This window comes from Chryseobacterium sp. HNCC26DJ238 (genome assembly GCF_057180465.1).
In genome coordinates this window covers 57672-115342 of record NZ_JBXUGI010000004.1, presented here as the reverse complement: position 1 = coordinate 115342, position 57671 = coordinate 57672, and the positions used below count along the sequence as shown (strand labels likewise).

At 35.7% G+C, this 57671-nt stretch carries 46 protein-coding genes and 1 tRNA gene (2 of these 47 cut by a window edge); 27 read left to right on the top strand and 20 right to left on the bottom strand.

What is annotated here, in order from left to right; translation table 11 throughout:
• The 4 genes from AC2A07_RS04995 to AC2A07_RS04980 form a co-directional block, all read right to left on the bottom strand.
• Positions 1 to 59, bottom strand: partial view of a hypothetical protein gene (locus AC2A07_RS04995; protein ID WP_484049494.1) — the start only. 412 nt of this gene lie to the left of the window's left edge; 59 of the gene's 471 nt are visible here — the first part of the coding sequence; the start codon lies at positions 57 to 59; its stop codon lies beyond the left edge, outside the window.
• A 102-nt stretch (positions 60 to 161) separates the two neighbouring features.
• On the bottom strand, positions 162 to 617 hold the full coding sequence (locus AC2A07_RS04990; protein ID WP_314492285.1) for a DUF1569 domain-containing protein: 456 nt from the start codon (positions 615 to 617) through the stop codon (positions 162 to 164).
• 100 nt (positions 618 to 717) lie between these two features.
• A complete protein-coding gene (locus tag AC2A07_RS04985; RefSeq protein WP_484049493.1) occupies positions 718 to 2361 on the bottom strand; it encodes a hypothetical protein in 1644 nt (547 codons plus the stop codon).
• 114 nt (positions 2362 to 2475) lie between these two features.
• A complete protein-coding gene (locus tag AC2A07_RS04980) occupies positions 2476 to 8403 on the bottom strand; it encodes an alpha-2-macroglobulin family protein (protein WP_484049492.1) in 5928 nt (1975 codons plus the stop codon).
• 18 nt (positions 8404 to 8421) lie between these two features.
• Between AC2A07_RS04980 and AC2A07_RS04975 the strand changes: the two genes are divergently transcribed.
• The 3 genes from AC2A07_RS04975 to AC2A07_RS04965 all read left to right on the top strand — a co-directional run bounded on the left by AC2A07_RS04975 (position 8422) and on the right by AC2A07_RS04965 (position 10863).
• Positions 8422 to 9186, top strand: coding sequence for a UbiA prenyltransferase family protein (locus AC2A07_RS04975; RefSeq protein WP_484049491.1), 765 nt, complete (start codon positions 8422 to 8424; stop codon positions 9184 to 9186).
• A gap of 182 nt (positions 9187 to 9368) precedes the next feature.
• Positions 9369 to 10448, top strand: coding sequence for a DNA replication/repair protein RecF (gene recF / locus AC2A07_RS04970; RefSeq protein WP_484049490.1), 1080 nt, complete (start codon positions 9369 to 9371; stop codon positions 10446 to 10448).
• Between the two features lie 118 nt (positions 10449 to 10566).
• Positions 10567 to 10863: a hypothetical protein gene (locus AC2A07_RS04965; protein ID WP_484049489.1), complete on the top strand. Its 297-nt coding sequence runs from the start codon at positions 10567 to 10569 to the stop codon at positions 10861 to 10863.
• On the opposite strand, the gene AC2A07_RS04960 is transcribed toward AC2A07_RS04965, so the two are convergent.
• The 3 genes from AC2A07_RS04960 to AC2A07_RS04950 are packed head-to-tail and all read right to left on the bottom strand — an operon-like array spanning position 10841 to position 14618.
• Positions 10841 to 12874 carry a recombinase gene (locus tag AC2A07_RS04960; protein ID WP_484049488.1) on the bottom strand — a complete coding sequence of 678 codons (2034 nt, stop codon included), beginning with the start codon at positions 12872 to 12874 and terminating at the stop codon, positions 10841 to 10843. The two genes, AC2A07_RS04965 and AC2A07_RS04960, sit on opposite strands and share 23 nt — an antisense overlap.
• Positions 12875 to 12887: 13 nt before the next feature.
• A complete protein-coding gene (gene mtgA / locus AC2A07_RS04955; protein WP_484049487.1) occupies positions 12888 to 13532 on the bottom strand; it encodes a monofunctional biosynthetic peptidoglycan transglycosylase in 645 nt (214 codons plus the stop codon).
• Between the two features lie 39 nt (positions 13533 to 13571).
• Entirely contained in the window at positions 13572 to 14618 is a 1047-nt protein-coding gene (locus tag AC2A07_RS04950) for an ABC transporter substrate-binding protein (protein ID WP_484049486.1), read from the bottom strand.
• A 47-nt stretch (positions 14619 to 14665) separates the two neighbouring features.
• Here AC2A07_RS04950 and AC2A07_RS04945 point away from each other — a divergent pair.
• Positions 14666 to 14739: transfer RNA gene (locus tag AC2A07_RS04945), tRNA-Arg, on the top strand.
• Between the two features lie 72 nt (positions 14740 to 14811).
• On the opposite strand, the gene AC2A07_RS04940 is transcribed toward AC2A07_RS04945, so the two are convergent.
• From AC2A07_RS04940 to AC2A07_RS04920, 5 genes are all read right to left on the bottom strand, one after another.
• Positions 14812 to 15843, bottom strand: coding sequence for a recombinase family protein (locus AC2A07_RS04940; RefSeq protein WP_484049485.1), 1032 nt, complete (start codon positions 15841 to 15843; stop codon positions 14812 to 14814).
• On the bottom strand, positions 15813 to 16427 hold the full coding sequence (locus AC2A07_RS04935; protein ID WP_484049484.1) for a ParA family protein: 615 nt from the start codon (positions 16425 to 16427) through the stop codon (positions 15813 to 15815). Before AC2A07_RS04935 ends, AC2A07_RS04940 begins: the two co-directional genes overlap by 31 nt.
• 73 nt (positions 16428 to 16500) lie before the next feature.
• Entirely contained in the window at positions 16501 to 17031 is a 531-nt protein-coding gene (locus AC2A07_RS04930; protein ID WP_484049483.1) for a hypothetical protein, read from the bottom strand.
• Positions 17004 to 17690, bottom strand: a complete 687-nt coding sequence (locus AC2A07_RS04925) for a relaxase/mobilization nuclease domain-containing protein (protein ID WP_484049482.1) — start codon at positions 17688 to 17690, stop codon at positions 17004 to 17006. Before AC2A07_RS04925 ends, AC2A07_RS04930 begins: the two co-directional genes overlap by 28 nt.
• Entirely contained in the window at positions 17687 to 19018 is a 1332-nt protein-coding gene (locus tag AC2A07_RS04920) for a hypothetical protein (RefSeq protein ID WP_484049481.1), read from the bottom strand. Before AC2A07_RS04920 ends, AC2A07_RS04925 begins: the two co-directional genes overlap by 4 nt.
• Positions 19019 to 19327: 309 nt before the next feature.
• Between AC2A07_RS04920 and AC2A07_RS04915 the strand changes: the two genes are divergently transcribed.
• Together AC2A07_RS04915 and AC2A07_RS04910 are read left to right on the top strand one after the other, a co-directional pair.
• Complete coding sequence (locus AC2A07_RS04915) at positions 19328 to 20746, top strand: protein kinase domain-containing protein (protein WP_484049480.1); 1419 nt, start codon at positions 19328 to 19330, stop codon at positions 20744 to 20746.
• A 149-nt stretch (positions 20747 to 20895) separates the two neighbouring features.
• Positions 20896 to 22536, top strand: a complete 1641-nt coding sequence (locus tag AC2A07_RS04910; protein ID WP_484049479.1) for a hypothetical protein — start codon at positions 20896 to 20898, stop codon at positions 22534 to 22536.
• 6 nt (positions 22537 to 22542) lie between these two features.
• Here AC2A07_RS04910 and AC2A07_RS04905 read toward each other — a convergent pair whose 3' ends face one another.
• Both AC2A07_RS04905 and AC2A07_RS04900 read right to left on the bottom strand, forming a co-directional pair.
• Complete coding sequence (locus AC2A07_RS04905) at positions 22543 to 23244, bottom strand: HNH endonuclease (protein WP_484049478.1); 702 nt, start codon at positions 23242 to 23244, stop codon at positions 22543 to 22545.
• Between the two features lie 2 nt (positions 23245 to 23246).
• Positions 23247 to 24551, bottom strand: coding sequence for an AAA family ATPase (locus tag AC2A07_RS04900; protein ID WP_484049477.1), 1305 nt, complete (start codon positions 24549 to 24551; stop codon positions 23247 to 23249).
• 369 nt (positions 24552 to 24920) lie between these two features.
• Here AC2A07_RS04900 and AC2A07_RS04895 point away from each other — a divergent pair, with 369 nt between their 5' ends.
• The 4 genes from AC2A07_RS04895 to AC2A07_RS04880 all read left to right on the top strand — a co-directional run bounded on the left by AC2A07_RS04895 (position 24921) and on the right by AC2A07_RS04880 (position 29745).
• Positions 24921 to 25433 carry a hypothetical protein gene (locus tag AC2A07_RS04895; RefSeq protein ID WP_484049476.1) on the top strand — a complete coding sequence of 171 codons (513 nt, stop codon included), beginning with the start codon at positions 24921 to 24923 and terminating at the stop codon, positions 25431 to 25433.
• Positions 25434 to 25437: 4 nt separating this feature from the next.
• On the top strand, positions 25438 to 25908 hold the full coding sequence (locus tag AC2A07_RS04890) for a helix-turn-helix transcriptional regulator (protein WP_484049475.1): 471 nt from the start codon (positions 25438 to 25440) through the stop codon (positions 25906 to 25908).
• A gap of 179 nt (positions 25909 to 26087) precedes the next feature.
• Positions 26088 to 28028, top strand: a complete 1941-nt coding sequence (locus AC2A07_RS04885) for a hypothetical protein (protein WP_484049474.1) — start codon at positions 26088 to 26090, stop codon at positions 28026 to 28028.
• Positions 28021 to 29745, top strand: a complete 1725-nt coding sequence (locus tag AC2A07_RS04880; protein WP_484049473.1) for a hypothetical protein — start codon at positions 28021 to 28023, stop codon at positions 29743 to 29745. Before AC2A07_RS04885 ends, AC2A07_RS04880 begins: the two co-directional genes overlap by 8 nt.
• A gap of 118 nt (positions 29746 to 29863) precedes the next feature.
• Here the strand turns inward: AC2A07_RS04880 and AC2A07_RS04875 are convergent, their stop codons facing one another.
• The 3 genes from AC2A07_RS04875 to AC2A07_RS04865 all read right to left on the bottom strand — a co-directional run bounded on the left by AC2A07_RS04875 (position 29864) and on the right by AC2A07_RS04865 (position 31551).
• Complete coding sequence (locus tag AC2A07_RS04875) at positions 29864 to 30631, bottom strand: hypothetical protein (RefSeq protein ID WP_484049472.1); 768 nt, start codon at positions 30629 to 30631, stop codon at positions 29864 to 29866.
• 72 nt (positions 30632 to 30703) lie between these two features.
• The gene (locus AC2A07_RS04870; RefSeq protein ID WP_484049471.1) at positions 30704 to 31222 is read right to left on the bottom strand and encodes an ATP-binding protein; all 519 of its coding nucleotides are present in this window, start codon (positions 31220 to 31222) and stop codon (positions 30704 to 30706) included.
• 8 nt (positions 31223 to 31230) lie between these two features.
• Entirely contained in the window at positions 31231 to 31551 is a 321-nt protein-coding gene (locus tag AC2A07_RS04865; protein WP_484049470.1) for a hypothetical protein, read from the bottom strand.
• A 634-nt stretch (positions 31552 to 32185) separates the two neighbouring features.
• Here AC2A07_RS04865 and AC2A07_RS04860 point away from each other — a divergent pair.
• The 3 genes from AC2A07_RS04860 to AC2A07_RS04850 all read left to right on the top strand — a co-directional run bounded on the left by AC2A07_RS04860 (position 32186) and on the right by AC2A07_RS04850 (position 38130).
• Positions 32186 to 33724, top strand: coding sequence for a hypothetical protein (locus tag AC2A07_RS04860; protein ID WP_484049469.1), 1539 nt, complete (start codon positions 32186 to 32188; stop codon positions 33722 to 33724).
• 162 nt (positions 33725 to 33886) lie between these two features.
• Positions 33887 to 37006 (top strand): LodA/GoxA family CTQ-dependent oxidase, encoded by a 3120-nt coding sequence (locus AC2A07_RS04855; protein ID WP_484049468.1) that lies wholly within the window; start codon positions 33887 to 33889, stop codon positions 37004 to 37006.
• A gap of 2 nt (positions 37007 to 37008) precedes the next feature.
• Positions 37009 to 38130, top strand: a complete 1122-nt coding sequence (locus tag AC2A07_RS04850; protein WP_484049467.1) for an NAD(P)/FAD-dependent oxidoreductase — start codon at positions 37009 to 37011, stop codon at positions 38128 to 38130.
• A gap of 402 nt (positions 38131 to 38532) precedes the next feature.
• Here the strand turns inward: AC2A07_RS04850 and AC2A07_RS04845 are convergent, their stop codons facing one another.
• Positions 38533 to 38733, bottom strand: a complete 201-nt coding sequence (locus AC2A07_RS04845; protein ID WP_484049466.1) for a hypothetical protein — start codon at positions 38731 to 38733, stop codon at positions 38533 to 38535.
• A gap of 160 nt (positions 38734 to 38893) precedes the next feature.
• Here AC2A07_RS04845 and AC2A07_RS04840 point away from each other — a divergent pair, with 160 nt between their 5' ends.
• Together AC2A07_RS04840 and AC2A07_RS04835 are read left to right on the top strand one after the other, a co-directional pair.
• Positions 38894 to 39706 carry a DUF6597 domain-containing transcriptional factor gene (locus AC2A07_RS04840; protein ID WP_484049465.1) on the top strand — a complete coding sequence of 271 codons (813 nt, stop codon included), beginning with the start codon at positions 38894 to 38896 and terminating at the stop codon, positions 39704 to 39706.
• 113 nt (positions 39707 to 39819) lie between these two features.
• Positions 39820 to 40302 (top strand): DUF6265 family protein, encoded by a 483-nt coding sequence (locus AC2A07_RS04835; RefSeq protein WP_484049464.1) that lies wholly within the window; start codon positions 39820 to 39822, stop codon positions 40300 to 40302.
• 119 nt (positions 40303 to 40421) lie between these two features.
• Here the strand turns inward: AC2A07_RS04835 and AC2A07_RS04830 are convergent, their stop codons facing one another.
• The gene (locus tag AC2A07_RS04830; protein ID WP_484049463.1) at positions 40422 to 40652 is read right to left on the bottom strand and encodes an RNA polymerase sigma factor; all 231 of its coding nucleotides are present in this window, start codon (positions 40650 to 40652) and stop codon (positions 40422 to 40424) included.
• Positions 40653 to 40981: 329 nt separating this feature from the next.
• Here AC2A07_RS04830 and AC2A07_RS04825 point away from each other — a divergent pair, with 329 nt between their 5' ends.
• The 12 genes from AC2A07_RS04825 (at position 40982) to AC2A07_RS04770 (ending at position 54940) form a co-directional block, all read left to right on the top strand.
• Entirely contained in the window at positions 40982 to 41530 is a 549-nt protein-coding gene (locus AC2A07_RS04825) for a TetR/AcrR family transcriptional regulator (RefSeq protein WP_484049462.1), read from the top strand.
• A 515-nt stretch (positions 41531 to 42045) separates the two neighbouring features.
• Positions 42046 to 42588 carry a peptidoglycan-binding protein LysM gene (locus AC2A07_RS04820; protein ID WP_484049461.1) on the top strand — a complete coding sequence of 181 codons (543 nt, stop codon included), beginning with the start codon at positions 42046 to 42048 and terminating at the stop codon, positions 42586 to 42588.
• 204 nt (positions 42589 to 42792) lie between these two features.
• Entirely contained in the window at positions 42793 to 43338 is a 546-nt protein-coding gene (locus tag AC2A07_RS04815) for a peptidoglycan-binding protein LysM (RefSeq protein ID WP_484049460.1), read from the top strand.
• A 200-nt stretch (positions 43339 to 43538) separates the two neighbouring features.
• Positions 43539 to 44084 (top strand): peptidoglycan-binding protein LysM, encoded by a 546-nt coding sequence (locus AC2A07_RS04810; protein ID WP_484049459.1) that lies wholly within the window; start codon positions 43539 to 43541, stop codon positions 44082 to 44084.
• A gap of 203 nt (positions 44085 to 44287) precedes the next feature.
• Positions 44288 to 44833: a peptidoglycan-binding protein LysM gene (locus AC2A07_RS04805; RefSeq protein ID WP_484049458.1), complete on the top strand. Its 546-nt coding sequence runs from the start codon at positions 44288 to 44290 to the stop codon at positions 44831 to 44833.
• Positions 44834 to 45037: 204 nt separating this feature from the next.
• Entirely contained in the window at positions 45038 to 45583 is a 546-nt protein-coding gene (locus tag AC2A07_RS04800) for a peptidoglycan-binding protein LysM (protein ID WP_484049457.1), read from the top strand.
• Between the two features lie 81 nt (positions 45584 to 45664).
• Positions 45665 to 46465: a fimbrial biogenesis chaperone gene (locus tag AC2A07_RS04795; RefSeq protein ID WP_484049456.1), complete on the top strand. Its 801-nt coding sequence runs from the start codon at positions 45665 to 45667 to the stop codon at positions 46463 to 46465.
• A gap of 9 nt (positions 46466 to 46474) precedes the next feature.
• Positions 46475 to 49279 carry a COG1470 family protein gene (locus AC2A07_RS04790; protein WP_484049455.1) on the top strand — a complete coding sequence of 935 codons (2805 nt, stop codon included), beginning with the start codon at positions 46475 to 46477 and terminating at the stop codon, positions 49277 to 49279.
• Positions 49280 to 49289: 10 nt separating this feature from the next.
• Positions 49290 to 50726, top strand: a complete 1437-nt coding sequence (locus AC2A07_RS04785) for a hypothetical protein (RefSeq protein ID WP_484049454.1) — start codon at positions 49290 to 49292, stop codon at positions 50724 to 50726.
• Positions 50727 to 50753: 27 nt separating this feature from the next.
• Positions 50754 to 53489 carry a response regulator gene (locus AC2A07_RS04780; RefSeq protein WP_484049453.1) on the top strand — a complete coding sequence of 912 codons (2736 nt, stop codon included), beginning with the start codon at positions 50754 to 50756 and terminating at the stop codon, positions 53487 to 53489.
• A gap of 72 nt (positions 53490 to 53561) precedes the next feature.
• Positions 53562 to 54296 (top strand): sensor histidine kinase, encoded by a 735-nt coding sequence (locus AC2A07_RS04775; RefSeq protein ID WP_484049452.1) that lies wholly within the window; start codon positions 53562 to 53564, stop codon positions 54294 to 54296.
• Positions 54296 to 54940 carry a response regulator gene (locus AC2A07_RS04770; protein WP_484049451.1) on the top strand — a complete coding sequence of 215 codons (645 nt, stop codon included), beginning with the start codon at positions 54296 to 54298 and terminating at the stop codon, positions 54938 to 54940. The genes AC2A07_RS04775 and AC2A07_RS04770 overlap by 1 nt, the downstream gene beginning before the upstream one ends.
• Positions 54941 to 55290: 350 nt before the next feature.
• On the opposite strand, the gene AC2A07_RS04765 is transcribed toward AC2A07_RS04770, so the two are convergent.
• Positions 55291 to 57671, bottom strand: the 3' portion of a protein-coding gene (locus tag AC2A07_RS04765; protein ID WP_484049450.1) for a response regulator. Its footprint extends 1525 nt past the window's final position; the window shows 2381 of its 3906 coding nt (coding positions 1526-3906); its start codon lies off the right edge, out of view — the gene reads right to left on this strand; the stop codon is at positions 55291 to 55293.

Here is a 57671-nt window from a genome sequence, read left to right as displayed (position 1 = left end):
GGCATTTGGGAAAAAGCAAAATTAGACAGGAGAACCAGAATCAATAAAAGTTTTTTCATTTGGATTATTTAAATGTAGCTATTAATCTTTGTTAACAATGACCCGACTCTTCAGGAAAACTAAAGAAACAGAATATTAATTATAATATTATCCTCGGTTTTCTAAACTCCAAACTGAGACAGATGGTGATTCAGGTGTTTTGCAAACATATTGTTCCATTCCTGCGATTTCAGTTTACCGAAAGAAAAAGATTCTTTATCATCGAAAGCTGAAGATCCCAACTGCTGTGTTTTCTGAATAAAGCCAATCAGTCTTTTTTTCTCATCATCAAAATTCCTTCGTCCTGTAATCACAAACTGAGGTGCTGTGGGAGAATCTCTGGGATACGCTTTATCTCCTACCACTTTTGATTTGACAAATGTTTTCAGGATGAATTTTGCAATTGTTCCCGGCTTTTGATGTTTTTCCGGTTCGTAAACCATTTCGTATGTTATACAGCAGTGAGCCAACATCTGATCAACCGTCATTCTACCCCAAAGACCGTGGGTATCTTCCACTAAATTATTTATTCTGTTGATATAATTCTGAGCGTCTTTCGCATCAAATACGTTTTCCATTTTTCTTAAATCTTTGAAACAAATATATCAGTTTTTTCGTTTGATTAAATTATTTATTTACAAAAAAACAATGATGAATTTTAAGATCACCCTGCAAATATCAGCGTTTCATTCTGTCTAAAACCAGCTGTGAAAAGTTGCCGGACCGGATACCAAAAGTATTTTTGGAAAAAACGTCCTTGAGAAGATCATGATCATATTTTGAGATTAAAAAATCAGCAATAATTTCATCTTCCTCTCTCGAAATTGCCCAGACGATTCTTTTTCTGAAGGTATTCAGAAACTTATTTTTATCATACATAAATAACTTTTCAGCATATTTACTGATAATATAGGTTGGAATACTTTCATTTAAGACTTCAATCATTTTCCTGTAATTTCCCTCAAGTTCCAAAATTTCAAAATAAAATTCAATATTTCTGTGATCACTCAGGAAAGACCCTCTCAAAGCTGATAATATCCTGGTTCTGAATTTATTGAATTCTACCTGATCATCATGCTTACTGATAAATAAAAAATCTTCCAGATTATAATTATAAATAAATTTTTTCCTTTTGATATAAGCCAAGCCATGGTTATTCTTATCATCCTGATAAATTTTTTCCAGAATCTCATAATAAGGAAAATTATATTTATCATTAGAATTACCGTCTATAACGGACTTACAGGCTTTCTCGGCTTTGGAACGATCAAACTTCATGATCTCATTGATCAGTTTGATATTGTAAGAATTTTCGTATCTGTAGAGAGGAAAAAAAGATTGAAGCGGGACAAAAAAATTATTTTCTGAGATGATCTTTAAAAGATCTTCTCTTATAGAAACTCTTAAATCCACATCATTCTGTATCCAGATTTCTATCTGGTTTTTGACCAGTTCTGCAATGAAAAATTTCTGTCCTTCATTTCCGGAACGGTACATTTCGATCAATAAATTATACAGGTAATATGGTAAAGAATCTTCTCCTTTCAAAAATATAGTCCAATACTTTGCAGCTATTTTTTTCCAAAGTTCAAAATCTTTAACAGAATTGAAGTTTGAAACAAATCGTTCTTTAAAATCATCTAAAAATTTATCTATTCTTGTACTGCCAGTAAAGACCGACATCTGAAAATTGGTGATTTCATCAGAGATAACGGAGTATTTTTCAATACCTGCTTCTTTATTGCTGTTCTGATAAAGATAATGCTCTACCGGCTCCAGTGATTTTGTTATCAGATCAATAATTTTTTTAACCTCCGGTGCAGTAATCTTTTTCTTTTTTCCAATAACAGACTGAATTGCTTTTTTGATCATCCCTCTTATTTCCTCATCAGAAAAATTTTCTTTCTTTTCTCCAAATTCTAAAAGAAACTGCACTTCTGCATCTTTATTTTTTTTGAAAAATTCCAGAAGCCAGTGTTTTATTTCTTCTGAATTCAAATTTTCCATAGCAATTTCAGCATCAGAAACTTTCTTTTTAACCGTTCTTTTTGATTTTGCTTCAGCACCCTTATTTTCCAGGATCATCAGGCTTAATGCCAACCGGTGCATACAGAAATTCTCACTCCCACAATCACATGAATGACCTGTTATCTCTGACTGCGCACTGACCGAAATCTGTACATCGTAAGACTGATCATCTTCATCTACGAAACAGACAAAATGATTTTTTTTCTCCTCTTCAAATTCTCTTACCTTCAGTTTTTTTGCTTTATCAATTTTCTGCTTTGTAAACTCTTTTTCTAAATCTAAAATAGTAAACATCCTGATTATTTTTTCAAAGATAATAAAAGTGAATTGTCTGATCTTATCAAAAAAATTCGCCTTACAGGATGACTGTTAGACGGATTTATTTTAATAATCATTTACAGATTACATTTATTCTGATATCTGTACATTTTCACTTTTTGTATGCGCATTCATCTGTGGATCATAATAATTCTGGATGGTGGTAATACCGTTTGAGAATTTTCCGGATGCATTGGCTACAAAATCATATTCAAAAACATATTTTCCTTTCGGCATGTACTGAATGTAGAAATTGGTTGAAGCATCTTTCGTCGATTGGTAATACCCCAAATTATTTTTCCACTGATAACCGGAAATGACATCCAAAGGCTCAAATCCTGCTGCTCTCATATCTTTGATCTGAATAAATTCCATTGCCCGATCGGTGTTTACAATCATTCTTACTGTTACTTTATCCCCCACTTTCAAAGGAGTTTCCTGCGTGATTTTCTTCAGTTCCTCTCCATTGACCGTTTTGATTTTCCTGTACAGTTCTTTTGTTACAGAAATGTAGTTCTCAGAAGATTTTATTTTATTTAAATCTTCATAATACTGCCAGAACAATCCTCCCTGAATAATTCCTGCACCGGGTTTTGTCACTGTAACGGTGGCTAATGTTTTATCTAAAGCCTCTGTTTTTAAAGTAGATTTCACGTACCCTGTTGCCTGAGTTTCAGGTTTAAGTTCTTTTCCTCCCCAGATAACGGTTGCTTTGTCGCTGTCTGCTGAAGTCCAGGATTTCCCTGAATTTAAAATTGTGAAAATCACTTCTGCCGTCTCTCTTGAACTTCCCCATGAATTCAATTCTTTCTGCGTAATCAGCCAGATTTTCATGTCTTCGATGAATTTCTGATCGTTTGGTTTTAGCTTATTAAATGCTTCCAAAGCTCCTGCATGGTTGACCACTTTAGAAGTAAACCAGCCCCAGTCATTGAGATTCTGTTTCCAGTAGACGCCCTGCGTTTTTGAGTCTACAGAAGTTTCTTTTAAGTAGTTTAAAAATTTATCAGAAACATCTTTCAAACCGTAATCACTCATTAATAAAGCCATACGGTGCAATCCGAAGAATGTGAAATCAGTGATTTTAGCTTTTTCTGCTTTCTGTTTCACTAAAGATTTTAAAGTGGCACTTTTGCCTTTCAAAGGATACTGCTGTTCCCAATAATGACGGGTATCAAGGTAATCCAAACTCCTGTTACTGATCACATTTTCCTTACCTGAAGCACTGATGTCTGTATATTTACTGATTTCGCTGTCAACATAACCGATCAATTTCGAAACGACCTCTTTCTGCTCTGCACTCTGATATTCTTTTACCTCATCTTTTAACCACCCATTGATTTTTCCTAAATTTTTGAGAATATACAGTGACGTATCATAAGAACTTGGGTATCCCTGATACCATGAGAAGCCACCATCGGGATTCTGCAGCTTTTTAAACTCATCCCAATCCTGAGTGATTGAGTTTTTCATGGTATTGGCATCAAATAAAAGTGCTAATTTCTGCATTTGCTCCTGTTCGTTCCTACTTTCCAGAACCCATGGAGTTTCTTCCAGTAAAAGCTGTTTCAATTCCTGGTTTTTCTCAAGGTTTGAGTTGAGCAATCCTTTGTTCTGATATTCTTCGAATACTGTTTTCAGTTTTGGATTGGCTTTAAAGATCTCTGAAGCCAGGACATCTGCAAACCATTTGTTGAAAATAACATCCGCAGAATTATTCTGATCATTTTTAAGGCCGGGAAGAGCAAACATAATCTCCCAGATCGGATTCGTAGTTAGTTCCAGAGTGTTTGAAACATTTGAAACGGTTGTTGAGCCGGTATTTTTAAGATTTTCCAAAACAAAGGTTTTTGTTTCCCCTTCTCTCACGAATACCGGAACAGCATCGGTCACCAGCATTCTGTTTGGCAGAACCGGAATCGCTTTCTGTTCGCCATCCGAATAGGCTCCTGCTTTAGCCACCACTTTCAGAATGACAGAAGAAACATTCTCCGGAACTTTTATTTTCCACGTCAGAGCAGCGTTTCCGTTTTCATTTAAATCAAAATTCTGCGTCCCGGCTTTCAGATCAAACTTAGAAGAAATATTTTCATTGGTCATCGCATCCAATATCTGTAAATTTGCTGAGCCGTTCAATTTTTTGTCCGTCAGGTTCGACAGTTTCGACTGTAAATTCAGCTCATCACCTTCTCTCAAAAATCTTGGATAGTTCGGTGTTACTGAAAATTCTTTCTGCGTTATTACCTCTTTTTCAAGTGTTGCTGCTCTTGCATCTTTTGTATGGGCTAAAAACATCAATTTCCATTTTGTCAAAGCTTCCGGAGAAGTGAATTCAAAGTTGACGTTCCCTTCGGAATCCGTCTTTAAATCGGGATAGAAAAAAGCGGTTTCGTTGAGATTTTGACGGACTGGTATTTTCCCCAATTCTTTCGGAATCGGAGTTTCCAATTTTGGTGCTTTCAAAGGTTCAGGAATAACACTCTGAACTATTTCAATTTTATCTTCTTGTGACTTTGCTATCATTGCAACACTTCTTTTTGCACCTCTTACAGAAAGTGATGGTGATGGTGGTGAGGAATATAATGCAGATTTCACACCTTCTTGATGAACCAATCCTGTTATAGTTTCCATTTCGCCACTATAATTTATATAGTAAATATTTCCGTCAAACCAACTAAACTGCGGAACATCAATGTATTTTCCATTATAATATTTCATTCTCTTCTGAAAATATTTCTGGGATAAATCTTCTCTTATATCATAAGAAGTAACCGATGAATAAGGTATATCGATATTCTCCCAACTAAAAGTATTCACGGCAAATTGGTCTAAAGACATATCGTACATATTGGCTAAGACTTCAGCATTGATTTTTTCTCTGTCATTTCCAACAACTTTTACAGTCCATTTTTCTTTAGAACCAGGCTCTAACTTATCTCTGAAAGTCACCGTTTCTATCTTTAAAGGTTTTTCGGTCTCCTTTATTTTTAAATTAACCGTCTGCGTCTGCACATCATTGAAGGCAACGACCTGAAACTGAACATTTACAGTGATAATGCTTTTTTCTTTCGGAATATCAACAGTATATTCTAAAATTCCGTTTTTGAATTTTTGAACTTCAGAAATTGTTTTTCCTGAACCATCCTGAACAAAAATATTGACCCAGGCATCAGGAATTGCTGAGTAAGCATAGATTTTGGCTTTTTCACCTCTTGAAAATTCATGATTAGGTTCTAAAACCGTCAAAAATGTTTTCTGATTGGGTTTCAGGGATTTCTTATCCCAAACACTGAAATTCTGAGTTGATTTTATGGTGTCCTTACCTTCAATATTGTACAGTTCCAACTGATAATCTCCGGCAGCAAGTTTCCCAAGGTCAAGAGCTTCTTCACTTCGTTTCACTCCATCCAGAATCACAGACCCTGTCTTCCGGTTTTTTAATTCATCATTTTTATCATACAAATCGTGTGGAAATTTGTTGATAAACTGTTCTTTTGAAAATTTCGGCAGGTTCTGAACTTCTGTTTTAAAATTGTCTCTGAAAATTCTTTGAGGAGCTTCCAGTTTTGATAATTTAACCTGAAAATCTTTTTTCAGATTTTGTTCGTTGTAGTTTTTCGTTTCAACTTTCAGCTTTACATTTTCGTCTGAGAACGTATTTTTTATATCATCAGTTTTAATATAGTGAGAAACTGAAGCTACTTTAAGATTGGTACTTGCCGTCTGCGTTTCTCCGTTACTATCGGTTGCCGAAGCACTGATCTGAAAATTATCAATTTGAATTCCCTCTAGTTTTTCATCTTTTTTAAGATCTAACTTTATCGTAAATTCTCCTTTTTCATTGGTTTTTGCTTCACCAAGAACCGAGTTTTCGTTGTCGTTATCGTTCGGATACCACGGAAAATATCTCCATCGGATATTCTGTTTTTTAATTTCGTAGTTAATCCCTGTATTACCCAACGCTACGCCCGAGAACATCATTGCTTTTCCTTTCAGTTCAATGGCCTGCCCATACTTATATTCAGCTTTTACCGTTTCAAAAGTTACTTCAAATTTAGGACGTTTGTATTCTTCAACCAGAAAATTGGCCACTCCCAAATACTGCATATCATCATTTCCTTTATTGATAGAAATAGAAAACTGCCCATTCAGTTTGCCTTTTGGTAAGATAAAGCTTCCATGATAGGAACCGAATTCATTCGTCGTAAAATTTTGTGAGGAAATTTCTTCGTCATTAAAGTCTTTTAATGTGATTTCCTGCTTCAACTGAGCTACTACACTTTCTTTTGAACCTGAAGATTTCGTATTGATCACTTTGAAATAAACGGTCTGTCCCGGTCTGTAGATCGCTCTGTCGAGAAATACCTGCGCCTTTTCAAGATTATTCATTTCGTACTCAAAAGCCTGATCTGACTCTTCACCATACACTTCCATCATCTGAAAATCATTGGTTTTCGGCTGCTGAACTAAAAATGTTCTGTAGTAATCTTTTTCTGTTGTAGGCGGAAATTTAAAGACCCCTTTTTCATCGGTTTTACCGGCAATTTTATTCAGCGTTTTGCCCTGTACAAACTCATGAAAAACCAATCCCTCATTACTGACAGGTTTTCCGTTTTCCGAGCTCACCAGTTTCAATTCATCTGAAAGTTTATTCCTGCCACTTTTAGATTGGTAAATAATTTTATTATCTGATACAAAAAAATAAAAATTCTGTCCGGATTCCGAATCTTTTTCCTCAGAACCTGCAACAGAATATTCTGCAACATAAATTCCGGACGGGAGCGGTTTTATTTCGAGCGCTGTTTTATGAAGCCGGTAATCTTCGGGGTCCGGTAAAATATAATTTTCTTTTTTTAAAAAGTTCTTTTTTACTTTCGCAAAAGCATCATTGTACGGGTTTTTAGCATACTGTATAAAAGATAACAAATCATCTTTCACCTGGTAAATATTCAATGAAAATTCCTTCACATTCTTAAACTCTGCAACGAGATGAACCGGCTGATCCGATTGGGTCTGTTCTTCATATTTCAGGCTTAAGTAAGGATTAATAATCTGATTTTCTTTGTTTTTAATATTCTCCAGAAAAGGTGATTTCGGATATTGGGTTTTTACCTGACCAGCGGTTGACAAAGCTTCTCTGTGCTTATTTTTCGCCATCAGTTCACTCATGATCTCCTCTGTTATCAGAACTTTGTAATCACCCTCAGCATCTGATCTGAACAGATTCTGAAGCTGTTCCAGCTTATCCTTACATTGATTAAACTGACAGTTCTCAGAAAGTTTCTGATGCATAAAATAAAGTTTTGCATTTCCGGAATTCTGAGCAATCAGGTCATCAAAGATGGTATTGACGGTAGTCCTGTTTTCTGTAAGTTCATTTTTTGTAAATAATTCATTATTCGTTAAAAAACTGACTTTTTTCAGCGAATACCAATCCAGAAGAGTTGGGAAATACGCTATATTATCTGTATTTGAGAAAGCATCTTTGTACTTTGCCAGAGAAATCTTTTTCATGGACTGATTCTTCTGATCAAGCTGTCTGAAATTTTCTTTCAAATAATTCTTAAAATCAAGCTTGCTCCATGTTTCGATTTGAGACACATCCTGAGAATTCATGTTTGTCCTTGCATTAATCTGCCAGGAATGTTCGTTGTAATAATCAGACAGAAATCCTGAGCGGACAGCCTGATACACCAAAAGGTCATCCCCTTTCACATTTTTTTCTGTATTTTGAAGTTTAGCAAAAAATTTTGAGGCAGCATCGTTCTGATCATCATCTGAAGTCTGGTTGACGATACTGAATTCAGCTTTTAAAGAACGGATGAGCTGGACGGCATTATTGTCTTTCATGGCTTTGTTTTGTATGTCTAAAATAATGGGTAAGTTAGATTTATACGTTCCTTTTGTGGTATTCTGCTGTACTTTTTTCCATTGCTGGTCATAGTAGTTTTGTGAAAAAGCCAATGAAAAATTCAATAACAAAAGGAAAAGAAACAAAATCTTGGAATATCTTTGCATAAATATTATTTTTACTAAATGAATTGCTTAAAAGTACTGAAAAAATCTCTCATAGACAGTCAATTATACGTCTCTTTAATGGGAACTTTCTTCGCCGTATTTTTCATGCTTGAGCAAAACACATTCCGTTTTCCATCGGTGCTCCTGATATTCATTACCTACTTCAGCGGCTACCTTTACACCAAATATCAAAACACCGAATATTTTTATAAAATTTTCATTCTAAATGTTATTACAGGATTGGTTTCTGCCGCCCTGATTATTTTCAACCATAATGAAATACGTCTGATCAAATGGTTTGTCATTGTGGTGTTAGGACTTCTTTACAACAGCTTCTTTCTTGAGACTTATATCCGGAAAATCCCTTTACTGAAAGTTTTTTATGTCGGTCTGGTCTGGGCATTAGTCAATGCGTGGCTGACCTTGCCCGAGTTTAACCTGCCTGTATTTTTCATCAGCTTCTTTTTTGTGACCTCTCTTGTTTTACCTTTTGATATCCGGGACATGAAAAGTGATACGGTACAGACCTTCCCCAAATTAATCGGAGTTCAGAACACGAAGTATCTTGCGTACATTCTTGTTTTTATTTCAACGGTTCTATCTGTTTTTTATCTGAAAATTCAATTTGCTTTCAGTTTCTTCCTGACCTCAATCATTACTTTTATTTTAATTTATTTCTCAGAACATTCCAATAAAGATTCTTATTTTTCTTTTTGGATTGAGACCTGTCCGGCATTGTGCCTTTTGTTTTTAATTCTGTTGGAAAAGTTTTACCTTTACTGAAAATTTGCAGCAATGGAATCTTTTGAAAGTATTCAGAGTTCAGACTGCACCATCGCTTTATCGGGGAAAACTTATAAAAGAGTACAATCTGCTGTATAAAATTACAGAAAAATGATATTAAGATTTTATTTATTTGGGACACCATCCATCTGAGCTTTAGCGTTAATTAAAAGTTTTCTACAATGATCATCAACAGGCTCACCCTATACAATTTTAAAAACCATTCTGAAAAAAAGTTTGAGTTTTCGCCTCAAATCAACTGTTTCGTCGGAAATAACGGTGCGGGAAAAACGAATATCCTGGATGCCTTACATTATCTTTCTGTAGGAAAAAGTTTTCTTGGAAACACAGATAGCAACAATATTAAAACAGGTGAAGATTTCTTTACGATTGACGCTGAAATCCGGAACGGTGACAGTGAAGATGTTATTAAAATTTCACAACCGAAAGAAGCAAAGAAAATCATTAAAAAGAATGATAAAAGCTACGACCGTATGGCAGATCATATCGGCTATCTACCAAGCGTGATGATCTCCCCTTATGACTCTAACCTGATTTCAGATTCAGGGGAGAGCCGAAGAAAGTTTTTAGATTCGATGATCTCACAGACTGACTCCGGGTATCTTTTCGATCTGATTCAATATCAGAAAACGGTTCAGCAGAGAAATGCCCTGTTGAAATACTTTGCAAAAAACAGAATCTGGGATAAAGATTCACTGGAAATCTATGATGATCCTATCACAAAATCAGGAACCAAAATTTTTGAGAAAAGGAGAGAATTTGTTTCAAAACTTGATCCTATCGTTCAGAACTTCTATGAGATTATTTCTGGTGGAAAAGAAACGGTTTCGGTCGTCTATGAATCTCATCTGCTTACTGATACTTTTGGAAATTTACTGGAAGAAAGCTTAGAACGTGACCGGATGCTGACCTATACGTCAAAAGGAATTCATAAGGATGATCTGCTTTTTGAAATGGATTCTGTTCTGATCAAGAAAATCGGCTCCCAGGGACAGCAGAAATCATTTTTAATTTCACTGAAATTAGCTCAGATGAGCCTGATCAAAGAGCTTACCGGGAAAACACCAATTCTTTTACTGGATGACATTTTTGATAAGCTGGACGATACCCGTGTAGCACAATTGATTAAGCTCGTCAATCAGGAAAATTTCGGACAGATTTTCATTACAGATACACATAGGGAACGGACTGAAAATGTGGTTAAGAAAATTAATGAAGAAAGTATTATTTTCGAAGTATAATCATTGGTCGGCTGTAAAAAGTAATAATTTCAAAAAACGGATCAGGAAACAGAATGAAAACAACTCCTGAATTTTAAATGTAATCCAAACTCCAAGCTGCGAATATCTAAAATTCACCATGAAAAGAAATAAAAAACGAGAATTTCAGTCTTCCGAACTGGTAAAATCTTTTGCCAGAATCTATGGTTTTGAAGACAAGTTAATGGCTTTTGAAATCAAAGACTTTCTTGAGGAATATCTTGATGAAAGTTTATTCAATGAAATTGAAAGCGTCAATATTGAAGACAGAACAATCATTATCAAAATTGATTCCCCCCTTCTGAAAAATGATTTTAAAATGCGCAGAAGCTTTTATCTGAAAAAGTTTCAGGATAAATTCGGAGAAGAAAAGTTTACTGATCTTCAGATTTTGTAGGCATAGATTTCTGCATCATATCATTGGTTTTAAAATCAAAACTTGAACGTAACGGGATGAAAAACTTCAGAGGATTTTTCAGGAAATACCTGAAAATTTCCCTGTAAATTTCACTTACTTCGCCAAAATTAAGCTTTCTGGACCTAAATGCCAGGAACATCGACAAACTGAAACTTACCAGGAAGTTGAAGAATCCGATAATAAATACAGTAAGAAGCGCCAGCCAGAAGGTATAAGAGTCTACACTGAAATCTCTGCCATACAATCCCAATGCAAAGTTTCCTGCAGCAAAAGTGATGTGACGGATATCAAGGTCTAATCCGAAAAATAAACCGATCGGTGCGGTGGCTCCGAGAAAAACACCAAACCAGAAATTAGATACAATTCCTGCCCAGTTTTTGGCATAATATTTTGAAAGGCTTCCGGCAAATCTGGCTCCAAATACCCTTTTAATCGACTGATTTTTTGCAATCCGGTCCGGAATCTGAAAGAAAATGGAATTATTCCCGATATTCCCGGAGATGATCCCTGAAATAAAGAGGTAAAAACCGGCAATACTTGCATGGAGAATCGCTTTGGAATTAAACGGATCTAAGTCCCTTAACAGTTTATCTGATTTTTCAACGGCAAGATTCTGTGAGAAAAATACATCCAGACCATAGATGATTGCCATTGCAACCGGAAAGGCCAGCAAGACATTTCCAACGAATGCTATAAACTGACTCCTGAATAATTTAGATACCAAATCTGCAAATTCCGTGTTATTCCTTTTTGTATTTCCCTGCTCAGACAACACTTTTGTCATCGTCGCAGCGGTCATTGCGGGCTGTTTGGTGGCTAATGTGAAGCCCATTAGATAAATCATAACAAATCCCATTGCATAATTTAATGAATATAAAAAAGCATGGAAAAAGTCGCTTCCCGGCATAAAACCGTATAACATTTTCAAGACGCACAAAGCCCCTACAATAATTCCTCCACCACTCGCTTTGTAAAACATTTTCATGTACTGCTTCCGGTTGGAGGTTATGTAATGACTTCCTGTTTCTGCAGTATGATTGGTAATCAGATGGGAAATCATCCTGGTACTGTCATTAAAAAGCTCTGAAATATTATTTTTGTGTGATTTATATCGTAGAATATTAAAGATGAGCTGCTTTGATTTAATGATAACATCTGCATCGGTATCAATCACGAGCAACTGCACAATTTCATAAATTCTCTGGGTCTGCTGACGGATTTTTAAAAGAGCCTGATTGATTTTTCCCGAAATACCGTATTTGGAAGAATTTTTAAAAGCAATATTTACGAAATCAAGACATTGCTCTGTATAGATTTTAATTTGTTTATACCTGCTGTCTTTGGAATTCAGCTGTATGTCAGGATTGATCTTAAATTCTTCAGCAAGCGTTTCAAGTTCCTTCTGCAATGCTAAGAACGGGTTATCAAAATTCCTGTATTCAGGTGCCATTCTTACCACTTCTACATCCAGTGCCATTCCGGTTACCCTCCATGAAAGAATATTCATTGAGAAAATAAGTTCCCTTTTGACTTTTGGTTTCTGGATAAAATCTGAGATCCCGAGGATATTAAAAAACTCATTCATCTCATTTTCAGGAAGGTTATGAAGATATTCAAGATCTTTTTTGGGCCTGAAACTGATATTGTCAACCATATACCAAACCGTCTTCTCGTTTTCAACGGGTGGTAAAATTTTATTAAGGATGCGTTTTTTCAATTCAGGAAAAAAAGCATTTTCAGACAGGATGTTGGCTTCGGTCAGAGATAAATTGAAAGGCCTATCCTCAAAAATATTATGAATATAGTACGTAAAATTTGCTGTCAGATTTGGATTTGCCTTAAAACAATTGAGAACGTCGGTAAAATCGACTTTCTTGATGCTCTCTAAAAACTCTGCCAATGGTTCCAGAGAAAGGGTTTCATTCTTAAAAGAAAAAAACTTTTTAAGAACAGATTCAAAATTTTTTGTACTTGAACTGAGAAATTTCATTAGTACAAAGATACTATTTCAAACTTACATTTCTCATCTGTCTCATGATCCAGTTGTGTTTCTTTCTCAGATAGGCTGAAGGATTTTTGGGATCATATTTTTTAGGGTTAGGCAAAACCGCTGCAATCCAGGCAGCTTCCGAAGTATTGAGGTCTTTGGAAGATTTCGCAAAATAATATTGTGATGCCGCTTCGACTCCAAAAACACCCTGCCCCATCTCAATAGAATTCAGGTATCTTTCGAGGATTATATCCTTATTCCAGACTTTCTCTATAATAAAAGTGTACATCGCTTCGAGGCCTTTCCTGATCCAGCTTCTGCCCTGCCAAAGAAAAATATTTTTGGCGGTCTGCTGGGAGATTGTACTTCCGCCTCTCAGTTTTTTCCCTTTTTCATTGTTCTTCATCGCTTTTTCAATCGCCGTGTAATCAAAACCGTCATGATTGAAAAACTTCTGATCTTCTGATGCAATAACCGCTTTTTTCACATTACTGCCCATCTCATCATAGGAAATATAATCCCGGTTCAGCTTTCCGTACTCAAAAAGCCCTCCGATCTGAGTAATGGTAATGGGTGGATTAAAGAATCTTCCCCAAATGATGAATACGACGTTCAAAATAAGAACGATAAAAATAAATTGTTTTACTTTCTTCCACATAGGCTAATAACTTCTGCAAAAATAAAAAATTACTTTGATCTATTGTAATTCTTTCATGTAAGTAAGATGATAATCGGATAAAAGTTCCGGGTGGAATATTTTTATATAATCTTTCAGCACTAAATCAGAACGTACAACTCCGCTTTCAAAAAAATCATTGGCTTTCTGTTTTTCTTTTGCACTGATTCCATAGATCCTCCCTTTGTTGAAAACATCAAGCTTACCGTAAAAAGGATTGATGTTGAGCATTTCTTTCTTTGAAAGGTGATTTCCCGCGTTCACCCAATATTGAGTCTGCCCGGATTTTGCATACACTTCTTCAAAGCTCATAGTGACTGCTTTTTCTTCATTATTGCCTTTTAAAATATAATCTGCATGAGCATCCGCAATACAGTTAGCTGTAAATGTTCTGCCTCCCGGCAGATACCAGACATCGCCATACATTTCGTTGGCTAAAACTTTCGGGCTGAATTTTGACTTTGAAGCCAGCTGTTTCAATTCACTATAATTTTTCTCAATCTCTTTATACTTTTGATCTGCAAGTTCTTCTTTTTTAAAAAGCTTTCCGAAAAGTTTCAGATATGCCGTTTTTTCCAAGGGTTTCTGTTCCATGTACTCATCGAGGAATATAACCTGAATGCCGTTATTCTTCAAAAGCTGATACGTATTTTCAAAACTGGCAATATAATTGGTGAAAATACAGTCCGGTTTCAGGGAAATTATTTTTTCAACATCATATTTTTGTTCGTTCCCAACATTCTGAATTTTTCCCTGTCTGGCTAAATCATTAATTTTTGGAGAATAAATATATTCCGGGCTTGATACTCCAACAAGTACATTTTCGGCATCAAGCTCAGAAATAAATCCTAAAAGACTTGAATTCAGCAGAATAACTTTTTTGAACGGGAGTTGATCCGCTTTCAGATCATATCTGAATTTTCCTGACTGTATATGCACAATTCCATGATCTTCACTGTAGTTCAGCTTTGAAGATATGGAAATTGTGTCGGGCGATGATATTTTTGACTCTTGTTTACAGGATATTACCGATAAAAACGCAAAAAACAATAAAAATTTCAGTTTCATCTTTCAAAGAAAGTAAAAAAGTATTATATTTGCAAACCTTTAAACAAGGCCTCGTGGCGCAACTGAATAGCGCATCTGATTACGGCTCAGAAGGTTACAGGTTTGAATCCTGTCGAGGTCACAAGACCGACATTTGGAGTTTTTTCGCTTCTTTGTCGGTTTTTTTTATTTCCCAACTTTTTGTTTATCAAAGCTATATTACCCGCAAGACTGTTGATTTTGTGGTTTGAAAATGTTCGCCATTGAAGATTAACTTTTCAGGATATATCAAACCAACAATTGCCCTTTTATCAATAGCACTTGCATTCTTATATCTCTCAGAGATTTTTGTAATGGCATTTAATGCCTGCTTCATCTTATTTTCAACATCATTTGTCGGTCCAGAACTTTTTAGTGAGTTTAGTTTAAAAGTGAGATTTTCTATTTCTGTTTTATACTTCATTTTAATTCTTCTAAAATCCTCTTCATCAATCTTATCGTCGATATACATATCTCGCGCTTTGTCGATTCTTTCTTCAATAGGATTAAGTTTGTTTTGAAGAATCTTTTTTTCATCATTCAAGCCATTTGAAACCATTGAAAAATTTTGCTTTAAGATGGTATTCATTATTTTTTCAGCTCCTATACTAAACCTAAATTTTGATAATTCTTCGAGGAAAAGATCATTAACTATTTCAGAATTATGCCTGAAACCGCATGCTGTTGTACAATGGTAATAATAGTAATGCTTACTTCTGCCCTTAGCACCGCTAGCTGTAAGAGTCTTATTACATCTTGGGCAGAGTAGCAATCCTCGTAAAGGATATCGTTCTTCATTGATAATCCTTCCTGCCGGTAAAAATGCGTCCTGATTACTTTTTCGATTTAAAGTATTCTGAACTTTCATGAAAAGTTCATCAGAAATTAAGGGATCATGTTTTCCTTCAACAATTTTCTCTTCTTCATCGTTATATGCCTTTAGAAATAATTTCCCACAATAGGCTATATTTCTCAAGGCATCCATAAATGCGTTTTTTGTGAGTTTTCTACCATCTCTTCTATTCATTTCCTTAAGCACTACCGCACTAGGTAAATGTCCCTTGGCTACCTGTTTGAAAGCCCAGATCATGTTTGTTGCTTCAGGCTCTTTAACTGCAACATACTTCCGTTCATCTTCTGTACATCTATTAATGTATCCGTATGGAGCTATTCCCATCATTCGTCCTTCTTTAATTGCTCTTCGCATACCGCATATTTTTGTTCGTACGTCAGCTTTCTGGTATCAATCGTTTGCAGACAGTTTCTTTTGAAAACAGGGCTTTTTATAAGTATGCCGTATTTTGTAATTTCAGTATCCATTCCCTCCTGATTCAAATATTTATAGCCTTTGTCGTATTTGGAGCGGATAAAAATTCTTTCAGCTTCACTTTCCAATAATCCCAACATATTCACGAAAACCAAAGTTGATTTTGCAGATACATCGGAATATTCAAAAGGAATCACGATAAAATCACTGTAAATCAGCAGATCGCTGTATTTCGCATCTAATGTTCCGGCCAGATCAAAGAGGTTGATCTCGTTGCTGTCTTTCAAATTAATGAGCGTTTCAAAGTCTGCAAACGGCTGTTCTTCGTCTATACATTCTACATCATACAATTTTGGAACATCCAGTACTTCATCTTCTTTCCATTTGTGGTAAAATGATTTTTGATAATCGAAATCAAAAACATTGATTTTCCTATCTGAAATGGCGGAAATGTAATTGGCAAATGCGATCGCCAATGTCGTTTTTCCGGTACCTCCTTTTTGTGTGGCAAAAGTGATGATCATTCTGATTGATTGTCGGTTTTTAGTTTTGGTAAATTCCCTGTCGTTGCTTACCTTCTCTTTTTTCTTCGTTTTTTTAATTCGTTTTCAGCAGGATCTTTTGCAGTTCCCGGACTTTTCGGTAGATTTCCAGATCTTTTTTAGCTCGGTTTTCAAAAAGCATAAAGTCCTTGATTTCTGTTTCCGGATTATTCTTCTTAAAAAATTCAAGCAGGATATTCTTTGTTTCCTGGCTGCGAATATTATAATCCTTCAGTATTTCAAAAGTCTTCTTATCCAGCTTGTCAGAAGTAAATTCAAACACTTCATTCATTTTCAGTAGATCACTTCCTTTATATACTTTTCCCGTTTTGTGGTCGATTACGGTGTAGCCAAAAGGATTTTTATCTTCTTTATGATGAAAAAGCATATCGATCCCGAAAACATCTTTCAGCTTTTTTTGGAGCTCGCTTTCAAAGGCAATCTTCATTTTTGAATCATTTCCTCCGTCAGTAGTTTTCTCTTTTGGAAGCACTGCTTCATTTTTTCTATTATCCTCCACTTTAAAAACCTTATTGGAATACAATTCTTTGTATTTGCTTAATATGGCTTTGATCTGCTTAGCCATTTTTCATTTTTACTGTTATCAAAAACAATTTGATCCCCTGAAATTATCCGCTGTATAACCCCGTTCTTTAAAATGTTAAAAGAATTTTCATCACTTGTGTTTTTGCCTATCTTGTAACCATTTCTGCTAAGTAAAGTTTCCAACTGATTGAGCGAACTTAATTTATAGCTCAACAGTTTGCTAAGTTCCTCTTGAGGTTTCTGACCATACAATTTTTCCATTGTATCACTTAATGCTTTTTGGGCTTTAAGCCTTTCATAACTGTCATTGATCTTTTTTCCTGTCTGTTTATCGACTCTTGTAGTAACTATATGAGCGTGATTATTATCGGTATTAATATGAAAAACCACAATGAAAGGTTGCATTCCGTACCCCATTTCATCCATAAAATTCTCAGCGATCTTAGTCAGCTCTTCTTTCGAATGTTCTTGAAATTTCGTAGAGATCATCGCGTGAAATTGAGGTTTCACTACTTTTTTATTCCCTATCGAAATAGCTCTCAAATAGTTTTTTACTTCCTCCTTGCTGCTTGATTCGTTGATGAAGGAAGGAAAATTCTTCATCAACATTAATTCTCCGGTTCCTTTATCAATTTTCTTATCGTTATAATGAACTCCTGGAAAACTGGGACCTGCCGGATCCATGATCTTAACAATCATCTTGATAGTTTTGCAAAGATTTTTATAAAGATTTCATTCTGTTCTTTTTTCAGAATTAGGATCTCTGATAACTTATCCGAAAAATTTCTAAGTTCTTTTTCACTGATAAACTTCTGACCATTTGCTATTTTTGCAACCTGGTTGATATTGTTTTCAATTTTTCCGAAGATGTTATCTTGCTTTTCAATGAACGCTAATACAATATATGTGTTGAGGTACTGGTAATCCCCTATCTTGTCATTTCCCGTTGTTCCTATACTTCCTCTGATCTTCCCTAAGCTCAGCCATTTTGAATCCTTTAAGAAATTCTCTTCCGAGAGCAGCCAAGCCCCGCCAACTGCCCCAAAGTTTCCGAAGCGGTTATTGGGACCAAAACGGCTGGAACCGTCCCGTCGTCCGGTCAGGTTCAGGATGTACCTTTTTTTCAGCTGATAATTAAATCGGGCAAATACTGCCGTATAGTTATACTCACTGCGCACCTGATCTGAGATCGTCTTGACACTGGCAGCACCGATATTATCAATAAGTGCATTGCTTTCAAATCCCCTTCCCGTGATAGCACCCTGATCAGACTGTGTCTTTTGCAGGGTCGTCCCTATCAAAGCCTCTAACTGATGATCTCCCAACTGATACGTTCCCACGATCTGCGGTTCCAGTATATAGGAGAAGTTTACCTGATTATTCTTGGAAGACGTTGAATTCAAACTCGTCTGACCTAAAGCAGGATTATTAATAGTGTGCGGCTTCAATGACCGTTCCTCGAAATTCTGATAACTGATCCCGGCATTCATCTTAACCGACAGAAAAGGAAACAACTTATAGGAGACATTCAGCCCGTTGTTAAAAAATGCGGTCTTGTTAATATATTCACTCAGAAAAGAGGCCACAGGATTCGTAAACGTACCATTCTCCCAGTTGATATTGCCAAAGCCATCATAGAGCGCTGGTGCATTCGGACTTAGGGTAATACTTTTCAGGGTCAGGTCATCATTCTGAACATTGTTCTTCTGAAAGGAGAATGTGTTGACAAAATTGAACTCCAGTCTCCTGTCAGGCGTAAAATAAGAAAAATTCGCATTGATATTATCCGTCCTGTACCTGAAATCAGCAGGCAGAACCGTAGACTGTTCATTATGACCATAGCTTATATTGTAGGATGTGGTCTCAGATCCACCGCTCAATGAAAGCTGAACCGCATAGGCATAAGCCGTCCCTCCGATCAGTTCTTTCTGCCAATCGGTATATCTCGACTGATCCCAGGTTCCGTTGATGTCATACATTGTCGCAGGATACGGCACATTATCATTCTGAAACCCCTGTTTCCTCATACCGTATTCATCATATCCATCGACCTTGTGATCCTGCTTAAAGAATAGGAAGTATTCAATTTCAGTTCAGACCTTCCCTTCTTCCCTCTTTTGGTCGTCACAATATCGATTTTTCTGATGATACAATTTTTCTTTGTAAAGAAACTTCTTTGGAATGGTATGGTGTGACTGGTACTATTCAAGAAATTTTTCAGAATACGGCAATGGATCTGTCCTTCATTATGGAGGAGCATGGTGGGAAATTCATATTTAATTGATAAAATGGCTGTTTAAAAATTAAAAAGGTTAATTTTATTAAAATTAATAACATTGAATAAATACAAACAACTCAAGCAAATAGGTAGAGGTGGCAATGGCATCGTCTGGAAGGTAACTGATGGAACTAATGAATTTGCTAAAAAAACGATTATAAAATACAAAAATCACACTGCATACAAACGATTTAGAGATGAAATAACTGTCATTAAAAACACATCATACAGTGGGATAATTGAGATCTTGGATTTCTTTATTCCTACAGGTAAAAATATTAAATCGACTCCTTACTACATAATGCCGTTGGGAGTTAGTATGAAGGAATTTTTATCAACAGAGGTTTCATTAGAAAAAACATTTAGTATTATTTCAAATATTATAAATACTGTTGAATACCTCCATAGTAATGGAATCACGCATAGGGATATTAAAATTGAAAATATTTTAGTGATCGGTGATGATCCTAAATTATCAGATTTTGGTTTAGCCAATTTTCCCAAACAAGTAAGGGTATCCAAGCCAAATGAAAAGATAGGTCCGGCATTTACAATTGCTCCCGAAATGAAAAGAATTTCCTCAAGCGCAGAATATAAGAAAGCAGACGTGTACTCTCTCGCAAAGACAATTTGGGTTATTCTTACAAAAAGCTGGTTAAGCTTCGATGGTCAGTACTCATCTTCAAGCACCATCGGTTTAAGCCATTATATTGATGTTAAGATCAATCAAATGACAACTTATGGCTCTATTGAATACCATTCTTTAGTACTACTTGAAAAACTACTGCAAGACGCTACTCACAATGATCCGGTAAGAAGACCTGATATTCTGGAATTTAAGTCCAGATTTGAATTTTGGTTCGAAAGTAATAATGAATATTTTTTACGGAACGGAATTGAGTGGCAAGATGCAATTGAAATAATATTTCCTGTATCAGTCCCACATTCTTGCGTTTGGACAGATATAATTTTCATAAATACAATTTTAGATATTCTATTTTCCCACTATGACCAATTAAACCATGTATTTTTTCCCGTTTCAGGAGGGGACGATTTCACAACTGTTGAGGTAATCAGGTTAAGAGGAGCGGATTATTTGTTTATTAACAAATCATACATTATTAAACCTGCGAAGCTTATTTTTGAGTTTATGGATGATTTCAATTGGAGTTATTTTAGGTTAGAGTTTGATACCATACAACCATTCTTTGGAACTGACATTTACGATAAAGAGGAACACATTTACATTAATCAATCCTACGATATTTTTGAAACTAATAAAAACACAGATGAAGATGACTATAGTCCAAGTTTAAGAGCAGTTTCTCTATGTTTAGAGGGTAGCATCTTAATAGTTCAAAAAACAGCTAATATCAACAATCTTAGCGGTCGCTTCGATCATTATACTGGTTTACATAATACGATGAGTAATTCAGAATACAAAGATTTACTAACGAAAATAAAAAATTTATACTAATGACATATTTAGAATGTATGCTATAGATTATTACTGCATTAGTAATTAATATAGTGTAATTTTAAACAGGTTAATTTTTCGATGAATTTCTTAAAATTTTATTTTTCTTATTTGCAGATTAGAATCGAATCAAGTTAAAATTGAATGTAATGAAGAAGTTAAATCTACAATTATTAAATACCGAGGAGCTTCAAGAATCGGATCTGGAATCTAGTTTGAGCGGGGAAAGCGCAAGAGGAACTTATAATGCCATACAATCCGTGATCAGACTGCATGATGAAGTGCATAAAGCATTGGCAAAGAATGATCTAAGTTCTGACAGAATACTGGCTTTTTCAACCTACATGCATGAAACGATTCACTGGTGGCAACACGTGGGATCGCATCTTGGATTTATCACAAGCATCAGCCATCCCGCCCTAGCGCATTTAGCACATCGTTATCTTAACACACTCGTGAAAAGGAATGAGAAATTCAAGTCCATCATTGAATATGATCAGCACATTTTTTCACAAACCGGAAATAATTCGAATAAGGAAGTCAACAAAATCCTGAATTATTATCATGATATAGGATATGCTAAGGCGTTTATTGCAGATAATGGCAACATCAACAAGATTTTAAATGACAAGCGCTTTTTCCTAAACATGGGACACTCCTTTCATATGCTATGGTCAACTTCGATTTACGTCCTTTCTGTTTCTATAGATCCAGAATTCAATTTCCTTCCCAAGATCAGGGACTGGAGAGAAAAATTCAAACAGGCGGAAAAAGAGCAGGCTCCTGGATTTGTTACGGATGCAGGGATGACCATATCAGAACTTGGCACTACAACAATTTATGAGGGACAAGCGAGATTTAATCAACTTCAGTATCTGTCAATTGCAACTGGGGATAAATATAGTTACGATGATTTCGCTGAGATGGGAATGTTGGAGGGTATTTATGTTGAAGCTTTCAACCTATTTCTTAAATACACAGGGATCGATCGGCCGGATAATTTGAATAATTCTGTTATCGGCCTATTTTTACTCATCTGCGATATTGCGATCAATCCCGTAGAAGGTTTTCCATCCGACATCATGGACTATGAATCTTTCATTATCTGCTCTGATCCCGGAATCAGATTTACCTTGCTTTGTAGCTCTATATCAAAAGAGAAGGACAAATGGACCACTGCCATTCAAGATTATTCACGACAAGAGTATATCGATCTTTCTGAGCAGCTGTGCGAATACATTGTCTGCTTACCACCTTGGGTAGGGAGCGCAATTGTGGCAGACTGGGCTGAAGAACATACTTCTATTCGAGCTCTACTGAAGGAAGAAAGTGAAATGAAATTCAAACCCGAAAATTTATCCATCAGACTTTTTACCGCCAAATACATCAGGTTCCAAGAAGACAAGATCAAATATCCCAATGTATTCTGCTGGATCGGTAGATCAATGACAGGACAAGTTCAGAAAGATTTAGATCTTTCATTGGTTGAGAAAATATTCAACAGACACCAAGCTTTATTTATTGATGTGATCGGTGGAGAGATAAGGCCCACGATTTTCGACGATCATCATGAGGAGAATACAATGGAGACCTTTCAGACATTCTATGCATTTAATACCACGTACGACATGACCTTTAAATGGATCACGGAAAAAGGACCTTTCAAATATGACTATCGCTGGCTGACAACAAAATATTCTGACCAAGAAATGAAAGACTGGGTCAGAAATCACTTTAAAGCAACTTATTCTATATTTCCCGAAGAACTAAAAACATTTGATGGAAAGTAAAATGATCTATAATTCTGCCGTCCGTTGCAACGGATTGACATCTGTATCAAAACAAGTGTCTGCGGTTCCTTTAAATGACAAGACGATCTGTCGCTTCACATCTGGGTAGGCATTGAAGACAAACATCCAAATAGAAAAGAATCCATTGTCGGATGCCCATAACCCCAAGGCTTTCTCAAATTCTGTTGCAGCTCCTTTTGCCGAAGCCGATTGATAGAGAGCCAATGCTATATTTGCTTTTAAAAATGCATCCTTACGATTAAGCCATCTGCGGTCGCTGGCAGTTGGATTGTCCGGATAATTCTGCAATCCAACAAGATTAAGCATATTTTGAGCCCTTACTTTTAAAGCAACCGGCAGGCCTGGATCTACATCAATTTTGCCATCAGGAGTGTAGGTGAATGCTAAATATGTATTATGCACATCCGGCCATAAATAATCTGGTAGATCGACAGGCTTGTCACCCTTGGTAGAATTACAATTGGTACAGCCCAATAAAAAATTAGTCCATTCGAGTTCTAATGTTGGATTCGGGTCTTTTGGCTGGACGTGTTCAACAGCCAGAGAAGATGGCAATTTTTGATTACAGTAGGAACAGTACTGCCCCATCCTGTCAATAAGATCACGACGTGCGTTTCCATATGCAGTAAAAACTTTATTACTCCCATCTGCCTCCAATGGTACAGGACCTCTTTCTACAGGACGCATCGTTACTCTTCTTCTTTTTTAGATTTTCTATCCGGACCTAAAGTGGCCAGTCTCGTCATCCTTAAAAATGCTGCTGCTGCAGGATCATTGATCTCAGCCTCTTTTTCTATTTTATCAAGCTCCCCGGACTTTTCTCTTTTTGTCCCGAAATTATCACCAAGGGTAATGTCATTTAACAACTCAAGATAATATGTTGTTTTATCATAGGTTTTTTGATATTCCAGACTTCTCGGCTCCACTTTCATAATATGGGACGTTACTTCCTCAATACTCATCTTGTCAGGATCTTCTTCCACCACTGCATCCAGATTAATCAATTCTTCCGCTTTAAGTGATTGTACGATAAATGGTGAGTGAGTAGTTGCAATAAACTGAATATTAGGAAATGCGGTTTTAAGATCATTAACAACACCCTGTTGCCATTTGGGATGGAGATGCATATCTATTTCATCAATTAAAACAATTCCTTTAGACTTTTTGACAGCATCCCGTCCATAATGAGAATTCAAAACAACACAGCGGTAAGCGATCTCTGCTACCATCGCAGCCATGGTTCTAAGTCCATCACTCAAATAGAACAAGGGAATGAATGATTCTTTACCATTTTCATCCTTTAAAATTCCACCAAGATCATCAGAGTCTTCATCCCACTCCTGTGGTGACCAATTGGGAATACAGGTATCGATAGCTTCAAATACGGCATCCAACAATACACTTTCCGCTTTGCCCTTCAGCCTTTTCCAATAGGCCGATTTGATCCATTCCATCGGAGAGGTTTTGTCAGTTCGACTGTCAATACAACGTGCATATCCATCTCTTAATCTGGAACCTTTTTTCTTCAATTTAACTGTCTGCTTAGGCTCGACCCACAAACGTGACGTACTGAAGAAATTGATAACTGGCAGATCGATGTTCTCCTCAAGTTCAACATTGACTTTATGGTTTAATCCTTCAGCAATCCTTATAATATTAAAAGCATTTTTATAATCTGTTCGACTTGCTGTTTTTGAGCGCATCCATGCGATTCGATCATCATTGATGATACCATATGCTTTGACGCTGCATCCTTTCTGAGGTACAAACCTATTTTCCAGATCAATTCTTCTTACATCTTCCTTTTGTATATGATAACGTTCCGCTTCATCAATCCCCATAAGAAAAGTACCGGCAGCTACTCGCAACCCTTGTAATATGGAAGATTTCCCCTTCCCGTTCTCTCCAATAACAACGGTGAACTGGGTTGAGAAATGAAAGGTTGAATTTTCGAAGTTTCGAAAATTACGCAGGTCTATTTTATTGATTATCATAACTTTATAATAACATAATAATTAAAAAATACTATTAATTAATATTTATATACAAATATAACAGAATAGATTATATTTTTAGCTGAAATAGTTAAATTTTAAGTTTCTAAACCTATATTTTGGAGTTTACAAAATCTTTTATGCGAGTCGATTTATTTTCCATAGATTAATTTTTAAAATGTTTTGTAACAAGAATTCAGATTAAGAGGTAGGATAAAATTGGAAATATCATAGCACAGTTACTATTTTTTGAGTCATTTTACTCGCTAAATCGATTTCTGAAGGTCAAAGAATTTCTCTGAAAAATTCACTCAATTAATTATACAATTTGTATAATTTTCATTATCTTTGATCAAAGCAAATGATTTCATGAGAATAGATGATCTGCTAAATAAAAAACCAGTTGAGGCGAAAATTGTAGAGTCTGTAAATTACAAAGGAGGTCTACCTTCTTTAACCGATAACTGGAGATTCAACTTCAAAAAACATTCGAAGGCCAAAAATGTCAGGACTTTTGTTTTGGTATGTGAGCACTCTGAGGATATTATTGAAGGATGCCTTATTTTTGAAATGCGTGATAAAACAGATCCTTACATGGCCTATCTGGAAATCTCCCCTCATAACAAAGGAAAAGATAAGAGATATGATAAAGTGGCAGGATGCCTTATTGCATTTGCAAGCAGATTGAGTTTCATTCATGGGGAGGATTTTAACAAGGGATGGCTTGCTTTTGACGTTCAGGAAGAAACACAGGAAGATGAAGAAAAATTAATGACTTTGTATTCTAAAAAATACAAAGCCATGAGACTGGAAGGCACAACATTAATGATCATATCGCCTGAGAATGGCGAAAAGTTAATTGAGTTTTATTTAAATAGTTAGAGACATGAAAGCAACAAAAGAAATTAAAATAGAAAATGTTTTTAATGAGTCTAAGCGAAATCTGGTAAAAGATTTCATCAGCAAGAAATCTGCAGGTCAAAGCAAAGAACGATTGTTAAGAAATGAATTGTTGTCTATTCAATATAAAATCGAGGACTACATTTCAGATGAAACGGCAAATGAAGAAAATCTAAAACTTTTAGATTTCGTAAAAATGTATCTTCGAACATTCGATATTACAAAAAAGGATTTTGCAAGATATCTGGACATGCAGGATTCTAATCTACATAAATATCTTATTGGTGAAAGAAAGCTCAATGCCAAAGTGGCTTTAAAAATAAGCTACTTTACTCATACCAAACCTGAATATTGGTACGGTATCCAAATTAAGAATGAAATTACCGAATTGAGGAAAGAAGAGAAAAACAATAAAGAATATGAAAAATATGATTATTCAAAAATGCTTGAAGTGTGATTCTTTTTGTTTTCTGTTAAAATCTGATATGGAGTAAAAGCAAATAATAGAGACAGGTCCTGACGCAAGTTGGGATCTTTCTTTGTTTTTAAGGATAACCGTAAAATAATAGATCAGCTATGATGTAAATTTAAAGCATTCAAAATTGACGCATCTAATTTGAAAAAAACACTTCAGAAATGAACAAGATTCTAAATTCTTTTATTGATACTCTGATAGAGCAGAAAAAACTGCAATTTTCAGTAGATGAAATGACCATAGATCCAGCTCTTATTGAAAATGGGATGCTGAGAGTTGAAAATGGTCAGGTATTCATCTCGGACTACAAAACTGTATCGAGGGCTTTCATTGAAAGATATAAACAAATATTGAATATCTCGATCAGCAACTCCTTCGAGAAGAATGCAGAATTTATCAACAACATAGAACAAGATTTTAACAGCAGAGGTTTTAATGCAGACTATCTGACACTCTCAAACGAGATTTGGAAAACCATTATCAAAGAATCAAATACGGATCACGGATGTTCGTTTTCCAATTACCTTACTTCTATAGATCGTGATAATACGCCTGAGGGTTTTTATGAGTTTATAGAAGCTTATGCCACCTTATTACCTGAACTGAATTTAACGGTTGATGAGATCGTTGATAATTTTCTGATTCTGGAGGAGATTACGAAAAGCGAAATGGAATATAATGTCGACCTGGGTCTGGTTTTGAATGGCATTAGAAATCTTTCTAAAAATGAATACGATAAGGGTTTACAGATTCTGCAGAAGTCTTTGAACCTGGACAACACGAAGGATGTTTTAACATCAGCTGTTGTTACTGGGCTGTATGAAAATAAAGGTGCAGCATTCTATACATCGGTTTTAAAAAAAATGATTTCTGAAGGGGAAAACCTGAACCCTATCTTTTTTGGACTGTCTAAAGTTTCAGATCTCTCTGAAAAAGATCCTGAATTATTTTTAGTTCTTATAAAAGAATATGGGGATGACAAAAATTTGACCATAGCCGTACTATCTCTTGTCTTTTCAGTACTAAAAAGTAACTATTCTGTCCATCATCAATTTTGTTTTGAAAAATTAAAGTCTGCTGTAGAAAATGAGGCTACCGCGTACTATATATTACGTAACCTCGATCTGAAAGGTGTTTACAACAATGAACAAACCGATATCGTTTTGAAGTTGATTCAGCAGGATTATTTCACTATCGATAAATACATACCAGCAATTGCACAATCTGTTAGACGTTTTAAAGATCTCGAATATTTTAGGCAAATTATTTTGAGCATTATCAACGTCTCTCCTTTCAACCTATTTATAAGAAAATTCCAAACATTTATTTATAACGTCGATAAGATCGAGATCGACAGGTTGATGATAGAACTTCTGACCGATAATGCCGCAAGCAAAAGATTTACAGGAATTGAGATTTTTCAAGAGTTATCACGACCTGTTCCGTACAGATTTACACTTGATATTTTAACATTAGTGCCAATTTCACAGTATAAGCTCTGGATGGCACTAACAGGAGATTTTCACCAGCCAAAAGATAGGCTGACGGCTTTACTACCTTTGCTTAATTCAGAAAGTGAATTGGTCAGGGAAAGTTTTTTGTGCAAGCTGGAAGAAATATCCGAAGATTACGGAGGGCAGGTGCTGGAGGTACTTGAAGAAAATCTTGAAGTTGATAAGCCAACCCACAATATTGCAATTGAAAGAATCAAAAAATACATCAGGGATTTTTTTGACAAACACACAAATTCTAAAAATGAGCTTTCAGAGTTTGATCCTTACAATACCCATTTCAAGCATATTAAAAAATTCAATGATCTTTTCCATAAGAATATGGGCAGGTCAATTGACCAAGGCGCAAGAGAGGACAGTTTCCTTTCGCTTTTGGGAGCAAGTACGGTTCAACTGTCCAAAGGTGGAGGATATCGCTTTGGGACAAAGAAAGAAATTGCACAATTAGGTTCATTTGCATCGAGTTTTACAATGCCAAGGAGTTACTTTATAGATTCTAACCATTATGATATGGAAATTGGAATGCTGATTCGACAGGACTGGAAGGATGAAGAATTTACAGAATTACTAAAAGTGATTGAAAATGAATAGCAGCAACATTATTGTCAGCGAATATCTGTCATCATTAAAAGAGGATACAGAACTGGATCATCTATTCCCCATTCTATTAAATGTGATGGGATTCAGGATTATTCAGACAGCCAAGGAGTCAAAAGGACAGTCCCAATACGGAAAAGATATTATTGCTGTAGGAAAGGATGAGAAAGGAATCATACACAGATGGTATTTTGAGTTGAAAGGTTATTCGGATCGGGATATCACACAGTCTAATTTTTCAAAATCTGATGGGATCAGGGAATCGATCATTGAGGCAAAAGATACGGTCTTCAGAGGTTCATCAGTTTCAGGTTTTAACCATTTACCTGTGAAGATCGTCATCGTGCACAATGGCACACTAAAGACCAATATCAGAGATACATTTGAAGGCTTTATCTCAAGGGAGTTCAAGGAAGGTGAATTCGAACGGTGGGACATCTACCACCTAACAGATCTTTTCAGTAAGTATCTTTTTGACGAATATTTGCTCTCCGATGCTGAGAGCAATAGATTGTTAAAAAAAACATTGGCTTTTCTGGATTCACCAGACAGCGAATTCAAAGAGTTCAAGGAACTGGTCCATATTCAATTCAGAACTTTTGAAGATATCAGAAGTAGAGCTTTTAAGAAGTTATTCGCAACATTGAACCTGTTGAATTCAATCATCTTTCATTACAGCAAAGAAAACAACTATCTTGTACCTGCTAAAGAATGTTCTAAATTTTTGGTCCTAAAAACCTGGCATTGGATCTTGGAAAATAATCTGCAGAACAAAAAACCTGTTGTTACAGAATTCAGAAAAATTCTACAAGGTCAGTTTGAGATATTCGGCGAATACTTTCAGCGTACATTTCCGGTAGCAAGAACACAGAATGGCCTCTATTCTGAATTTGGTGGCTTCTTTGAGAAAGTGGGTTATCCGTTAAGGAGTTTTGAATATTTAGATGATGTGATCTACTATAGCAGATTGCGGAATACCTTGTATAAATCTAAAAATAGGATAGCTGTACACCACAAGCAAAAAGACCTGATCATAGAATTGATAACTAACAACAGCAGTTTCAAAAGACCCCTTTGTGACAACCACTCCATTCCTATCGTTCAATTGCTACTGTTTTTTAGCGACAAAGATTCCTTGAGACAGAAAGATGTTGAATTTTTATTTAGCTATATTGATCAGACCGTTAACAATATCCATTCGGAAAAAATAAAGTTTAACAGATTACCCGAACTGCATAATAACATTGATCTTATCATAGAATTTATAGCCAATAAGAACCGACCGGAAAATTATTGTGACAGTTCTTCAATTCTACTGGCGATCCTTTTGGAAATTTGTGTAATTTTTAATTCCAAAGAGCTTTTTAAAAAGATATTATCCTTTATCGATGATAACCTCAGTTTGCAGATAGTATCAATAGATTTCAGTAGCCAAAATGCAGAAACACTGCTATTTGAGAAACACCTTCATAACGAATATTATGTAGAATGTATAGAAAGAGTTGAGGATGGTTTGACGCTCTTGAAAACAGATGCTGACTTTACGCAGTTTAAAAAGTCAGTAGTAGAAAAGAAAGAAGCTTTGAGATCATACGAAACAGATGCCTTGGGTCTCTCGTGCGTACGTTATCTGGCACACAGCTATTTCAAAAATGAAATTTTACCTGAAGAGTGGCGGGCACTGATAGGGGATCAAAAAAAGATAATCTGATATAAATTTAAATTATAAAGCTTAATAGTTAATTGAAAAATAAACTACCTGATAATGATTTGAGTAAAATTTCTTTTTGTCGCAGTGTATTTTTAAAATACAATAGTAAATTATTTTTCTATTCTAAGGTTTCTTTTAAACTTCCAATCGAAGATTCAATGATTTTCTTTTGACCTTTTAAAAAGTTTGTATTTTCCTCTAAGGTCAGTTGTGGAATTTTTATATTTTTAGTTGAAATGAGATCTACAGTAACTTCCTGAGAACAAGTCGGACATTGGTTGGCACCTCTCTCGCTGATGATATTTTCGTTAAAAACCTTTTTTAAATTATTATGATCTTTTATTTCAGACTCTACAGTTTTCAGTTGACTATTTAAAATCAAAGATTGCTGACTATCAACTCTCAATTTATTTTCAAATCTTTCGATATAATCCTGTAGTTTATAATAATCCTCTTTTTCTTTATTAAATGTGGCTAATGCAATTTCTCTATTTTCTCTAATAGTTGATAATGATCTTTGCTCTAATTCTCTTACATGTTCAGATTTAAGTTCTAAAAATTGATTAATGTTAATTTTATCTGTTTCTGAAGTACTAAACTGTCCAGTAATTTTTTCTATTAAAGTTTTATCTCTGGTTAGTTCACCAGGAACATTTATAATTGTTGAATTATTTTTTCGTTCCAAGTAAGAAAACGCTCTTATTTTCTTTCTCCATTCTTCTGTTAAAAAGCTTTTTTCTTTACTTAGAATATCTTTCTTTGTGGATAGATTTATTTCATTAAGGTTTAATAAAAATTCTACGATCTTTTCTTTAGCTTTTGTTATTCCGAAGAATGGCATAGTTGCAAAAAAATCTGACCAACCTTTAGTTTGTTCTATAAACAATGTCGAAAATATGGTTTGAAGATATAGCAGACTGTAATTACTTGTTCTTGAGCTGTTACTCACTTCTGGCAGCTAAATATTGATAAATTCACTAAACCAATTATAAAAACCATTTAATCCATCATTGTTGCCTTCACCATTCACATAAAAAATTTCAAAATTGAGATCATAACTTTCCTTGGAAAGTTCAGCGATACTATCGTTGTACACGTTAATATTTGATGTCTTAAATTCAGAAGAACTAGACTTAATATATCTCTCTAAAGTAACAACTTTATTATCATCATTTTTAACTTCTAAAAGAATTTTTGAAGATAGTACTCTATAATAGTTTTCCTCATCATCATTCGGTTTTATAATAAATTCTTGTTTTAATGCTTTATCTAAAGCTTTTTCATTGTGAGCACCTAAAAGTTCTTCCATTCCCAACGCATAATAAATACAAGTATTTATTGTGGTCTTACCTCTTGAATTTGGTCCTGCAATGATATTTAAGCCTTGATCAAAATTAAAATCAAATCCATATAGATCTGTAATATCGACGCTTTTATCGGTTAGTACTTCTGATTTTAGTCTTTGTATAATAAACATATATAATTTTAGATTAGTGTCCAATTATTATTTGCTCTGTGTAATCTAGCTTTTGGTATAATACCCAATGCTTTAATTTTTTCAATTTCATCAGTAAAAAGCTCAAACTGATTAATAGAATTTACTATTTCTTCTCCTTTTGCGGTTATTTTTATTTCTAAAGTCTGGCTAACAATAACCTTATCTAAAAAAGAGTTTATAAAACCTAATGAGAGTACTTCATCAATCCCATGTTCAAATGTCCAGGGAACTAAAGTGTTTCTTTGCTGTTTGGCTACGTCAAATAATATTTGATAATTATCATCGCTTCTTAAACTCCAGAAGACCAAATGAAGTAATTCTAAATTAGCTTTTTTCGCATATCCACAATATTTAATTATTGCTAGTAACAGTACGATCTTATAATATCCATTATTGAACGGTTTTTTGTTGTCTGTTTTTTTATAAGTGATGGTTATTAGACAGGTTGAATTTTTATATATTAGAAATTAACAGAAATTTTGGATACAATAATTTTCCGCAACTTAGTCGAAGTTCATGTAATTACAGGATAAGAGATTCAATTAGATACGACACGAAAATTTAGCGACCATTCCACAATACACTACTTCAAAATTCAGTAATAATACTGAATTATTTTTTTAGAAATTACATTAATATTGTTTTATTGATAAAATTTCAAGTAAACCTGTTAGCGCAGGTTGGGGATTGATGTTATTCACTATGCTTTTACCTGCTGGTCATAATTTAGCTATGATTTTAGTAACTATTATTATGCCAAAAGAGCATATGGAACATCCTCGAACTCCTAAATAGGAATTAATTTCATACTAAAATTTTACAAATTTATATGGTACAAAGTGAGATTTGTAAAATAGGCTAATATTTTTTTTTATTTATCACTACAGAATCTTATTGCAATTTAAAAAACTAATCAACTAAAAACTAATAATCTAAATAACCATGAAATCAAAATTTAAAAAACTGATGTTTTTAAGCATTACAACAGCTGCTTTACTGGGGTATACATCTTGTAAAAAAGAGACTTACTCTACAACTAAAACAAGTTTAGCAAGTATTTTTGAAGATTACAATAAGAATAACGAAATTAAAAATACAGTTGATACCATAGTTCTTGACAATGATCAAATGTTTGTTGACTGGTCTTGGCAAAAATTTTTATGGTTAACATCAAATACCGAAGATAATGTTCCTGTATTTATGAAAGAATTAAAACAGGTTAATGATTTTGGTGAAGAAATAAAAATAGATTCTTTAAAAAAGAAAGGATTACCATCTTCATACCTAAAAGATGGTAAATTACCATTAATCTTAGATTTGTATCAACAGGCAGACGGAACAAAATTGAGCAGCAAGAGCAATTCTCTCGTAAGATATTCGATACATGCTAATGACGGAATATTAGAGATGTTTAATTCAGCCGATGCATCATCAATTATTAGCCAAGCAGCTGAAATACTAAAAAATGACAGCTTAAAGCGTTCTATCCGTGAGAGTAAAGATCAATATCCGGTTGGTGCTACCGAAATTAAAATAGCTTGGATAAAAACATCTGAAGTAGTAGATTCTACTAAAACTTTTAATATAACTGCAATTGTTAACCAACCTGATAAAAATTTTTACGAAAATTATAATAACGTTGAGCTACAGAGAATGTCTATGATTGGCTTTCATATATTTACCGTTACAGCAGAGCACCCTGAAGGCGTGTGGTCAACTTTTGATCAACGGGATTTAGCACCAGACAGAACAAGTTTTCATGGAGACCCGGTAAATTCTAAATCAGATAATTACACATTATTCGATGGAGGTTCTGCTGGAAATACAGAAGATGGAATTATTCAGGATACAACCACTCTTACTCCAGAAGTTAAAAATAAAGTATTTCAATCCTATCCTGAAGGAGTCAGATACAATCAGGCATCTCAAGGAATGGACGTTATTAAAGAAGATAAAGAGTTTGCTGCAATGATTAAATCCAGTAACGAATTAGCTAAAAAAACCCTTACGAATGATAAAGTTAAAATATGGGCAAACTATAAATTAGTTGGCTCTATATGGTCAAAAACCAATGCTCCAATTAATGAATTGCTGGATGGAGATTTATCAAAACCATATGGTACCGGTAATGGGGAAAGTTTTGGGAGTTTAGATTTAGCAAACATCACTATGGAAACCACATTCCAATCAGGAGGAATGAATTGTTTTATTTGCCACTCGATGAATAATAATTTATACCGGACAAATGCATCAAAAAAAATAAATGTTAAGTCCCCTTTAATCAACTCACATTTATTTGAAAAATATGCAGAATTAAAAGCAGCATTATTAGCAAGTCAGGGAGCATCCAAAACTGACAGTAATAAAAAATTGAATACCAGTACAATAAAATCTTCTAATAGTATAGGTAAAATTAGTAAGTTAAAAAATAGCATAAGGGAATCATCTCGTGAAGAAGCTAGAGAATTACTTAAAAAGTAGTTATAAAACCCTTAAAATACCGGATCGATATCTAATTTTAAAAATTTGCTTTAAACAAGTCCAAAAAAAAGGAAGATACAAATTCGATCCAGTATTTGAGACAAAAGTAGCTCTACAAAAACCATCATGTGTTAAATAACAAATTAATTAAAACTAAAAAAAATGGAAAAAAAATACATATCCGATCTTAAAGCTCAGTTCATAGATACGTACCAAAAAGTTATGATAGAAAATGGTGCAAACCCGGCACCAAGAGCCGTATTCAGAAAACAACACGGTATAGTACATGGAGAATTAAGCTTAACCAATAACTTACCGGTTAAAAAATTAGCAGGTGATCTTGGTTTCTTTGGAATTAAAGATAATTTCAAGTGTGTACTGCGTTTTTCAAGTGATACAGCCCCTACAAAAACAGATGTAAAGTCTACCATCGGTTTGGGTTTAAAGATCTTTGATTTACCGAATAATGCTGAAGGGTTTGGTGGAACAAATACAGATTTTATATTTCAAAATATTGATGTGTTTTTTGCTCAAAATGCACAGCAAATGGTAGAATTCACTCAAATTTCCTCTTCTGGTGATATCAACCAATTAAATGAATATTACAGGGAAAACAAAGAATTGAAACGTATTTTAGACCAAATGGAAAAATACGAAGACAGTTGTTTAACCACTGCTTACTACCCTATCATCCCATTCCGATTAGGCGAAAAACACATGATAAAACTACGGCTTAAACCAGCAGTTGAAGAAAATTTCCCTGTCATTATGAAGCAGCCGGATTATCTCGCTAAAGATTTACAGCAAAAATTATCTACTAATTCTTTCCAGTTTATTCTTGAAGGACAGATCAAAGAGATCGATGAAAAAACAGCAGATAATCTACAATTAAAATGGGATGAAAGTTTTATTGAAATTGGTAGATTAAACCTTCCCAAACAGGATTTGAATCTGATTGGAGTGAAAGAACTTGGTGATCATATCAATTTTAACTGCTGGCGTATAAATTCATTAAATCAACCTCTGGGCAGCATTGCTGAAGCAAGAAGAGATGTTTACAAATATGGTGCAGAAACGAGATACAGTGCGAATGGTTTAGAGTTCAGAGAACCAAAAGGAGAAATCTGCCCTTTTCATGCACAAAACAAAGACCAAAAAACAGTTGATCACGAAATTGTGAGTGCTGCAATATATCCTTCAATAGCCATTATGCGTGTAGGAAACAGTGATGAGTACTATATTGGGCCACAAGTTCCGGAACCCATCATGTCAAATGATCTTTCTTTTTACAGAGATCGAGAAGGTAAAATTAAAAGACAAGCAGCAGAATTCAGAATATATGGTCTGAATATTAAAGGAGAAGTTGTAAAAGAACTTACCCACCCTGATCTTAAAGACAGCGTTGAAATTGATTGGTCGTGCCATTTAGCCAACCAGAAAGCAGCCTGGTATCAATTTAATCTTGCATTAGATATTCCGGAAGCCAATGAAGATGAATATAAATATTCATTTAAAAGAAATTCAGAGATCCTGGATCGTATGAGCCTCGTTATTGATGGAGGGGTAAAAAATATAAATAGCAGATCGATCAACAAATCAGCAAAATTTAAAGCAAAATTTTTAAGAAACACAGAAGTTTATCTTGGAGAAATGTTTTTTGATAAAAAATCACCAAATTCTAAAAGATTACATGTACTTGGAGGTAAAGGTATATCCAAAAGTGTTAAAAATGAAATTGCTTTAGATTTTGCAAATAATGACGGTTGGTATGATGACACTTCTGACGGACCTGTAACAGCAAGTGTAAAATTCAATAATAAGGAAGTTAATGTAAAACCTGCCTGGGTAATTTGTGCACCTCCGGATTATGCTCCTGTGCAACAGTCGGTAAGAACAATGTGGGACCTGATGAGAGATTTATCTGTGAGAGAACTTAATTTGCCTTCTCCACTTAGTCCTTCATTTTCTTATGATATATTTCCCATCTTTAAGAGAATGACAGAACTGCAGTGGGTAAACAAAGGTTTTTTAACCACTTTTGGGTACAATGGAGCTTATAATTTCAATGAAAATATATGGATTGAAAAATTAAGGGATGGAACTATGAATAACTTAGAATTCAGAAGACAAATGTTTAATCAGTTCAGGCAGTTTGATCTCCCCGGTTCTCAATCTCCGGCTTTATGGCCTTGGCTATATGGAGATGCTACGGAAATAGTAGGAAACGGAAGCCCCAGACAGCACAGTACACTCACAGATTTGCAGATCAAAATGTTGCAGCAATGGGTAGATGGTAATTTTATTGATGACTGGGGCACCTATAAAACCAATTATATCAGTCCTAAACCTTTGGATGACTATCCTGTAGAAAAACAAGCTGATTTACTTACAAGAGCTGCTTTAGATTTTTGTTTGGCAGATGCTTTTCATCCAGGTTGCGAAATGACATGGCCGGTAAGAATATCTTCTATGTATGATTCACCTTTTAGATTTAAATTTAATAGAGATAATCTTATTAAAGACAACCTTGATTACGGTCCTTTTATAGATCAAACGCTACTTAATAAAATAGTTAACCCTTTCGGATTTCAAGTTGCAGGCAGTATAACACGCTGGATGGCTATTCCCTGGCAAACAGATACAGCCTCCTGTAAAGACGGATACGACAGTTCGTATGACTCTTATATTCCCACATTTTGGCCGGCACGAGTGCCTAATGAAATTATTACTTACAAGCAATTTAAAGCTTTACAGGAAAAACAGGGAAATCCAGAAGAGCAATTAGAAATATTTAATCAACGTTTTGAGTGGCTGGAAGATTTACCGGGTCATCCTACCATTTATTCTCCATACGAAGAAATTATCAATAAAATGGTTACTCATTTTGATGCTGTAGGCACGGTGTTACCTATGAAATTAGACGAAACGATTACGAATAACAATAACACTAAAGTTCCAGATACGGTACAGGTTGCTTTAACCAGCTCATACACTAAAATTATCAATATCATTTTAAAAGAGACCAGACAAAAGCTGATAGATCATGTCGCAAAAGATAAGGTAATTGAAATAATATCAGATCATGTATTAAATTCTTCTAAATTACAAATTGACGAAGATGTAAAAAAAGAAGCGGAGCATATACTCAATAACTCAGAAGAATTAGAAAATCTACTGTCAAAAGTTCAACAAACAAATAAAGATCTTCAAATAGAATATGTTAAACCAAATCAAAAAATAGTAACTATTCATGAAAGATTTAGAAGGCGTTTTAATGCTTAATAATGAATAACGATTTCGACATTATAATTATTGGAGGAGGCATAGCGGGCTGTATCGCTGCTATGCACCTCCATTTGTTTTACAAAATTTTAGTCATTGAAAAGCCAGAAAACACAAATGTTTTGCATGGGGAAACTTTAGTTGCATCCAGTAGACGTATTTTTAGTGAATTAGGAATTGATATTGATGCAATAATGCAAAATCCATTGATTGGCAAACCAACGATTGGTATGCAGTCATACTGGGGAACCCCTAATCCTATCATGCAAGACAGCATACAGAATCCTGAAGGCCACGGCTGGTCTATTGATAAGAATAATTTTGTAAATGAATTACAAAAAATAACAAGCGAGCGGGGTATTACAATCATTAGAGAAAATATAATCAGTGTTTTAGAAGAACCTCAACAATGGGCTTTAATCACAAAGACAAAGGAGGGTTTTAAAAATAATTATCACGCTAAATTTATCATAGATGCTTCAGGACGCAGAAGTCTGATGGCTCAAAAAATGAACATTAAGCATCTCAAAAAAGATCAACTTATCGGGATTCATGGAAGTATACACATTCCAACGGTAAAAGAACTTTCTACAATCTATACTGTTGAAAATGGATGGTGGTATATTAGCAAACTGCCTAATAATAAACACTTAATTAGTTTCTTTACAGATTCCGATTTATGCGATAAAAAGTTGACAAAAGATGGAGAATTTTTTAAAAATTATTTTTTAGCTGAAAAAGATTTAATTAAAATTTTAGAAATTAAAGAAGAAATATTAGATTATGAATTTTTAGGTACAAAAGCATCACATTCGTCCTATCTAAAATTTCCAGTACAATCGAATTGGATAGCAATTGGAGATGCATGTTTAACCTTTGACCCACTATCCTCTCAAGGAATGTTTAATGCTTTAGCAATGGCTGCCCAATACTCCAAATTGATCATTAAATCGAATGTAGTTCATACCCTATCAGGAAACATTAAAAATGCATTTATAGCAGAATACCATCGTATTGCAGAAAATATCTGGTCTCGTTATGAATATCATCATTATATTTATTACAAGATGGAAAAAAGATGGCCAAACCAATTATTTTGGAATAGACGTCACTTTCTTACATAACCTCAGTTCGGGATAAGGCTCTGTAAAACGCAAAGCTAAACAAAAATAGTAATTGCGTGATTTACTAAGATTTAGGATAGACAAAGGCGTGAAACTTATCAAGGTAATACAAAATTCTTGTATCGCTTTGATAAACGAAGTGGTATTGTTTAACTTGAAAGCATTTCAAAAAGTAGAATTTCTTTGTTTTTCTTTGCGATAAAATAGCATCGTTTTGAAAATCAATTATTTAAAAAATTGTTTATCCCGAACTCAGGTTAAACAAGCATTATTGATGAAATTAAGTGATGAGATTTACTTAAAAATTAAAGTAATATATACTTTTAGTAATGGTCAAACGCTTTGGCAAGAATTTCCTGAACCCTCCAGTTGTCATCTATTGCAACTTTTGTTTCAAGTATATCAAGTGCTTTTTGGATTTTCCACCGATAATTGGCTGAAGAGATAATTGGCCAACATTCTGACCTGATATGCCTCATCATCCAGCAATTCTGTGGCAAATTCAAAATCTATTGAAGCATTTTTTAAGATCGTATCACCAGCCTCAATGATATGTTTGAAACCGTGTTCAATATTTTTTATTTTGTCAATGAGTGCGTTCATTAGCTTTTTATCTATTACACTTGATCCCAAATTTAAAGATATTCTCTTTAAATTTCGACAGGAAGGAAAGGAATATAACTAGAAATTTATTTGATTGGAGATCAGATTTTTTGATTTTGATTTACAGAAAATGCTCTATTTTTACTAAAAATTAATCTCAATGGATTATCAGACATTTGAACCTGGCTCAGACTTAGCGATGCTGATCAAATGCTACTGGACACTGGAAGATTCAAGGCTGCAGACAGCCGGAAAGCAAACCATCATACCTGATGGCTGCATGGAAATGATCTTTCATTACGGCGACCTTTACCGCCAGTATATTGGCGATGGGAATAGCATACTTCAGCCAAGGTGCTTCCTCATTGGTCAGCTCACACGGCTGCTTGAAATAGAACCCACCGGAATAACAGGCATCTTTTCCGTTCGTTTCCATCCCAACGGATTTCTCCCCTTTGCCGACATTTCGATAAAGGAGATGGAAAACACGGCTGTTCCATTGGAAAAACTGTTCGGAAAAGAGGGGTGTGATATTGAGGAAAAGATATTGGGAGCCAATTCCGTAAAGGAAAGGATCTACCTGATTGAAACATTTTTACTGAAAAAACTGACCCGTTTAGAAACCATTGACCACATTGTGAGATCGACCGTTGACACCATTATGACAGGTAACGGACAGCTAAGTATCGAGGAAATCTCAAAACAGACCAAAATACACCGCAGACAACTGGAAAGAAAATTCTCCTTAGCCATTGGTCTAAGTCCCAAACAACTTTCAAAAATCATCCGCCTCCAGGTAGCACTTAAAATAATACTGACCGGAGAAGTAAAAGATCTGACATCATTGGCTTATGACAACAACTTCTACGACCAATCCCATTTCATAAAAGATTTCAGAGATCTGGTAGGCATAACCCCTAAATATTTCTATGGCGGGCATTTGAAAATGACCTCTCTTTTCATTACAGACTGACTTTGTCGCATTTTTACAATTTTTTGTTTTCTGAATCCTGCAACTTTGCATTTAAATTGGTTGATCTGACATTTAAGAATAGCCATCATTCAACTCAGTAAAAAATCAAAAAGATGAAAAGAACAAATATTTCTGTGGTTGCTACCCTCCTGATACTATGCACTTGCACTATAAAAAGAAACAATGGCATCAGCAGAATCGAATGGCTGGTCGGCACTTGGAAGCAAGAAACCTTTAGAGGAAGTATATATGAGACCTGGAGGAATACCGGTAAAAATGAGCTGAGCGGTAAAAGCTATAAGCTTAAAGGTAAGGACACCATAGTTTTTGAAAGCATACGTCTGGTTCAGGACGATGGGCGGTTATTCTATATTCCTTCTGTAAAAGATCAAAATGGAGGTGCTCCCATACGTTTTAAGGAAAGCACAATTTCTGAGACATTGTTGGTCTTTGAAAATAAAGAGCATGATTTTCCACAGGTCATCTCCTATACAAAGATTAGTAAAGATTCTTTGATGGCAGAGATTTCAGGAATCAGGAACGGAAAGGAAGAACGCCGGTATTTTCCTATGCATCGTATCCGGTTGGAAAAATAATGAGATAGTATATCAATTTTAAGATGGATATGATTCATTTGCAAGAATAAGTCTGATATTATTTTTTAAAGATCATTTATAATCCGTTAGCATCATCAAATTTTTTATCATCCAGCTTTTCATTGAAATGTTCTCTTCTTTCCGACCGATGGATCTCCATGCCATACAAAAGCATTCTGCATGATCTCTTCGGCATATTCCTTAGATGAGATCGCCCGCAAGGCGAGAACATACAAAATACAGGAATACTCAGAGTAAAGATATTCAAAGGCAGCAGGATCATTGCTTCTTATTATTTCACACAATCGTTTGTGGTGTTGATCATTCTCTATTTTTTGGTCGTCGGGCATTTTTTAATCATATTTTTAGTCCATGAATTATTCAGCTAATGAACAGTTAATAAAATAGATAAATAAGAGTAAAAAATTATAAATGCCCTAAACAAAATTTCTCACCCACATTATAAATAATTCAGTGGATGTACTAATTTAGCGTCCGGTAAAAGTTAAGCATAAAACCTTAATTTTAACCTATGAAACGAGAGCGAAAAATCTATAATCCTGCTTTTAAGAACAAAAAAACTATCATTTAGCACTTAAATTTTTATGGCAGAACAGTGAATGCTGTCTTTTAAGAAACAAATAAATCAGATTTTGTAGCGTAAATAAAAAAAATTAAGATGATTTTAAGAAAAGACCGCCGGGTTCAGTATACCAAAAAACTACTGAGAGAGGCTTTATTTGATTTGTTGAAAAAAAAAGAATTAAGCCAAATCTCCATCACAGAATTATGTAAAACCGCTGATGTAAATAGAAATTCATTTTACCGGCATTATACGGTTCCTCTGGATATCCTGCTGGAGTTGGAAGAAGAAGTGTTTGAAAAATTATCGGCTGCACTGCGTAAAAGCTACAACATGGATGAAGTGATATTGCTAAGCTGTCAGCTGCTGGAAAATGACAAGGAAATGAGCAAAATAGTTTTCACCAAAGGAGATGGAAGCGGAATCTTATCTCGTATTCTGACCTCTGTACGAAATCACTTTCCGGTAGAAAATCAAATCGAACTGACTCCGGAAACACAACCGTTTGTAGAAATGGCCTACCAATTTGGAGAAAAAGGCAGCATTGCTGTCATCAAAAACTGGGTCGAAAATGATTTTATACACCCTGCCGAAAATGTTGCGCAAATGATTATCTATTTGGTTAATAAACTTAACAAATTATAGGAAAAGTAAGATTTTTATCAAATCATTTTCCTACACTTTGCAAATTATTCCGAAGGAATCAGATAACAAATCGTCCACTTTCCCATGTAGCATAACTAATAGTGAAAATTTTATTTGCACAGTCATTTGAGTATTTACCCTCGGAGATACTGGCTGCCCTATTTATGTAACAGAATTTGCTGCCTGCTAAATAATATGACTCAGTTCGTTTCAAAAATCCTAAATAAAAAACACAAATATCAAACGGGTTTCATCTATTTTTTTATTTTAACTGATTGTATCTGGAACTTTTACCATTACTTCATCTAAAAACTACATTCAGGTGTTTTGTACAATAAAAAACACCTGATCATAGCCATTCGATCATTATTGTAAACATTATATTGATAATTTCTTAATTTAAATTAATAAATATCTTGGTAATTTCAGATAATGGTCTTAGATTTGATTTTAATAACATTCATTATTATGATTTAATTTTGAATGACACACCACATTACCTTTAACTTATTATTATGAAGAAACAAATCGTAATCGTTGCTTCGTTTCTGGGAGCAATCGCTTTAGGAAATAACCATGTTCTGGCACAAAATTCTCAGAACGCCAGCACCTCAGTTAACATTATTTTAGCAGATGTTCTTGCAATGGACGTGGGAACTGCTGCTTCCGGTGGAACTGTTGATTTTAATTATTTGAATACAGCAGACTATAATTCTCAAAAAAATGTGACGGTTCCGAATAGTTTGGTCATCATTTCCTCGAAAAATTTCGATATAAAAGTAAAATCTGAGGGTGCCAATTTTGTAAGTGGTACAAACGTTATTCCGGTAGATATATTACAGGTCAAAGCAATACCTGGCGGAAGTTCAATGGGAACACTGAATGAGGTCACCTTATCGACATCCGATCAGGTTCTGGTAAGTAACGCAGCTTCAGGGGCAAAACAATCCTTAAATATTGCCTATTCTATTTCCGCAGAAAAAGCATCGAAGGTGCTTCTTGGAAAGCCTAAAGGAACTTATACACAAACGGTAACGTATACGGCGACAGCTTTATAATAAAAACAAGCAGTAGTTTTATATAAGCCCTCAACACTTTCTAAGTGTTGAGGGTTTTTCCATTTATAGCGATTGAATTTATACTGTAATTATTTTACTACATGAACTTCCATTTTCCACTACAAAAAAACTTTTATTGCCGCTGTAGATTTGTAGTGTTCAAAGAGAACAACTAAACAGGAATAAAAATTAAATACTACGATCATGAAAAAACAAATAGCAATCGCAGCCTTAACTATCGGAGCCTTCATCTTGGGAACTAACAATTTTCACGCTCAGAATACCACTGCAACCACAACCGTAAATATTACCCTGAACGATGTCATCTCTATTGATACGGGAAGTACTGCCATTGGTAATACGGTTGACTTTAACTATGCTACTGCAGCAGACTATAACTCCGATGAAACAATTACTAAGGCCAACTCTTTAAAAGTGACTTCAACGAAGAATTTTAATGTAAAAGTAAAAGCAGGAGGTGCGAATTTCATGAACGGAACCAACTTAATTCCTGTCAATGTTCTGATCATCAAGGCATCTACAGCTCCCGGAACCATGGGAGGCACAAAAAACGCTGTTGTTTTATCTGCTACTGATCAGACTTTAGTATCAAACGCTCCGCTTGGAAGCGCATTAACTCTTAATCTGGACTACACTATTCCAGCGGCAAAATCGTCATCTTCTGATATCTTAGGTAAACCGGCCGGAACGTATACTCAAACAGTTACGTATACTGCAACTGCTTTATAATAAAAACACAGAAATTATATATATGCCCTCAACACTTTATAGTGTTGAGGGTTTTTCTATTTAAACCGAATAAATAATCCTGTAGTGATTTTACTACACAAACTTCCATTTTCCACTACAAAAAAACTTTTATTGCCGCTGTAGATTTGTAGTGTTCAAAGAGAACAACTAAACAGGAATAAAAATTAAATACTACGATCATGACAAAACAAATAGCAATCGCAGCCTTAACTATCGTAGCCTTCATCTTGGGAACTAACAATGTTCACGCTCAGAATACCACTGCAACCACAACCGTAAACATTACCCTGAACGATGTCATCTCTATTGATACGGGAAGTACTGCCATTGGTAATACGGTTGACTTTAACTATGCTACTGCAGCAGACTATAACTCCGATGAAACAATTACTAAGGCCAACTCTTTAAAAGTGACTTCAACGAAGAATTTTAATGTAAAAGTAAAAGCAGGAGGTGCGAATTTCATGAACGGAACCAACTTAATTCCTGTCAATGTTCTGATCATCAAGGCATCTACAGCTCCCGGAACCATGGGAGGCACAAAAAACGCTGTTGTTTTATCTGCTACTGATCAGACTTTAGTATCAAACGCTCCGCTTGGAAGCGCATTAACTCTTAATCTGGACTACACTATTCCAGCGGCAAAATCATCATCTTCTGATATCTTAGGTAAACCGGCCGGAACGTATACTCAAACAGTTACGTATACTGCAACTGCTTTATAATAAAAACACAGAAATTATATATATATGCCCTCAACACTTTCTAAGTGTTGAGGGTTTTTCTATTTAAACCGAATAAATATCATGTAGTGATTTTACTACACGAACTTCCATTTTCCACTACAAAAAAACTTTTATTGCCGCTGTAGATTTGTAGTGTTCAAAAGAGAACAATTAAACAGGAATAAAAATTAAATACTACGATCATGACAAAACAAATTGCAATCGCAGCCTTAACTATCGGAGCCTTCATCTTGGGAACTAACAATGTTCACGCTCAGAATACTACTGCAACCACAACCGTAAACATTACCCTGAACGATGTCATCTCTATTGATACGGGAAGTACTGCCATTGGTAATACGGTTGACTTTAACTATGCTACTGCAGCTGATTATAATTCTGATCAGACAATTACTAAAGCCAACTCTTTAAAGGTGACTTCAACGAAGAACTTTAATGTTAAGGTAAAAGCAGGCGGTGCGAATTTCATGAACGGAACCAACTTAATCCCTGTGAATGTTCTGACCATCAAAGCCGCTACAGCTGCCGGAACCATGGGAGGAACAAAAAGTGCGGTTGTTCTATCTGCTACTGATCAGACTTTAGTATCAAATGCTCCGCTTGGAAGCGCATTAACTCTTAATCTGGATTACACAATTCCAGCGGCGAAATCATCGTCTTCCGATATCTTAGGTAAACCGGCCGGAACATATACGCAAACGGTTACGTATACCGCAACTGCTTTATAACAAAAACACAGAAATTATATATAAGCCCACAACACTTATAAAGTATTGAGGGCTTTTCTATTTAAACCAAATGAGTAATTCTGTAGTTATTTTACTACAAGAGCTTCCATTTTCCACTACAAAGAAACTTTTACATACGCTGTAGATTTGTAGTGTTCAAAAAAGAACAATTAAACAGGAATAAAAATCAAAAATAATACGATCATGACAAAACAAATTGCAATCGCAGCCTTAACTATCGGAGCCTTCATCTTGGGAACTAACAATGTTCACGCTCAGAATACTACCGCAACCACAACCGCAAGCATTACCCTGAACGATGTAATCTCTATTGATGCAGGAAGTAGTGCAATCAGCGGCGCAGTTGCCTTTAACTATGTTACTGCAGCGGATTATAATTCTGAAAAAACAGTGGCTCAGGCCAACGCTTTGAAAATTACTTCAACAAAAAGTTTTAATGTAAAAGTAAAAGCAGGGGGTGCGAATTTCATCAACGGAACCAATTTGATCCCTGTCAATGTTTTGACCATCAAACCTTCCACAGCTGCCGGATCTATGGGCGGAACAAAAAGCACTGTTGTTTTATCTGCAACCGATCAGACTTTAGTATCAAATGCTCCGCTTGGAAGCGCATTAACTCTTAATCTGGACTACACTATTCCAGCGGCAAAATCATCATCTTCGGATATTTTAGGTAAACCGGCCGGAACTTACACGCAAACAGTAACTTATACCGCAACTGCTTTATAATAATTTTTTTTAGTTTGAAAGGTTCCTTTTGTTACGTTTTCAGTAGTTTTGGGAATCTTTTATTTTTAAATAATTTACACCATGCACAAGCTTATTTACCTTTTCGTTTTCCTGATCCTTACAGGGTCTTCTTCAGTTCTGGCACAAAGTATCTCTATGTCGCCGACACGTTTGTTTTTTACCGGTAATCCGGGAGAAAAAGTGACACAGACCGTAACGCTTCAAAACAGTTCGGATAAGGATTATGTATTTAACCTCAACTACAAAGACTGGGTAAGGGAAGAAGACGGAAATAAGGTCTATCTTGATGCAGGCAGTTCAAAAACTTCCAATGCCTCCTGGATATCCACGTTAGAAAACTCTGTAACAGTTCCTGCGAAAAGTACAAAGGAGATTGTAGTAACCATGCAGATTCCGGCAAACGCATCAAAGTCAACCGTTACCAACAGCATGTTGTTTTTTACCCAAATTCCCCAGCAGGCAGATAAGGCACGTATTCAGAACGGCATTGGTATTATCACCTTATTTGAGGTGGGACTTCATATCTTTTATACTCCATCGGGTAACCTTACAAAAAGCCTGGACATTACCAATATTTCAGAGGTGAATAATGAAAATGCAGCAAACAGAAAAGTTGCAGTAAGCATCCATAATGATGGAAACACCATCAATGATGCCACCGTTTCGTTTGAATTAACCGATACAGACAGTGGTAAGGAAATAAAATTACCCGCCATTTCCATCTCGATGCTTCCGGACAGCAATCAGGTTGTTCAGTTTTCTTTACCGGAGAACATTTCAGGGAACTTCCTTGGCGTGGCTATTATCAAAATGGCAGAATCAAATGATATACGCGTAGGCGAGAAAAACTTTAAATTTTAAAATTAAGTCTTGAAACCACAGAATGGAATATCGACATCAATCCTAAGAAGAACAATCTTATTTTTCGCATTTGTTCTTCTGCACTTTTCGTTGGCCTCTGCGCAGGAAAAGAAGGATATCCAAATCCATTTTGAAAATGACAGGGTCGCTGTTGAGAAAGGATCTACGTTTACTGATTTCCTGGTCATTGAGAATAAAAGTTCCGAAGAGATTACCATTCAGAATATCATCCCTGCAGAAACATATCCGGGATTGCTTTTCTATCCGAAAAATGAATTTACCTTGGGTGCGGGTCAGTCTAAAAATCTTCCTGTGAAACTGATCGCTAACGTGGATTTTATGAAACTGAGATCGAATGAGATCAAATTTCAGGTTTCATACACTACCCCAACGGTCACCAGAACTGAAAGCGCCTCGTTCTTCGTCGACAAAGACGAGAACAAAAACATTGCAATCTATACGGAAACCTACGAAAATTTCATTAATCCTGCTGCCCCCGAATCCTCAATTCTGCTGATTGTAGAAAACCAGGGTTACAGTAAACGAACCGTTAAAATTGATTTGCAGTCAATTCCAGATGGTTTGGAGATGATGCCCAAACAACAGAACGTATCTCTGGAAGCTTTGGAAAAACAAACGGTTGAGATCAAAATCAGGGTCAGAAAACAGAATACGGTTTATCCTGAATTTAATATCAATGCAACCGCCACAGACCTGCTTACTAATGAAATCGCAGGAAGCAACACGCTCTACCTGGTTATTTTATCGCATAACAGGCAAATTGCCCGTGGAAATGAATCGGTGAGCGGAAGTAATTTTGCGGAAATGAGCTATAATGAAAACAGTTCAGGTTTTAATTTTCTCCAATTGAGGGGAAACACCGCATTCAGGGTGACTGAAAATTTGAAATCGCGCATTAATATAGGTGCTGATTACTATCTTGAAGACGGCCGTTATAATGTGTATGATACTTGGCTGGAACTTGAGAGAAAAAATACCGTATTACGATTGGGAAATATTAACAGTGTTGATTATGATTACCCGGTTTTTGGAAGAGGAGGTAAAGTTTCTACCAAATTTGGCGAAAATAATCAGATTGAAATTCTTGCACTTGAAAATAACTATAACCTGTACGGTACTTATTTCCAACAGACAGAAGGATCTACCATAGCCGGCGCTAAATATGGTTTTGGAAATGCTAAATCTTTCACTGGGAAAGTGTCCTATCTATTCGATCATGATCCGCGCTTTAACATAAACACACAGGTGGTAAACGCAGTAACATCACTTTTAATTAACGACAAACATATCATCCGGACAGAGCTGGGCCTGAGCAGCGAAAAAGGTCTTTCAAACAGAGATGAAAACGCAGGAGCTCTGATGGGAGCCAATTACGAGGGAAAAATAGGGAAATGGGATATACAGTCTGTTAATTCCTTTGCCACCAAAAGTTATGCAGGGATCAAACGGGGATCTTTTATCTCAAATCAGCGGATCAGCCGCCAATTTTCGCCTTCACAGCGTGCTTTTATACAATATCTGAATTCGCAGGTAGACCCCGAATTCCTGAGTTTCCAGAACGCACCCATTCAACCGGGGAATACGGCTAATCTGCGTTATTATTTCAACAGTACAGAAGCTTTGGGATCAGGTTACCTGTTTTCTCTGAGAAAGTGGAATTTTCTGCTGGCTCCAAAGGTTGAAAGGCAAAAAACAGCCAATTTTTATACCTTACAGGAACTTTTTTCTTACCGGATGGAGGCTAACATCAGCACCACATTGGGTGCCCACGGACTGAACCTGATGGCGGAATATTCTTATTCAAAAGAGGACAGTATGCCAGACTGGTTTAACAGCCTGAAAGCAACTTTGTCTTACAGGTATAAATCTTTCTCACTTAACGGAACAGCCCAATGGAACGCAGCCAATGTCTTTGATTTAACTTCTTATTACAATACAGACCGTAATTTCGCCAACTACAATGTGTATGCCTCATATAATTTCCAGATGCTTAATAATAATCTGACCGGATCATTTTCAGCCGGAACTTTCTATTCGGAACTTTATAAAAACTTAAACAGCAATGTAACCGGTAATGTGGAATATAAAGTTTCGCCTTCCTGGGCGACCACAGGTTATTTTAATTTTTCCGGTTATAGATCTACAGCTGCTTATGCAAGCAGTGGCAGTTATTACCAGTTCAGAGTAGGGATTAAAAAATATTTTACTGCAGCTACGGCTCTTGGAAACCATAAAGTGACATTCCAGTTATTTGAAGACAAAAATTTTAATGGGCTTTTGGAGACCGGTGAATCTGCACTTGCCAATGAAATAGTGAAACTGGACAGTTTTGTTGCATTGACAGATAAAAACGGAAAAGTAGTTTTTCAGAATGTTCCTGAAGGTATTTACACCCTGAAGGTGAACGAAAGTGCGGGCGCCAGACTGATGATGGATCCTGTAATAATGGTAGATAATAATATCAACCGCAAAGTAGGCCTGGTAAAAAATATCAGGGTCAGTGGGAAATTAACGGAAATCAAACAGGCCTATGATATTGTGGAAACGGATGTAACCGGAATCGTGGTGTATGCAAAAAGTGAAGATGGCATGATCTATACCGCTGTAGTTAACCAAAAAAATGAGTTTGAGTTTTTCCTGAAAGATGGAAAATACGATCTCTATATTGAAAATGACAAATACAGCTATACACAACCCACCCAAACTGTTAAGGTAACAAAAGAAGGTCATTCAGAAACTGTAGTTTTTGAATATAAGAAGAAAGACACTATCATTAAGGTGAAAAAGTTTTAAATTTAGAAGTATGAAAAAGATGAAGGCTTTTTTAATAGGAATTTTTACTATGTTCTGCGGGTTGACAGTCACGAAAGCTCAGGATGTGTATCTCCAGATTCCTGAAAATAATATTTTTAACAGGAGTGAATTTACTTCAGTGCCTACAAGGGTAATGGTGAACGCCAACAGAACAAACTGGGATTATGCCTTTTTTGGATTTGCGCCTGTAGCTCCAACATTTACCTCTGTATCCGGACCAACTTTCACGCATTCTTCTTCCTCATCCACTTTACCCAACTCCACTCTTCTGTGGCAGTTAGAAAGTATGGGCGGACAGCTGCCCTCTAACGGATATTCCGGGTTTTTACCGGGTTTTCAGTCGTTCAGTACAAGCGCTGTAAAATGGTTTGAACCGCCAGGGTCTGTTATTTTCGGAGGAGGATTCAACCGGGGAAATATCAATTTTACATTTAAAATACCGGCATCTCAGTTTACAGCCAATGCCTATCGGGCAGGGAACTATTCTATGGATATTCTTCAGAATTATAATGATTTCACTCCTCGTAATTTTAAAACAGTTTTAGTCATTCCCCAATCCATCAGATGGATCACAACATCTTTAACAAAATACATTGAAATATCTTCCCTGAATGATTACCGAATCACAGGCACACGGACATTTAGTTTGGAAAATGCGGAAATCGCACATACAGTCGATTTTAATTTATGGGCGAAAGCTGCTGCCCCAAATATTCAGTTCACTTCTTCCAAAGGTGTTCCGGGCACCAGAAATATAGGAAGCGTTAAATTGGGCAGCAACGGATCTACCCTGATGACCAAAGCCTTAACTTCTGATTTTCAGAATTTTTCTGCTGCTAATTTCAGTGTCGTAGCGGGAAACAGAAACAACTTCCTTCCAGAGCTTTATGTGTCTGCGGAAGATTTTAAAAACCTTTTTTTCGAAGCCGGAACTTATACGTTTGAATTGAACCTCAATGCCAGAAGTACAGATAACTCAATTAACAATTTGCAGAATACGGCTGTTCAGTTAAAGGTGCTACCCCTGTCGGAGATTACCATCCCCGGTTCCGGACGAAATGTAAACTTCAATTTTAATACAGCAGCACAGTACAACAATGGTCAGTCACAAATGATCCCAAACCAAATTATACTGTCCAATAATGAAAGTTTTGAGCTGTATGTAAAATCAGACGAAAATTATTTCAAGAAAGGCGGACTTCAGACCGACATCAATTCCAATATTTTACAGATTGGCATAGATGGAAGTTCTGTAAATGCTCCCTTATCCAAAACTCCCCAAAAAATACTCTTTAACGGAACACCGGTTTTGGACCGGGGCCTGAACGTACGGTATACAATACCATCTGCAGGTGCCCAAAGTCTGGTAGGGAAGGAAAACACCACCTACTCTATCAATGTTTATTACAGCTTTACGGCAATCTAACAATACTCTATAAAAAAATACTTCCTTATGGACATTAATGGTAAAAATCAATCGCCGGATCAGTATTATATTGATAAATTAAATGCATTTGAAAAAAAATATACCGATGTTTTTGATTTACTGGTTTTAGCAGCTGCCAAGATAACCGGTACGGAACTTTGTACCATGAGTATTGCCTCAGAGGGGTACGTTTATATTCTTGCTTCCAGTGATGCATCCCCCAATCATATTTACCCTCAGAATCCCCACTTTCTTTCGGATGATCAGACTTCGGTTTATGAGTTTGGGATCACTGAATTTAAACTTCACAGAAGCTATCCCATCCCCGGTCTGGAGGCCAATCTGACTGCGCATTTAAATGTATTTGACAGGGAAGAGAAAAGTTTAGATAAAACAGAGGAAGAGTTTGTTGATAAGATCCTGAACCAAGTGGCAAAATGGTTTTTGTGTAAAGAAAAAGAACAGCTGTTAACCAATTATGACACGCTTTTTGAAACATCCAACGATCTGTTAGGTGTTTTGTCTCTGGAAGGTAAATTCGTAAAAGTAAATCCTGCCTTTTCTAAAATACTGGGGTGGAGTGATGAACAGTTTATGAGTAAAAGTTTTGTGGAATTTGTTCATCCGGAAGACAGAGAAAGTACTTTACAGGCGGTAGAAGCATTAGCGATGGGAGAAACCCTGTCTAATTTCACCAACAGATACATGATAAAATCCGGAGAGGTAAGATGGATCCAGTGGACTTCTATTCCTGAACCTGAATCCGGTGTTGTCTATACCATAGGAAGAGATGTTACAGAATTTACCACCAGGAAAAAATTACTCAAAAGAAGTGAACACAAGTATCGGCGTCTTTTTGAAAAAAGCCAGGGAATCATAAGTATTCATGACACCGAAGGTAATTTTCTGGATGTCAATGAGGCGGGTTTAAAGGCCTCAGGCTTTTCAAGAGAAGAATTACTTGGCCTAAACCTTTTCGATCTCATCATCCCTGAAAAGCATGGAAATGTAAAAATGTACCTGAACCAGATCAAAACTTCAAATCATGCGTCAGGTGAAATGACCATCCGTAAGAAAAATGGAGAAAAAGCAGTCTGGCATTTTATGAGTGCGATAGACGAAGATATTGACGGTTATTTACAGGTGATGGCAAATGCCGTTGACATCACCGAAAGAAAAAAGATGGAGAATGAGATCCTGGCAGCAAAAGAGTCAGCAGAAAAAGCTTATGCCCTGAAATCTGAATTTGTAGCCAATATGAGCCATGAGATCAGAACCCCTTTAAATGGGGTTATCGGTTTTACAGAGCTCCTTCTGGAAACCAATCTGGACGAAACGCAGAGACAGTACCTGGAAATCATCAACCAATCCGGTATATCCTTATACAGCATCATCAACGATATTCTGGATTTCTCAAAATTAGAAAAACAAAAACTTAAGCTCAACCTGGACAAAGTAGAAATCGAAGAACTGGTTTCAGAAGCCTTCAATATTGTTGCGTACAGTAATACCAAAAAGCAGTTAGAAATGCTCATCGATATTGACGACAGTTTACCCAGATATATATGGACTGATGAGATGCGCCTGAAACAGGTTTTCGTCAACCTTCTTAGCAATGCCTTAAAATTTACAGAGGAAGGCGAGATTGTTTTATATGTTAACGTTTTGGATGATTTGGGAGAAGGAAAAAAACGAATCCGATTTGGAGTGCGGGATACAGGTATCGGGATCAGCAGCGAAAAACAGGCAGAAATTTTCGACGCATTTTCACAGGAGGACGGCAGTATTACCAAAAGATACGGAGGTACGGGTCTTGGACTTACTATTTCAAACCAAATCCTGGCACTTGCCGGCAGTGTTTTAGAGGTCGAAAGCGAACAGGGACAGGGAAGCGATTTTTTCTTTGATATTCAGTTCGATACAGAGGAAGAAGAATATGATTTAAGCTTAACTGATATTAAAAGAGTTTTGATCGTGGACGACAATGAAAACAACCGCAAAATCCTGAAAAGGATGCTGGAACGGAAAAATATTGACGTAACAGAATGCGACAGTGGTCTGAAAGCTTTGCTCCTCATCATGGATAAAACCGAATTTGATGTGATCATTATGGATTATCACATGCCTGTTATGGATGGCATTGAAACCATTAAAAAAATGAAAAATATCATTCCCGAAGTCAGCCATGTGGCACCGTGCATTGTTTTGTACAGTTCGTCGGATGATACTGATTTGCAGGATGCCTGTGACGAATTAGAAATAGAAAACCGGCTTGTAAAACCGATTCGCATGAAACAGATGTATCAGGTTTTATCCACCTTGAAGAATTCTGAAAAGAAAAAACCGGTGCAAATAAAACATGTTGCAAACGAAGTGAGTAAACGCGAAATAAAAATTTTAATTGCCGAGGATAATGCTGTAAATTTACTTCTTACCAAAACTTATTTAAAAGATATTATTCCGCAGGCTTTGATCATTGAGGCAAAAGACGGCACTGAAGCGGTTGAAAAATACCAGAAAGAGAATCCGGATCTTATTTTAATGGATATTCAGATGCCTCATCTTAACGGTATTGAAGCAACAAAAAAAATAAGGACCTTGGAAAAAAACATCGAAATACCTATTATTGCAATAACGGCAGGGAGTCTGCCTGGTGAGAAAGAAAAATGCCTGCAGGCCGGAATGTCAGATTTTTTAGCCAAGCCTTTATTAAAACAAACCCTGTCTACGATGATTCAGAAATGGTTTGGTATAGAAATCTAAAAAAAATAAATAATAAACTATGTTTTAAGAAATACTGGTAGCAGTTTTTTTTAAAGCTTTGACACCGAATTTATGAATGACCCTATCAGCGAACTACAGTTAAAGATCGAAAGGCTGGAAAATGAAATCAGTTTTAAAAACGGGCTGATCTCAATACTGTCTCACGATTCTAAAGAAATGTTTGGAAATTTTCTGTGGCTTATAGAAGCGTTGGAAGAAAAGACCATCAGTGAAGAAGATTTTTATAAGCTGCTGCCGCAGGTAAAAAGCGATGCTCAAAAGAACCTGCAAACCATTCAGGACAGTACCTCGTGGTTAAAAACACAGTACGGGGAATTTAAGATTAAACCTGAGAAAATCATGTTGACAGACCTTTTTCAACATTTTGAAGAAAAATATGCTGGTCAATTAAAAGAAAAAAATATTAAATTTTATTTTAAAGGAGATCCCAGTGCATTTGTTACAACCGATCGTACATTGCTGGAATATGTTTTAGACAAAATTCTCAATAATGCAGTGAAATACACTTTACCAGAACACGATATTCATCTGCAGGAAGTTACAGAAGATGATCAGGTGATAATTTCTGTGATCGATTTCGGAACGGGAATGAATGAAAAATATTTGTCTACGATCTTCACTTATGATAATCCCGTTTTCCATGGTACTGCCGGTGAGAAAGGGGCCGGATTGAGTATGAAAATTGTAAAAAATTTTGTATCCTTGATGCATGGAAACATCCAAATTATTTCTGCTGAAAATAAAGGCACTACAGTTTCCCTTTTTGTACGTAAATTTGTAGAATAATGGGTTTAAAAGTAAATGTTCGTATTATAGTAGCAGATGATCACGGTATCGTCCGGATGGGTTTAGTACAAACTATAAAACGCCTCCGGCCTGACGCTGTAATCTCTGAAGTAGAGGATTTTAAATCACTGTACAAAGTAATTTCAAAGGAAGAATTTGATCTGGCGATCATGGATGTCAATATGCCAAATGGTTCTGTTCAGGAAGCGATTGATTATATAAAAATGCACCAACCTGCTTTAAGAATTCTCCTGTTTTCTTCTCAGGATGAAGAGGTGTACGCAATGCGTTATTTAAAGATGGGTGCCGGTGGTTATCTGAGCAAACAAAGCTCCACTGCAGTAATTGAAAATGCTTTGACGGCGATGCTTGGTACCGGCCGATATGTAAGTGAAGACGTAAAAGAAGCGATGTTTTTAGAATCATTAAACGGTGCAACAAAAAACTCCCCTTTTGAAGCGCTGTCAGACCGCGAACTGCAAATTGCCAATAAGCTTGCAGAAGGCCTTCCCCTCAAAGAAATTTCCAATCAGCTTAATCTCCATTCATCTACAGTCAGCACGTATAAAAACAGGCTGTTTGAGAAGCTGAAAATACGATCCTTACCCGAATTGGTGGAGATTCTCAGGCTGTACAATCATTAAATCTTCTATATATAATTTCCTGTTTTGGCAACCCCGGGCAATCATGGGATTTCGTACTTCATAACAAAATTCTTGACTCGGCACTTTTCGGGAAATGCTTGGTGATCACTTTGTGTGGACAAAACAAGAGATCGGCAGCTCAATAAAAGCTATGATAACGAATTCCCTGTGCAATCTGATCTATTTTTCCTGATCGAATTTACCCATCGCAACATCACGAAGATTCTATTCTTAAATAAATCTCTGGTCTTACTTTTTGCAACTTCCAATTTTTTTCTGAATCATCTAACCTTTGAAGAAAGAGTTTTACGAAAGATTTTTTTTACTGCGGTCAAAATGAATATGGTTTTTTATTTTATTAAACCTTTTATCAGGACTAATCCTATTGTTATTTCTTCTTTTATTTCTTTCTCCATCGCTGAAAAATCTATATTTTCATCTGTTTTGTTCTCCCATTTCAACGCACAGTCTGAAAGCCTGAAAAGACCGGCAGTGCCGGCAGTACCTTTAAGCTTATGAAGAATTGTTCTGACATCGTCGGGATTTTTTGTAACGGTTGTGGCAGCAATAGTATTCTCTGTCTGAATAAGCTCGTTAATAACAAGGTTTAAAAACATTTCTCTGAAATTAGCATCATCACCAATCTGCTCATTCAGCATATCCATATTGATATATTTCTCCGTTATTACTTCATATTCTGCCTGAATATCGCTATCTTTTTTATTGACAATATATTTTTTGAGCTTTTCTAAAAGATCAGCCTGTCGCAAAGGCTTGGGCAGGAAATCATTCATTCCCGATTCCAGGCATTTTTCTTTTTCTCCCAGCACGTTTCCTGCTGTTACACCAATGATGGGTACATTCTCATATCCCGGCAGGAGACGGATTTGTTGTGTGGCTTCAATACCGTTCATTACCGGCATTTGTACATCCATAAGAATAATAGCGAATTTTTTCTTCTTACATTCTTCCAAAGCTTTGAGACCGTCTACCGCTTCTGTAAGATGCGCATCGGGGGTTAGCGATTTCATCATTCTGTTATTCAGAACCATATTCACGGGATTATCGTCCACCAGGAGAACTTCCAGGTCTTTCATAAAAGAAAACTGCTCTTTTTCAGCGAGTCCTTTAGAAGCAACTTCAACCACATTATTTTGTACTACACGTTTAAGTGTTTTATAGAGATCATCAGATTTAATAGGCTTCAAAAGAAAATAAGAATTGTCTTCTTTACGGAAAGAATTGATGACATCGTGCTCCTCCGAAGAAGTATGAAGAATAACCAGTGGTGAAGTCTCATTCCGTTCTTTAAACAACTTTTTGATCTTATCAATTGTTTCCAAACCTGAAATTACCGGCATATGATAGTCCATCAGTATAACATCGAAATGTTCACCGTTCATCAATATCTGTAAAGCCTCAATTCCGTTGGCAGCCAGTGTAGATTCTATATTTTTATAGGTAAGCATGTGTTGAAGAATGATTCTGTTTGCTTCATTATCATCTACCACAAGCACTTTTTTTATATTGAGGTCCTCCTCTTCTCTCAATTCGGATATTTCATAAGGAGTTTCAATATCGAAGGAAAAAACAGAACCTTTTTCAGGCGTACTGACCAGCGATAAATGACTTCCCATATATCCGAGAATATTGTTTGAAATGGTAAGACCCAGACCGGTTCCTCCGTACCGTTTACTGATAGAACTGTTTTCCTGAGTGAAAGCGTCAAAAATATGTTTCTGCTTCTCAACAGGTATACCAATTCCTGTATCTCTCACAGAAAAGCGCAGAACAATGTTGCTCTCATCCATGCGAAGTTTTTCCACTTTCAGCTCAATCTCACCCTGTCCCGTGAACTTTACGGCATTACCCAAAAGATTGATAAGGATCTGTTTTAATCTGGACTCATCAAGTAAAAGCGTTTTTGGAAGTCCCGGCTCAATATTTAGAAGAAGTTCAATATTTTTTTTCTGAGACTGATACAGGATTACATTGATGACCTGACTTACGATGTCATAAACATCACTTTTCTCTATCAGAAGTTCCATTTTTCCGGATTCTATTTTAGAAAAATCCAGAATATCATTAATAATATTCAGCAGGTTTTCCCCTGATTCATTAATATAATGAAGGTATTGAGTCTGTATATCGTTGAGAGGAGTTCTCAGAAGAAGATCAGAGAACCCGATCACTCCATTCAAAGGTGTACGGATCTCATGGCTCATATTAGCAAGAAACTCTGATTTTGCTTTGCTTGCGATATCAGCCATTTTTTTTGCTTTTTTAAGTTCTTCATTGATGTGTACAGAACTGGTAATATTCTGTACAGAGACAATCACCCCTCCGATTTCATTATCCGAGAGATACCAGGGGCCAACTTTAAGATCAAAATGCTGAATTTCTTTTTTGCCATCTATACTAATCGCAAAATCCTCATTGATATAAGTTTTACCCTGCAAAGCAGCACGATAAATTTCTTTTCTTTCTTCAGGAATATCTGTTGATACAGTAAAAAGATTCTTTCCGATCATATCAGTCTCTTCCATGTTGAATTCATTTCTCCATCTGCTGCTTACAGAAATATAATTAAGATCTTTATCAAACATCGCCACGGCAACCGGAACATAAGTTACAAACGATTGCATCATTGCTTCTTTTTTAGCAATATCAAGGAACATATTTTTGAAGACATCAATATCCTGAATTATCCCGTAAACTCTGTTGCAGACAC

Bases quoted from the DNA above. Each gene is read 5' to 3' on its own strand.
- AC2A07_RS04830 (WP_484049463.1), bottom strand. From the start codon at position 40,652: ATGCCCGACGACCAAAAAATAGAGAATGATCAACACCACAAACGATTG.
- AC2A07_RS04815 (WP_484049460.1), top strand. From the start codon at position 42,793: ATGAAAAAACAAATAGCAATCGCAGCCTTAACTATCGGAGCCTTCATC.
- AC2A07_RS04885 (WP_484049474.1), top strand. From the start codon at position 26,088: ATGAACAAGATTCTAAATTCTTTTATTGATACTCTGATAGAGCAGAAA.
- AC2A07_RS04835 (WP_484049464.1), top strand. From the start codon at position 39,820: ATGAAAAGAACAAATATTTCTGTGGTTGCTACCCTCCTGATACTATGC.
- AC2A07_RS04795 (WP_484049456.1), top strand. From the start codon at position 45,665: ATGCACAAGCTTATTTACCTTTTCGTTTTCCTGATCCTTACAGGGTCT.
- AC2A07_RS04800 (WP_484049457.1), top strand. From the start codon at position 45,038: ATGACAAAACAAATTGCAATCGCAGCCTTAACTATCGGAGCCTTCATC.
- AC2A07_RS04980 (WP_484049492.1), bottom strand. From the start codon at position 8,403: ATGCAAAGATATTCCAAGATTTTGTTTCTTTTCCTTTTGTTATTGAAT.
- AC2A07_RS04780 (WP_484049453.1), top strand. From the start codon at position 50,754: ATGGACATTAATGGTAAAAATCAATCGCCGGATCAGTATTATATTGAT.
- AC2A07_RS04860 (WP_484049469.1), top strand. From the start codon at position 32,186: ATGAAATCAAAATTTAAAAAACTGATGTTTTTAAGCATTACAACAGCT.
- AC2A07_RS04960 (WP_484049488.1), bottom strand. From the start codon at position 12,874: ATGAAATTTCTCAGTTCAAGTACAAAAAATTTTGAATCTGTTCTTAAA.
- AC2A07_RS04880 (WP_484049473.1), top strand. From the start codon at position 28,021: ATGAATAGCAGCAACATTATTGTCAGCGAATATCTGTCATCATTAAAA.
- AC2A07_RS04845 (WP_484049466.1), bottom strand. From the start codon at position 38,733: ATGAACGCACTCATTGACAAAATAAAAAATATTGAACACGGTTTCAAA.
- mtgA (WP_484049487.1), bottom strand. From the start codon at position 13,532: ATGTGGAAGAAAGTAAAACAATTTATTTTTATCGTTCTTATTTTGAAC.
- AC2A07_RS04985 (WP_484049493.1), bottom strand. From the start codon at position 2,361: ATGTTTACTATTTTAGATTTAGAAAAAGAGTTTACAAAGCAGAAAATT.
- AC2A07_RS04850 (WP_484049467.1), top strand. From the start codon at position 37,009: ATGAATAACGATTTCGACATTATAATTATTGGAGGAGGCATAGCGGGC.
- AC2A07_RS04935 (WP_484049484.1), bottom strand. From the start codon at position 16,427: ATGATCATCACTTTTGCCACACAAAAAGGAGGTACCGGAAAAACGACA.
- AC2A07_RS04975 (WP_484049491.1), top strand. From the start codon at position 8,422: ATGAATTGCTTAAAAGTACTGAAAAAATCTCTCATAGACAGTCAATTA.
- AC2A07_RS04805 (WP_484049458.1), top strand. From the start codon at position 44,288: ATGACAAAACAAATTGCAATCGCAGCCTTAACTATCGGAGCCTTCATC.
- AC2A07_RS04940 (WP_484049485.1), bottom strand. From the start codon at position 15,843: ATGCGAAGAGCAATTAAAGAAGGACGAATGATGGGAATAGCTCCATAC.
- AC2A07_RS04810 (WP_484049459.1), top strand. From the start codon at position 43,539: ATGACAAAACAAATAGCAATCGCAGCCTTAACTATCGTAGCCTTCATC.
- AC2A07_RS04890 (WP_484049475.1), top strand. From the start codon at position 25,438: ATGAAAGCAACAAAAGAAATTAAAATAGAAAATGTTTTTAATGAGTCT.
- AC2A07_RS04920 (WP_484049481.1), bottom strand. From the start codon at position 19,018: ATGAGGAAACAGGGGTTTCAGAATGATAATGTGCCGTATCCTGCGACA.
- AC2A07_RS04825 (WP_484049462.1), top strand. From the start codon at position 40,982: ATGATTTTAAGAAAAGACCGCCGGGTTCAGTATACCAAAAAACTACTG.
- recF (WP_484049490.1), top strand. From the start codon at position 9,369: ATGATCATCAACAGGCTCACCCTATACAATTTTAAAAACCATTCTGAA.
- AC2A07_RS04965 (WP_484049489.1), top strand. From the start codon at position 10,567: ATGAAAAGAAATAAAAAACGAGAATTTCAGTCTTCCGAACTGGTAAAA.
- AC2A07_RS04775 (WP_484049452.1), top strand. From the start codon at position 53,562: ATGAATGACCCTATCAGCGAACTACAGTTAAAGATCGAAAGGCTGGAA.
- AC2A07_RS04785 (WP_484049454.1), top strand. From the start codon at position 49,290: ATGAAAAAGATGAAGGCTTTTTTAATAGGAATTTTTACTATGTTCTGC.
- AC2A07_RS04895 (WP_484049476.1), top strand. From the start codon at position 24,921: ATGAGAATAGATGATCTGCTAAATAAAAAACCAGTTGAGGCGAAAATT.
- AC2A07_RS04870 (WP_484049471.1), bottom strand. From the start codon at position 31,222: ATGTTTATTATACAAAGACTAAAATCAGAAGTACTAACCGATAAAAGC.
- AC2A07_RS04905 (WP_484049478.1), bottom strand. From the start codon at position 23,244: ATGCGTCCTGTAGAAAGAGGTCCTGTACCATTGGAGGCAGATGGGAGT.
- AC2A07_RS04925 (WP_484049482.1), bottom strand. From the start codon at position 17,690: ATGATTGTTAAGATCATGGATCCGGCAGGTCCCAGTTTTCCAGGAGTT.
- AC2A07_RS04990 (WP_314492285.1), bottom strand. From the start codon at position 617: ATGGAAAACGTATTTGATGCGAAAGACGCTCAGAATTATATCAACAGA.
- AC2A07_RS04910 (WP_484049479.1), top strand. From the start codon at position 20,896: ATGAAGAAGTTAAATCTACAATTATTAAATACCGAGGAGCTTCAAGAA.
- AC2A07_RS04770 (WP_484049451.1), top strand. From the start codon at position 54,296: ATGGGTTTAAAAGTAAATGTTCGTATTATAGTAGCAGATGATCACGGT.
- AC2A07_RS04840 (WP_484049465.1), top strand. From the start codon at position 38,894: ATGGATTATCAGACATTTGAACCTGGCTCAGACTTAGCGATGCTGATC.
- AC2A07_RS04900 (WP_484049477.1), bottom strand. From the start codon at position 24,551: ATGATAATCAATAAAATAGACCTGCGTAATTTTCGAAACTTCGAAAAT.
- AC2A07_RS04855 (WP_484049468.1), top strand. From the start codon at position 33,887: ATGGAAAAAAAATACATATCCGATCTTAAAGCTCAGTTCATAGATACG.
- AC2A07_RS04930 (WP_484049483.1), bottom strand. From the start codon at position 17,031: ATGGCTAAGCAGATCAAAGCCATATTAAGCAAATACAAAGAATTGTAT.
- AC2A07_RS04950 (WP_484049486.1), bottom strand. From the start codon at position 14,618: ATGAAACTGAAATTTTTATTGTTTTTTGCGTTTTTATCGGTAATATCC.
- AC2A07_RS04820 (WP_484049461.1), top strand. From the start codon at position 42,046: ATGAAGAAACAAATCGTAATCGTTGCTTCGTTTCTGGGAGCAATCGCT.